Origin of the sequence: Streptomyces sp. NPDC093591, assembly GCF_044764885.1 — a bacterium.
Lineage (GTDB): Bacteria > Actinomycetota > Actinomycetes > Streptomycetales > Streptomycetaceae > Streptomyces.
Window position 1 is genome coordinate 223598 of the sequence record NZ_JBIWIY010000014.1, and the last position, 56166, is coordinate 279763.

A 56166-nucleotide genomic window follows, 5' to 3' on the forward strand; every position below is an offset into this window, starting at 1 on the left:
CAGAACCCCGCCTCCGCCGGACCCGCCGCAGCCGAACTGCTCAAGAAGCTGGCCTGACCAGGGCTCACTGCCATGCGCGGTCGTCGACGGGCACCCGGCCGAGGAGCGCGCATGTCCTCGATGCCCTGCGCGCGGTCGGCGGCGGAACGCGCGCTGTGGGGCAGGTGGCGGCCCGGGCGCCCTGCGGGGCCCGGGCCGCGGCACGGTTCGTCCCGTGGACGACGGAAGCCTCCGGCGTACGGCCGGGCCCTCCCCTGGCCGCCGGAGCGGGCGTCGTAGCACTCACCCCGAAGCGCCTTGACGCACCTGCCCCGCGCTCTCAGCCCACCCGTTCCTCGACCAGCCGCTCTTCGATCAGATCCGCGGCCCGACGGGTGCCACCCTCGGCGCGCGCCTCGGACCACAGCCATGCCGAGCGCGTGGCGACCTGCGGATCACCGATGAGCTCCATCAGGGCGGTCCGCAACGCCTCCGCCGTGACGTCCGCGGTGTCGATCCGGCGGGCGACGCCCAGTTCGACGAGCCGGTCGGCGTGGAGGCACTGGTCGGGCCCGGTCGGTACCGCGATCATCGGCACACCGGCGTACAGGCCCCCAGCGCTGCTGCCCACACCGGTGTGCGTCACCCATACGTCCGCCTGCTCGAGGATCGTCAACGGCGTCCCCCACGGCCGCACTTCGAAGTTGCGAGGAACCCGCTCGGACACATCGCCGCCACCGCCCGTCTGCAGCACCACATGCCACCCCGGGAGATCCGCGAACGCCGCCACACACTGGCGGTAGACCTCTCGCGACCCGGGATACGCCGAGTCGGCCAGCGATACCAGCAGCACCTTCTGTGCACCGGCCGGCCGCTTCCAGCCGTCCTGCTCCTGGCCGCCGCCGAGGCACGGGCCGACAAACGTCACCGCCTCGGTGTCGACGCGGTCCGCGTGGGGCTGCATGGCGCGCGGGATCATGGCCAGCACGCGCGGCGGTCGGCCGGTGAACTCCTCCACGTCCGTGGTCATCGCACCGCACCGGACCAGCCAGTCGGCGAACCGCGCCCGGTATGCGAGTCCTCCGGGCAGTCGGGCGAATGCCGCGCCCATCTCCTCCTGGGCTCCCTCCCAGGCCACATGCGCCGCCGACAGCTGGACGAGGCCGCGGCCCTGCGCCTCGGCCAGCGCGCGGCCCGCGTACGCGCCGACATCGTAGAGATACAGGTCGGCGGGATCGTCGTCGTACGCGGCGTGCAGCTGTGGCAGTACGGCCATCGCCTCGTCGAGGAAGAGGGAGGCGGAGGCGATGGGATCCTGAGGCCAGTCGCCGTCGGCGACCGGAAGAGTGGACGTGACGCCGACCAGCTCGGCGCCGGTGGGGGCGATCAGCTCGGCGACGGGGGCTGCGGTGGCGTAGGTCACGCGATGACCGCGAGCCACCAGCTCACGGACGATCTCCAGGCTGGGCAGCACATGGCCCACCAGCGGCGTACCGACCATGGCGATATGAGCAGAACGGGGCATAACCGGACTTCCTTGGATAGAGGTCTACGGCAGGGAAACGCGGGGGAGCCCGGCGGGGAAACGCGGTACTCGTGCTGATGCCTGGTGCACCTCTCCGAAGGCGAGGCAAAGCCGCGGGCCCTTCGCCGCGTACCGAGCGAGGGCGACAGCGACGTCACCCACGCTCCCTTCTCCTTCGCGGCCTCGGTGTGACGCGTCGCGGCGTGTGGGGACGGAGACCACCGCGGTATCCGCGGTGGCGGGACGGGACGGGACGCGATGCCGGCCGAGTCAGTCGGCGCGTTCGGGCGTCCAGGTGATGTCGGGGGGCTGGACTCGTGCGCAACGGGGCCCGCCCTGTGCGTCGGTCAGGCCGAGGCGTCCGACCAGCAGCCCGTCGCGCGCGGCGGCGGCGAGTACGTCGGCGGGGATGACGTCCAGCATCAGCTTGGCGCGGCGGAACATCGTGAAGGTGCCCGACTCGTCGACCGTGCCCCAGGACAGGTAGATGAACCGTCGGCCCAGACGGTCCTGCACGTAGGGGCCTTTGACCTCGGTGCCGGCCGGCGAGGCGCTCGTGGTGCACTCCAGGGTCCAGGTCGCCGACGGCGCGTCACCGGGCTGCGGTGCGAGGAGTTCGCCTGGGCGGTCGCGGCGTTGTACGGCGACGTGGATGTTGCCGTACACAGGGACGTTGCCGTCGGCAGGAGCCGGGCAGGTGAGGCCGGGCAGGTCGACGGCGTCGATGCGGATGCGCATGCCGACCATCATCCCGCCATCGTCCGCGCAGAGGTCAGCCGACCTCGAACCGGGGCGGGCCCGGGCAGCGGCCTCCGTGCCGCCGCCCGGGCAAGCTCTGACATCGCCTGCGCGTCGTCGATCCTGCCTGTGCCTGCTGCCGCTGCCCGCCCGCTCACGCCAGGCCCGTGAAGGCCCACTCCCCGTGCCTGACACGGAAGACGGCGAACGCGGGAGTGCTGCGCAGGAACTCCGCGCCTCTGGGCGCGGTCACCCCGGCGCGCGCCCCTCCCGGCACCGGCACATGCACCTCGGCCGTCGAGCCCACCGGCACCCGCACCGACAGCCGCAACTCCCGTTCCAGCCGCGACCAGGACACGGCGGCCTCGCCGCGCACCGTACGGATCGACGTACGGGCCCAGTTCACTCCGGTACGGGCGTCGGGGCGCACCGAGAAGGTGCGGTAGCCGGCGTCGCCGGGGCGCAGCCCGGCCACGTTCTCGTACAGCCACTGGGCGACCGTGCCAAGGAAGTAGTGGTCGCGGGAGCGGGAGTCCAGCGGCCACATCTCCCACATGGTGTCGGCGCCGTTGGCGTGCCAGTACCCCCAGCTCGGATAGGTGCGCTGGGTCGCGACGGCGTGGGCCACGTCCGGGCGGCCGTAGTCGCACAGCACCCGCAGCAGGACGCTCGTGCCCAGGCAGCCGGTGTTGAGATGGTTGCCGCGTGCCTCGATGTCCGCCACCAGGCTGTCCAGCACGGAGGCGCGGGCGCCGGCCGGGACCAGGCCGAAGGCGAGCGGAATCGCGTTGGACGTCTGCCGGTACCCGGGGTCCTTCGCCGTGCGGTAGTGGCCCTCGGGGCTCAGGAACGCCTCGTTGAACGCGGTCCTCAGCTTCTCGGCCGCCTCCCGGTACCGCTTCACGGCCGCGCCCTCACCCAGCAGTTCGCCCAGTTCGGCGGTGTGCAGCAGCGCCCGGTGGAGGTACGCGCTCGCGGTCAGCCGGGTGTCCTCCGGCGGAATCTCGTAGCCGGGCGCCACCCAGTCGCCGAGCGCGGTGACCGCCAGTCCGTCCCGCAGCCGGGCCAACTCCCAGTCCAGATACCGGGTCAGCGTCGCCCAGTGCTCACGGGCGGCGCGCTCGTCCCCGTACACCCGGTACATCTCGCGGACGACGAAGGGGTGGACGGTCGTCCATTCGGGAGAGGGTGCCAGCTCCTGGTAGCCCCAGCCGCCGCTCGGCACGATCACCGGCAGCTGCCCCTCGCCGTTCTGGCTGTCCGCCAGATCGCCCAGCCACTTGGACAGGAAGCGGTGCACCCCGAAGGCGTACGTCATCACCGGCGTGCCGACCTGGGCGTCGCCGGTCCAGCCGTTCTTCTCGTACATGGGGGTGTCGGTCGGGATGCCGTGCAGGTTGTTGCGGACCGTGCGGCGCATGGCACCGTCCAGCCACTCGTAGAACGGCTCCGAGCAGCCGAAGGAACTGACCTCTTCGACCCGCGTGTGCACCAGCCGCCCCAGCACCTCCTCCGCGGACGGCCGCCCGGTCAGGCCGTGGACCTCCACGTAACGGAAGCCCTTGTACGAGAACTTCGGCTCCCAGACCTCGTCCTCGCCACCGCCCGCGCAGATGTACTCGTCGGTCTGGAAGCGGCCGGGGACATGGCCGGTCTCGGCCTGCACACTGCCGTCGGCCTTCAGTTTCTCGCCGTGGATCAGGCGTACGACGGCGCCCGCCTCGGCGCCGCGGACGGTGAGGCGGGTCCAGCCCGCCATGGTGCGGCCCATGTCCACCACGTACACCCCGGGGCGGAGCTCGGAGATCTCCGTCGGCCGTACGGTCTCGATGATCTCGATGGGCTCGTGCGACTGCGCCCTGAGCGTGCCACGGGGTGCCTGCTGCTCGCCCGCCGCCTGCCAGCCGCTGTCGTCGAAGCCGGGGCGGGTCCAGCCGCGCGGAGCCCTGCGTGCGTCGTACGTCTCGCCCGCGTAGAGGGAGTTGGACCGGGTCGGCCCCTCGGCGATCCGCCACTCGCCGTCCGAGGCGACGGTGGTGCGGGAGCCGTCCGGGTGGTCGATCTCCAGCTGGGCCAGCAGCCGGGGCTCGCCGTGCCACGGCGGGCGGTGCCAGTTCCAGACGTTGGGGGTGGTCATGCCGAAGAAGCCGCGGCCCAGGGTGACGCCGAGGGCGTTCTCGCCGCGCCGCAGCAGCGCCGTGACGTCGTGGACGGCGTACAGCACGGTCTTGTCGTAGTCCGTGAAGCCCGGGTCGAGTACCTGCTGGCCGACCCTGCGTCCGTTGATCTCGGCGTCGTAGTAGGCGAGTCCGCTGATGTAGAGGCGGGCCCGGGAGATTCGCCGCCGTACGGTGAAGGCACGGCGCAGGAGTGGCGCGGGCTGCTCCGGTACGGCGACGCTCACACCGTTGCCCCAGGGGCCCTGCCCGTACGGGGCGAGCACGGCGGCCTCGCCCCAGACCGAGTCGTCGAACTCCGGGTGCTGCCAGCCTTCTCGGGGCTCGGCCTCGAAGACGCGCCAGCCGGGGCCGGTGACCAGTTGGTGCGAGCCGCCGTCCTCCGTCACGACGACCAGCCGAATCAGCAGACCGCCGGGGTTCACCGAGGCGCCGGGGCGGTTGGTGGCACGGGCGGCGAGCACCACCGGGCGGCCGGCGGCGCGGGCCTCCTCGGTGACCTCGGTGACATCGAGCGCACGGCCGGTGCGCCAGCCGTCCTGCTGCTCCGGGGCGTGCAGCACCTGCCGGCCGTCCAGATGGAGGGTGAAGTCGTCGTCGGCGGTGGCCACCACAGTGGCCCGCCGCACCCGCGTGCCGTCCGGCAGGCGCAGCGCCGCCCGGAACCAGCGCGGCCCCGCGGGGGCGTCGGAGGACGTGGCGCCCGGCGACCAGATCCACGAGGCAGCGGCGAGGGAGGGCGGCTGCGCGGGAGCGCCCGCGCCGATCCAGCGGGCTCGCCACTCGGTGGCCGACAACGTTGTCTCCCACCAGCGGACCTCGCTCCAGCGGGAGGGCCGTCCGGCGCCGTCCCAGACCCGTACCCGCCAGTGGTAACGGGTACGGGGGCGCAGTGCGGGCCCACCGTAGGGGACGCCCACGCTGTGGTCGGACGCCACCTTCCCCGAGTCCCAGACCAGCTCGGCCGCCGTTCCGGTGCCGTTCGCCGGCCCGTCGGGGGCGAGGGCCACCTGGACCTGGTACGCGCTCTGCCGGGCGCCGCGCCCCGGCGCGGACAACTCCCAGCTGAGGCGGGGGCGTTCGACATCCGTACCGAGGAGCCGCTCGGCGTACTCGACGGTGGTGCGCTCGATCCGCAGTGCCCCGATGCGGGCGCCCTCCGGACCCGGCGCCGGTGTGCCGGCGGCCGCCTCGGGTCCGGCTGTGAACACGGAGAACCCGGCGCCCGCGCCTGCCGTCGTGCTTCTGAGGAAGAGTCTTCGGTTCCAGATCTGGCCCATGCGCGTTCCTCGCTCGCTGTGTCGCTCCCGACAACGGACCGTGCTTGAAACGATTCAGGATCACTCTTGCCGGGAAATGCTACGTACGCCGACTCACTCCAACAAGGTGTGCGGCAGCGGAGGTTCGGGTGGGCGGTGGGCGGTGGGCTGAGCGAGGCGGGAGTCCGGGCGCCGCGGAGGCGCCCGGCCGCGGTCGCGGGGTCAGTGTGTGACGGTGAACGTGGCGGCGCGGGGCACGAACGTCGTGTCCCCGTCCGTGGCCGTCGCCAGAGCCGAGAGGTACCAGGTGCCCTTGGCCAGTTGGGCCGCCTCCCGCTCCGTGACCTTGAGTGTGTAGGTGCAACGGCTGGTCTCGTCCGAGATGCGCCGGCACTTGGCGCCCTCCGCCGAGCCAAGCTCCGCCTCGGTCGGGTCGAGCTTCGAACTCGCGGGCCAGGCAAGGACCTTGAGGCCCCGGATGCCCGAGTCGTCACTCACGTCCACGGTGTAGGTGAGCGAGCCCGCGCTGCCTTCGGACGGAGCCGCGTAGCGGGCCGAGTCCTTCTTCAGGGTCGGTTCCGTGGAGGTGGACGCCAGGGCGAGGCCGCCGGCGGCCACTCCGGCGAGGGCGACGGCACCGATGAGCGAGGAGAGGAGAGTGCGCTTGGACATGGGAGATCCCCCTGAGTTCGTTGGAGATTGGAGAGTCGGATACGCGGAAACGCGTGGAAGAACCGCTGGCGGATGCGGTTTTGGAAGTGGTCGTAGTAGCGGTGGCCGACCGCGTTCTCGATGTGATCGAGCCTATGGCCGAGGATCCGGCACCGTCCTCGCGCTGCGGGACGATTGGCGCGTCGAACCGCAGGTAGAGCGTCTACAACCCAGGTAAGAGACCGGGATCCGCCTCCAGCCGGAGTCGGGCCGCTCACCTGCGGCCATAGCCTTGAGCCGTCATGAAGCCCGCCATGAAGCCCGTCATGAGATCCGTCATGAACCGAACCGACGACCGGCTTCTCCCGGTCCTGCTGATCTGCGCCCAGGCCGTGGTCTGGCCCGGGGCGGCGCTGGTGCGCGGGGCCGTCCCGCCAGGGTCCGCCCTCCTCGTGGCGGCCCTGGTCGCCGGAGTGGTGGCGGCGGCGCTCGCTCTTCGCCGTGTCCGCCCGGTGGCCACGCTCGTCGTGGTCGCCGCCGCCTGTGCGCTGGGCGCGGGGCCGCTGCCCGTCGGGGCGATGGCGGTACTCGGCACTGCGGGTGTCGCGGTGGCCCTGTTCACCGTGGCGACCGAACGCGACGCCTTCACCGCGGTGTTGTGCGTGGTGGCGCTCGCCGCCTGGCAGTTCCTGCAGGGCATCAGCCTGCACGGACTCAGCGACCGCGACGGACTCGACCTCGTCCTGACCGCGGTGCTGTACGCCGCAGTGTGCGGCACCGGCATGCTCGTACGGCGGTCCCGCCGCGCGCGGCGGGCGGCCGAACAGCGGATGAAGCGGGCCGAGGCCGAACGCCACCGACTCCCGGCTTTCGAACGGCGCCGTATGGAGAGGGAGTTGCACGACGTCAGCGCCCACCATCTGACGGCCGTGGTGGTCACGGCGGGAGCGGCCCTCGGGCTGCGCGAACGTCGTCCCGAACTGGCCGAGGAGGCCCTGCGGTTCGCGGTCGAGACCGGCCGCGAGGTCACCGGCGCGCTCGGCGCGGTACGGGCTCCGGCGCCCTCCCGCGAGGACCTGCCGTCACCGGAGCAGCGGCTGCTTGAACTGGTAGAGGCGTTCCGCCGACTGAACCAGCAGGTGGACTGCGAGATCGACCCCTTGCCGGACGGCGCCGTCGCGGACGCGGCGTACGGCATCGTGCGCGAGGCGCTGACCAACGTGGCACGGTACGCCCCCGGTGCGCATACGAGAGTGCGGGTCCGGTACGGCGACACCCGTACGGACGTCGTGGTCACCAGCGCGGCACCACCAGCCGGTGCGGCGGCGCACGGTGCGGGGCTCGGCGGGGGACGCGGTCAGGCCTTCCTGAGGTCGCGGGCACGGGAGGCGGGCGGCACCCTGACCACCGGGCCGACGGAGGAGGGCGGTTGGGAGGTGGCCGCGGTCCTGCCCGGCCGGACCGCGGCCTTGGCGGAGCGGTCCGTTCCGCGGAGCTACCGCCTGGCGCAGCTGACGGCCGCCGTCGGCCTGGTCGTACAGCCGCTGCTCCCGGCGCTGGTCATCCGGGCGCAGGACGCGTCGAGCGGGACGCGGGTATCGGCGGGCGTCTTCTTCGCCCTGCTGGCGGCCGCCCAAGCGGTCGCCCTGCTGTGGCTGCGGAGGGCACCCCGGACGGCATACGGTGCGCTGCTCGGCCTGGCCCTGCTGTGGCCGGTGGCGATGGCGGCGGGGGACTACGACGGCCCGGTCCTCCTCCCACCCGCACTGAGCCTGCTGGCCACCTGCGCGGCGCTGGGCACGGACCAACTCCGGCAGGCAATCGCGCCCCCCGAGGGGCGAGGGGTCGTACTGGGCCTTCGTGGCCGCGACCAGCCCTCACCAACCCGCGCCGGCATCGCCGTTCTCCCAGCGGAGTTCTCCGCCGTACTCGTGCACGCGGCGGCCGCCACCGCCGCGGTCCTGGACCGGGGCACCACGGTTCCCACCTGGGCGGTACCCGCGTCGGCCATACTCGCCGTATCCCTCGTGGTCGCCGTGGCCCGCTGGGCCGGAGCCCTGCGCGACCGGCGTGAACGAGCCGACCGCGGCGCCCGGGACGAGCGCCTCGCCACCTGGACCGAGGAAGCCGTCCGCGACGCCTGGGCCGAGCGTCGCCGCATCGCCACCGGCCTGGAAACCACCGTGCTGGCCCGCACCGCCGACATGGTCACCGAAGCGGAAGCCGGCCGGCTCGACGCGACAGCGGACCGCGCCCGCGAGGCCCTGGCCGCGATGCGCGCCCTGCTCGACACGGTCCGGGAGGGCGAGACAGCGCCCGAGCTGCGGCCGCAGCCCACCCTCCAGGCGCTCGACCTGCTCGCCCACCAACTCCGCGCCACCGGCCGCGACGTCGAGATACGGCTGACCGACCGCGTACCGGAACGACTGCCCACCGCCGTCGACCTGGCCGCCTACCACGCCGCCGAGACCGTGCTCGCGGCCGACGGTGACGAACCGGCGGTGCTCGAACTCGACGCGGACGACGATACGTTGACGCTCACCGCCACCGGGGTGCCCCGCGCCGCCGACCCGGCTGTACGGGAACGGCTGACCACGCGGGTCTCGGCACTCGGCGGCACCCTGACCACCGGCCCGCAGGGCACCGTCCGTCTCCGGCTGCCACTCGCCGTCGCGCCGGGCCACGAGGAGAGAGAACGATGAGCCTCAACGTGCTGGTCGTCGACGACCAGGGCATCGTACGAGCGGGATTCGCGGCCGTGATCGACGCCGAGGAGGACATGACGGTCGTCGGTGAGGCCGCCGACGGCGCCGCCGCGGTACGGCTCGCCGAGGAACTGTCCCCTGATGTGGTCGTCATGGACGTACGCATGCCCGAACTGGACGGCATCGCCGCCACCCGCATCATCACCGGCCGCCAGGACGCGCCCCGCGTTCTCGTCCTGACCACCTTCGACCTCGACGCGTACGTCTTCGACGCGCTGCGCGCCGGCGCCTCGGGCTTCCTCCTCAAGGACGTGCACCCCTCCGAACTGCTGCAGGGCATCCGGGTGGTGGCGGCCGGAGAGAGCGTGCTCGCCCCGTCCGCGACCCGCCGCCTCATCGGCCACTACGCGTCCGGACCGCGCGCCGCGCTCCCGGCCGGTCGCTCTCCGGACCTGGACAGCCTGACCGACAGCCAGCGGGGCGTCCTCACCCTGATCGCGGCCGGCCTCACCAACGCGGAGATCGCCGAGCAGCTCGGCATCACCGTGGGCACCGTGAAGTCGCACGTGAACGCGCTGCTCCGCAAACTCGGCCTGCGCGACCGCGTACAGGCGACGATCCTCGCGTACGACCTCGGCCTCGCCCGCCCGAACCCACCCGGCACCCACCTCTGACCACCGTGCTCTGACCACCGCGACGCAACCAAGGAGTCCATCCCGTGACCAGCGCCGATCATGATTCCGTCAAGTCCGACTTCCGCCGCGTACGCGACCACCTCGGCGTCGTCGGCCTCGTCTATCTCGCGGTCTGTCTCGTCCTGCTCGTGTGGGCGCTCATGACCACCGCGGGCGACAGCTCGGGCGAGTCCATGGCGGGCGTCATACCGCTCCTCGCCACCGCCCCCGCCAGCCTCGTGTACCTCGTGTTGCCGGAGAACACCGTGATGTTCATCAGCGCCGTCGCTTTCGGGGCAGAGGTCAACGCCGAGATCATCGGCTGGTGCACCCGCGCACTGCGCCGCGGCCGCCGCCCGGACCCGGCGTCCTGAACCCCGGCAGGCTACTGACCTGGGGTTTCTCTCTGGGGCGGGTGTATCGCTTGGTTGCCCTGACCAGTCGGCTGATGTCGTCACGGGTCCGTACCCTGGCATCGTCGAGTTCGGTTCTGCTGTCTGTCCTGGACAGCGTCGTTACCTCTGCGAGCACGTCCTCCGCCGCTTGGCTCAGGGTCTCGTCATCGGTGAGCATCTGCGTGCGGAAAAGTGCCTCTTGGGCGCTGGAACGCAGGTCGTAGGCGCGGATCCGCACCGTGTCGGGGTCCTCCGGTGGAGGCTGTTCGTGCTCGCAGAACCAGAGGTGAACCAGGCAGCGGCGGTAGTTGATCAATGCGCCGGCGTAGGCGGAGAAGGCATCGAGCCGTTCCTGCCGCAGCTTCTCCTGGCTGGTGAACCGGTGGCTTCTGTCGGCGGTGCGCTGCTGGAACGCCAGGGTGATCCCCGAACCAAGCAACGTTCCCAGGACGGCTATGCCACTGGCGATGATGGTCTCCACATCCCAAGCTGATCACGCATCGCCGCCCTAGGTAGGCCGTAACCCAATCCGATGCCGACACGCTTTCCAACTGTGTCGGTGGGGCCTTGGAGGGGGTGCCGGGGCCTCACCTGGGTTCGTGGGCGGCTGGCCTCTTGGAGACGGCTGGCGTCCGGTCCTGTCTGAACGGCCGTGAGCGGGGCTGAATGAGACGGAAACTGAGACGGTAGCGCTGGGTCGGCTGCTTCACTCACGGCGCCGGGGCTGTCCCTGGCGTGGCGGAGGATGGTGCTCATGTGCGCTCTTTTCGACCCCCCTGAGCCTCGCCGCGTCTCGCCGGGCGAGTACCCAGTGTGGGACCAGGCTCTCGCCCTTCTGAACCGGGACCTGGCGGTGACGCTTCCCCAGCTGGAACCTCTGCAACTGCTGGCTCTTCCGTCCTACGACGCGGATGAGCCGGAGAACGTCTACGTCGCCATGGCCAACGGCGAGTGGCACGGCAATTACCTGGACCCGAACTCGCAGGACAGCCTTGCCTCTGCGCTGGCGAGCGTTGCCGATGCCGCACAGGAGACTGTCATGGAGCTTTTGTGGCAGGCGTGGCCCCTGTGCCCCGAGCATGGCCTGGGCATGCATCCAATGGAGGATGCACAGGAGCGACTGTTCTGGTGGTGCGCAGGAGAACGGTTGCGTCGCGGTCCGGCTCACATCCACGCGGCCGTGGGTGCACTCGACGCTTTGGGAACGTCGATCCGTCCACGGTCTTGAAAACCGTCGTGGCGCGAGTCACCGTGGGTTCAAATCCCACACCCACCGCGTGGTGAGCAGTGAGAGCGGCCCCTGACCAGGCAGAACGGTCAGGGGCCGTCGTGCTGCGTGCTGTCCGTGAGTGACTGTCGTTCCCCGGTGTTCCCCGCTTGATCGGGCACGGCCGGGGCACGCGTAGGCGTTACTGCGCCGAAGTCAGGTTGTCCCCGGATGACGAGGATCGAACTCGCACTCTCAGCTTGGGAAGCGACGGCGCCTGCGCGGCGGCTCCACACCTCTGACCTGCATGGATATGGCAAGAGCCTGGCCTCGAAGAAGCGCGAGGCGTGGTGTTGAGGTATCCGCAGGAGGTGGCCCCACCCCCAGTCTCCGCCAAGGAGGCGCAGCTCCACGCCCAGCGCGGCGCCGACGCGGACCATGCGCGGGTCCGGCGGCCGCTCAGCTGTGCAGCCCCTGCAGCATCACCTCCAAGCAGCGGCGGCCGGACTCCAGGCGCGTCTGCCGGTCATCGGCAGGATGTTGGCGGCAAAGGCGATCCCGCGCATGGTGGCCACGGACGTCACCGGCCTGGTCATCCCCGGAGCCGGCCACTTCCTGCCCGAAGAGGCGCCGGAGGAACTCGGCAAGGCAGTGCTGGACTTCCTGCGCTGACCCGGCGACCTGGTCCTATACGACGAGAGGCCGCCGGAACTTGGCGGCCACACGCCGAGTGAAGGCGATCCTGCGCTTTGCAGCGGTAGCCGCGGCGGCCCCGTCGTCGGCAGTGGGGTGGAAACCCGGTTTGGTGAGGGTCAGCGCCGCGCTGCCCCCTTGGCAGCGATCTCGAATCCGGAGGATTCATCCCACGGAACCGCCCTCCACAGGGCCACCACAGCAGCCCAAATGCGGTGCACCAGAGCCCAGTCGGGGTTGTCCCCACTGAGCGTGACCGTGGCCAGCAGGTCGCATCCCCAGATGCCCCGCTCGTCATTGGGCGATGCGGCGATCACGGACTCAGCGATCTCGGCTACGCCCACGTGTACTTCCAGTGTCAACAAGTCCGCGACTGGGCTCTCGCTGTCACTGCTACAAGTACCGAGCCTGAACGAGGCCACGGAACCTTCGAACGGCCCCGACCACTCGCCCCACACACCGTCGCCGCTCTCCAGCAGGTGGTCCAGCAGGCGATCAAGCGCCTCGTCGCTTCTCTCTTCTCCAGAGCGGCAGAAGAAGCTGAGTCGGTAGGCCACGATTCCCCCGTCGTCCGCGCGTGATCGGAAGCTGTTCCGCTTCGCCATCATGCACGCCGCGCCCGCGACCGCCCCGGCCACAGCGGTTCCTTCCCCATCTGGGCCGCGGTGACATCGCGGCCCCAAGGGGCCAGGCCCGTCAGCGAGGCGCGGCGCAGCAGGTGCTGCCCTGCTCCTTGGCCAGGGTGTCGGCATCGGCCTTGACGACGTACACCTCCCAGGGTTCCTGGCCGGGGCCGTGTACCCAGACCTTGTCCTGGAGGGCGTAGCAACAGGTGGTGTCGTTCTCCACATCGGTGGCCATGCCGGCCTCGTCGAGGCGGGCGGTGGCGGCGTGGACGGCTTCGGTCGTCTCGACCTCGACGCCGAGATGGTCCATGCGGGTCGCCTCACCCGCGCTGCCTTCGATGAGGACGAGCTTGAGCGGGGGCTCGGCGATGGCGAAGTTGGCGTAGCCGTCACGGAGTTTGGCGGGCTCGGTACCGAAGAGCTTCGTGTAGAACGCGACGGATTCGGCGAGGTCGGGGACGCGGAGAGCGAGCTGGACGCGGGACGTCATGGCGAACCTCCTGGGATGAGTGGGGAGTTCAGCAGCCGCCGGATGCGGTGGCCGGGGCGCCGATGCCGATCTCGAGGGTGGTGGGGGCGGCGCAGCAGCCGCCGGACTGCTCGGCGTTCTCCGGCTCGTCGAACAGGCCCGCGCCGCCGCAGACCCCGGTCTCCGGCAGGGTGAGTTCGACGCGCTCGGCGGCCTCCTGGTCGCCGGCGATCGCCGCCGCGATGGAGCGGACCTGCTCGTAGCCGGTCATCGCGAGGAACGTGGGGGCGCGGCCGTACGACTTCATGCCGACCAGGTAGATGCCCTGTTCCGGGTGCGAGAGCTCGTTCACGCCGTGGGGGTAGACCGTGCCGCAGGAGTGGACGTTCGGGTCGATGAGCGGGGCGAGGGCGGTCGGGGCCTGGAGGCGTTCGTCCAGGCCGAGGCGCAGCTCGGAGAGGAACGACAGGTCGGGGCGGAAGCCGGTCAGGACGATGACCTCGTCGACCGGGTCGAGGCGGCGGCCGTCCTCGGTGACGAGGACGAGCCGGTCGCCGTCGCGCTCCACAGCCTGTGTACGGAATCCCGTGACCGCGCTCGCGTGGCCGGCCTCGACGGCGGCCTTGGCGCGCAGCCCGAGGGCGCCGCGAGCGGGGAGCTGGTCGGCCTCGCCGCCGCCGTAGGTGTTGGCGCTGATGCCTCGGCGCAGGGTCCACACCGCGTGCGTGCCCGTCTCCTCCTCGGCCAGGTCGGCGAGATGGGCGAGCGCGGTGAAGGCGGAGGCGCCGGAGCCGACGACCGCGGTGCGCCTGCCCGCGTAGCGGGCGCGGACGGCCGGGTCGTTGAGGTCGGGGACGCGGTAGGAGATACGGTCGGCGGCTGCCTTCTCGCCGAGGGCGGGCAGGCCGTTGGCACCCGTCGGGCTGGGCGTGGACCAGGTGCCGGAGGCGTCGATGACCGCGCGGGCGGTGATCCGCTCCTCGCGGCCGTCCGCGGTCTCGATGTGCACGGTGAAGGGCTGCTCGTCGCGGCCGGAGTCGACGATGCGGTCCCGGCCGGCGCGGGCCACGCCGGTCACGGTCGCGCCGTAGCGGACCTTGTCGCCGAGTACGTCGGCGAGCGGCTGGAGGTACCGCTCGGCCCAGTCGCCGCCGGTGGGGTAGGCGGCGTCGTCGGGGCGCGTCCAGCCCGTGGGGGCCAGGAGCTTCTCGGCGGCCGGGTCGGTGACCTCGGCCCAGGGGGAGAACAGCCGGACGTGCGCCCAGTCGCGGACCGCGGTGCCGGCGGATGGTCCGGCCTCCAGCACCAGCGGTTCGATGTCCCGCTCGATGAGGTGGGCGGCGGAGGCCAGGCCGATCGGGCCGGCTCCGATGACGACAACGGGCAGCTGGTCGGTGGTGGGCACGCTTTCGATGGACACGGCCACGAGGACTCCCCTTTGATTCGATGTTCATCGATGGCTTGTATGGCCAGCATGGCACTTGATTTGATGAACGTCAACATAGACATGTGTCGAATCTGAACCTCGCCTCCCCTCTCCCTTGCTTGTTCGACATGTGTCAACATAGATGCATGTCGAATATGGGAGCGCTGCCGTTGCTGGAACCCGAAGTCGCCGAGGCCGTGGCGCCGTGCTGCCCTCCGCTCACCGAACGACCGCTGACGGCCGAGGAGGCCGAGCGGACGGCGCGGATGTTCAAGGCGCTGGGTGACCCGGTCCGCCTGCGCCTGTTCTCGCTGGTCGCCTCGCACGAGGGTGGCGAGGCGTGCGTGTGCGACATCTCCGACGTCGGCGTTTCCCAGCCGACCGTCTCCCACCACCTGAAGAAGCTCAAGGAGGCCGGGTTGCTCACCTCCGAGCGGCGCGGCACCTGGGTGTACTACCGGGTGGAGCCGTCGGTTGTGGCCGCGATGGGACAGATGCTGATGGCAGCCGCCCCTACGGCCTGACGGCCACCGAGCGCACGTTCCACAGCTTGCCGAACTCCGTGGCTTCCTCGCCGGCGCGTCCGTCGGCGTGCCGGGCCCGTGGATGCGGATGACGGCGGTGTCCGCGTCCTTGGACGCAACACGCGGCAGCTGACGCCCTGCCCCTTGTCTGCACCGGCTGCCGCCGCGGCGGCTTGCCTCGGCGTTCGCGCAGGTTCGCGAAGTGATGAGCGTCGCCCGTCGCGTCAGCCGTCGACGGCCAGGAGTCGGCCGATCTCCCGGGCGGCGTCGCGGGCCGCACGGCCGACGCCGATCAGCGTCGCGGAGGCCGGGCCGGTCCAGTCGCCGTAGCCCAGCAAGTGCAGGCGCGGTTCGGCCAGAGCGCGGGTGCCGGCCATGGGGATACGGCCGCGCCGGTGCCGCAGCCCGAGCGGTGAGAGGTGGGCCAGGGCCGGACGGAAGCCCGTGCACCAGATGATCACGTCAGCCTCGGCCCGGGTGCCGTCGGCCCATTCGACGCCGTCGGGGACGAGACGCGAGAACATCGGGCTCGCCTTCAGAAGGCCGCGGTCGCGGACCTCGCGTACGGGCGGTACGGCGACGATGTCCCCCAGCGAGGCGACACCGCCCGTGTCCGTGCGTCCTGCGTCCAAGGCGCGGCGGCGTGCGGTAGCCACGTCGAACAGGGCGCGCCCGTCGATGTCATCGGCCAGGAAGCGCGGCGGACGCTGCGTCGCCCAGGTCAGTTCCGTGTCGTACGCCAGGTCGGCGGCGAGCTGAGCGCCGGAGTTGCCTCCGCCCACCACGATCACGCGCCGGCCTGCGAAGTCGCGCGGGCTGCGGTACTGAACCGTGTGCATCTGGCGGCCCCCGAAGGCCCCTTGGCCGGGGACGGCGGGGAGGAAGGGCCGCCACCAGGTGCCGGTCGAGCTGATCACCGAGCGGGCGTGCCAGGTGCCGGAGTCGGTTTCCACGCGCAGGAGTCGGCCGTCCCGGTGGACGCCGAGGACGCGTACGGGGCGCTCGACGGGCAGCTCGTACCGCTTCTCGTAGTCGGCGAGGTACTGCACCACGTGCTGCGCCTCGGGGTAGGTCTCGCCGGCCTGCGGTGGCATGAGGCGGCCGGGCAGTGAGGAGTACGCGGCGGGGGAGAACAGGCGCAGCGACTCCCAGGCGTGCTGCCAGGCGCCGCCCGGTGTGGACTGGGCATCGAGGACGACGAAGTCGAGGCCCAGACGGCGCAGGTGGTAGCCGGCGGCGAGTCCGGACTGGCCGCCGCCGATCACCACCACCTGTGTCGTGTGGCTCATTCGGCCGATCGTCCGGGCATGAAGATGAGGGCCACCAGCGCCAGTCCGACGACGGCGCCGATGAGTTGCATGCCGATGAACCCGGGGAGCGAGCCGGGTGCGATGCCCGCGAAGGTGTCGGTGAAGGCGCGGCCGATGGTCACCGCCGGATTGGCGAAGGACGTGGACGAGGTGAACCAGTAGGCGGCGCCGATGTAGGAGGCGACGGCGACGGGGGCGAACTGCAGCCGGTCGGCACGGGCCAGGCCGAAGATCAGCAGGATCAGGCCCGCGGTGGCGACGACCTCACCGAGCAGCAGGTGACCGGCCGAGCGGTCGTGCGTGGACCACTTCACGAGCGGCTCGCCGAACATCGCGTCGGCCAGGATCGCGCCCGCGATCGCGCCGGTGATCTGGGCCGGGACGTAGACCGCGACCTCGCGGGCCGTGACGCCGGCACCGCCGCGCCGCGCCGTCCACCACTCGGCCAGCGTGACGACCGGGTTGAAGTGCGCGCCGGAGACCGGGCCGAGCAGAAGGATCAGGATGCCGAGACCGAAGACGGTGGCCGTGGAGTTGGCCAGCAGCTGCAGGCCGACGTCCTCGGTCAGTTCGGTGGCCTGGATGCCGGAGCCGACCACGACCGCCACCAGCAGGGCGGTGCCTATGAGTTCGGCGGAGGCCCGGGAGACCAGGGGAGTACGCGGTGGGGTGGCGCCCGGCGCGGGCTCGACGGACTCGGGTGCGGGAGCGGTCGGCGCGGACTCCGTGGCCGGGGCGGCTTCGGCGGGGGTCATGGGCAGGCCCTCTTGTTCTCTGCGGCGGCACGAGCGGCCTCGGCCAGGTCGGCGAACTGACCGGCGAGCTGGGCGATGACGTCCGGGCGCAGCTTGTAGTAGGTGTACCGGCCGCACGGCTCCGTCTCGACGACCCCGGCCTCGCGCAGCACTCTCAGGTGGTTGGAGAGGTTGGTCTGCCGGGCACCGGTCTCCTCGACCAGGTGGCTGGTGCACAGCGTCTCTTTGGCGAGCAGGGTCACGATCCGAAGCCTGAGCGGGTCGGCCAGAACCCGGATCAGATCAGTGTCGACTGACGTCATCATGGACTGATACTGTCACATCAGCGGTGACTGACACCACCGGGTGCTGATGTGTCGTGCCCGTTCTGTTGCGAGACAAGAGAGACCTCTGATGTCCGACAAGCCTTCCGTGCTGTTCGTCTGCGTCCACAACGCCGGCCGTTCACAGATGGCCGCCGCGTGGCTGACCCACCTGGCCGGCGACCGCGTCGAGGTCCGCTCCGCCGGGTCCAACCCGGGCGAGAACGTCAACCCGGCCGCCGTCGAGGCCATGGCCGAGGTCGGCATCGACATCTCCGCCGAGGTCCCGAAGATGCTCACCGTCGACGCGGTCAAGGAGTCGGACGTCTGCATCACCATGGGCTGCGGCGACACCTGCCCGGTCTTCCCGGGCAAGCGCTACCTGGACTGGCAGCTGGAGGACCCGGCGGGCCAGGGTGTCGAGGCCGTCCGCCCGATCCGGGACGAGATCAGGGTGCTGGTCGAGGGCCTGATCAAGGAGATCGCGCCGGAGCCCCAGGCGTGAGCACGAGCACTGGCACGGGTACGGCTACGGGTGCGGGCACGGGGACGGAAATACGCGACGTCATCGTCATCGGCTCCGGCCCCGCCGGTTACACCGCCGCCCTCTACACCGCCCGCGCCTCCCTGAAGCCGCTCGTCTTCGAGGGCGCGGTCACGGCGGGCGGCGCCCTGGTGCAGACGACCGAGGTGGAGAACTTCCCCGGCTTCCGCGACGGCATCATGGGCCCGGAGTTGATGGACAACATGCGGGCCCAGGCCGAGCGTTTCGGCGCCGAACTGGTCCCGGACGATGTCATCGAGGTCGACCTCACCGGAACGGTCAAGACCGTCACCGACAGTGCGGGTACGGTCCACCGGGGCAGGGCCGTCATCGTGGCGACCGGCTCGCAGCACCGCAAGCTCAACCTCCCGGGCGAGGACGCACTCTCCGGCCGGGGCGTGTCGTACTGCGCCACCTGCGACGGCTTCTTCTTCCGCGAGCACGACATCGTGGTGGTCGGCGGCGGCGACACGGCGATGGAGGAGGCCACCTTCCTCTCCCGCTTCGCCAAGTCCGTGACGATCGTCCACCGCCGCGACACCCTGCGGGCCTCCAAGACCATGCAGGACCGCGCCTTCGCCGACCCGAAGATCTCCTTCGCCTGGAACCGCGAGGTCGCGGAGATCCACGAGGAGGGCGGCAAGCTCGCCGGGCTCACCCTGCGCGACACCGTCAACGGCGAGACCTCGCGCATCTCCGCCACCGGACTCTTCGTCGCCATCGGCCACGACCCGCGTACCGACCTGGTCACCGGCCAACTGGAGTTGGACGGCGAGGGCTACCTGAAGGTCGCGGCCCCCTCCACGCGCACGAACATCCCGGGTGTCTTCGGCGCGGGCGACGTGGTCGACCACACCTACCGCCAGGCGATCACCGCGGCCGGCTCCGGCTGTGCGGCGGCCCTGGACGCCGAGCGGTACCTCGCCGCCCTTGGCGACGCCGACCCCGCAGGCGAACCGGCCGTGGTCGCCGTCTGAGGTCCGGAGGAAGCGAACTCGCGCTCCCAGCTTGGGAAGCGGCGGCGCTTGCACGGCCTGCAGCCGGAGTGCCGGCAACCGCCGATTGTCGGACCGGTGTGGCAGGATCCGCTGCCATGTCGTCATTACGCGCACCCGTGTGGTGGTCAAGTGCCGCTCGTCGTCTGCTCGTTGTCCCGCTCGCCTTGCTGGTGGCGGCGGGCGCCACGGGTGCCGGTGCCGTGACGGAACCGGCGCCCAAGGCTGAGGCCGAGGCCGCAACGCCCGATCGGCTTCGCTACGACGTGTCCCTGCGCGGCGACGCCGACGGCTCCCACTGGACCGGCCGGCAGCGGGTGTCGTTCCGCAATGCCTCCGACCGGCCCCTGCGTGAGGTGTACGTACGTCTGTGGGGCAACGGCGTCGACAAGTGCGGCACGCCGGGCAAGCCGCCCCCGGTCAGGATGTCCAAGGTGCGCGGTGGCAGTGCGGGCCGCCTCACCGTGAACTGCACCGCGGTGCGCATCACCCTGCCGAAGCCGCTCGCGCGCGGCGAGCGGACGGCCGTCTCCTTCGACGTGTCCATCACTGTGCCCCAGCGCAACGACCGCTTCGGTCGCGAGGGCGCGTTCCGCTTCCTGGGCAATGCGTTGCCGGTGCTCGCCGTGCACGATGCGAAGGGATGGCACCTCGATCCCTATGTGTCGACCGGCGAGAGCTTCTACGCCTTGGCGAGCGACTTCCGTGTCCGTATCGACCACCCGTCGGCCCTCAAGGTCCCCGCGACGGGCCGCACTTGGACCAGCCACGGCAAGCCCGGGCGCACGGTCACGCACAGCCTCGCGCAGCGGGTGCGGGACTTCGCGTGGGCGGCGGGACCGTTCCGCACGGCGACGGAGACCTCGCCCGGTGGTGTGCGCGTGAAGTCGTACTGGGCGCCGAACACGCCCGCGGCGGGTGTACGCCTCAACCGCAAGGACGGCGTCGCCGCGGTGGACCGGTTCGGCAAGGAGTTCGGCCGCTATCCCTACGGCGAGATCGACTTCGTGATGACCAAGGACTTCGGCGGCGGTATGGAGTACCCCGGCCTGGTCATCCTCGGCACCACCGAAGAGGGCGGCGCCGTCGTCCACGAGGTGGCCCACCAGTGGTGGTACGGCATCGTGGGCAACGACGAATACGGCGCACCCTGGCTGGACGAGAGCTTCGCCCAATACGCCAACGCACGCTTCTACGGCTGGGACACAAGCGACTGCTGGTCCGACGCCGACTGGCCGAGCGAGCAGACCGCGCTCACCAACTCGATGGCCTACTGGAGCAAGCACCCAGGCGAATACCACCTCATCTACACGGCCGGCCCCTGCGCCCTGGCCCGCCTGGAGCGCACCATCGGAGCCGACACGATGGCGCGGCTCCTCAAGCGGTACGTCCGCGACCACTGGTACGGCGTCTCCACCACCGCCGACTTCAAGAAGGCCGCACAGTCCGTGACGGACACCGACCTGGACCCCTTCTGGACGAAGCACCGCATCCGGTGAAGCCACTGGATGCCGTCCAGGCGGCATACGGGGTAGGGCAAGCCCGTATGACCAGGCGGCCGGCGGGGATACGACCAGGCCCTCCACGGCCCTCCACGTCATCCCCGCGAGCCTGCGCGCGTCCTCACACCACAGCGCCTGAATCCCGCGCCCGCCCGCGTCGCTCCAGCGGACCGCGCGCCCCGCTGTCCTCGCTGCGCCCGGGGCGCACCGGCGGCGCCGGATGGCTGCCCTCGAGTTGCACGGCGATCGGCACGGCGGTGAACACCGTCGACGCCATACCGATCACCACGCCGGCGATCAGCGCCACCGAGAAGTCCGTGAGCGAGTCACCGCCGAGCACGGCCAGGGCCGCCAGGATGAACAGCGCGCCCATACCGGTGTTCACCGTGCGTGGCAGCGTCTGGATGACGGCGTTGTTCGCGGTGGTCTCCAGGTCCGCCGACGGATCGCGGCGGCGCGCCTCGCGCACCCGGTCGAAGACGACGACGGTGTCGTTGACGGAGTACCCGATGACCGTGAGCAGGGCCGCCAGGAAGACGCTGTCGACGGGCTTGCCGAGCCAGGCGAACAGGCCCACCACGAGCAGCACGTCGTGCACCATGGCCGTTACCGCCGCGGCGGCGAACGTCCACCGGAACCGCACGCTGAGGTAGATCAGCTGGGCCGCGACGGCGATGCCGAGCGCGATGAGCGCGTGCCGGCGCAGTTCGTCGCCGAGGCTCGGGCCGATCAACTCGTCCCGCTCGACGGTGATTTCGCCGCCCTCCTTCGCCAGCGCCGTTTGGATCGTGTGCTGCTGGTCGTTGCTCAGCTCACCGGTGCGTACCGAGATGTCCCCGTCCCCCGACTCCTGCACCACCGCGTGCGGGAACCCGGCGTCCGCGACCGCCGTGCGCGCCGCGTCCACGTCCACAGGCCTGCTGGTGCTGTAATCCACCAGGCGCCCGCCGGTGAACTCCACCCCGAAGTCCAGGCCGCGCAGGCCGATCCCGGCGACGGCGACCACGATCAGCAGCGCGCTGACGCCGAGCCAGCGGCGCCGGTGATGCACCAGGCGGGGTTTGCGGCGCGCGAGCCACGAACGCACCCGGCCGGTGGAGGTGATCCCGGTCAGGCCGGGCCGGTCGCGCACGAAGCGGCGCCGGATCGCGAAGTCGGCGAGGACCCGGGTGATCACCAGGGCCGAGATCATCGAGACGAGGACACCGATGGAGAGCGTGACGCCGAAGCCCTTGACCGGTCCGGTCGCGAAGAAGAAGAGCAGCCCGGCCGCGAGCAGCGTGGTCACATTCGAGTCGACGACCGCGCTCCAGGCCTTGCCGAAGCCGGTGCGCAGCGGCTTGTCCAGGTGCGCCGAGGCGGCCGGTGCCGACTTCAGGGCGCGGACTCCCAGATACTCCTCGCGGGCACGCTCGAAGACCAGCACGTTCGCGTCCACCGCCATGCCGATCGCCAGGACGAAACCGGCGAGTCCGGGCAGGGTCAGGGTCGCGCCCAGGGCGACCAGTGCGGCGTAGGAGATCAGCCCGTACAGCGCGAGCGCGAAGGTGGCCAGGGCGCCGAGCAGCCGGTAGACGACGAGGATGAACAGCCCGGTCAGGGCGAGCCCGATGATCGCGGCCTGAGTGCTGGCGGCGATGGCGTCGGCACCGAGCGTGGGGCCGACGGTGCGCTGCTCCACGACCTCCACGGGTACCGGCAGCGCACCGCCCTTGACGAGCGCGGCCAGCTCGCGGGCCTCTTCCCGGCCGAAGCCGCCGGTGATCTGCGTGGAGCCGCCGGAGATGCCGACCTCGCACGCCACGTCCGCGTTGACGCCGGGCGCCGAGAGGACCCTGCCGTCCAGGACGATGGCGACGCGCCGCTCGGGGGCGCCCTGCGGGGCACAGGCCGCCGCCCCGGTGACCCGTGCCCAGTCCTCGCCCGCCTGCCCGCGGAAGGTGAGGTTGACCATCCAGCCCGACATCGTCTGCTGGTCGAGTACCGCCTCGGCGTCCTTGACGCCCTCGCCGGTGAGGGCGGTGGGCCCGAGCTCGAGGAACGCCCCCTTCTGGTCGGGGTCGGCCAGGGTGCGCGAGCCGTCCTTGGCGGGCTTCCCCTTGTTCTCGTCCTGCTTGTCCGTCGCGCCCCGCACCGGGTGGACGGTCAACTGCGCGGTACGGCCGATGACTTCGGCGGCCTCGCGCGGATCCTGCACGCCGGGCAGCTCGACGAAGATCCGCTGCTGTCCGGACCGGTACAGGCTCGGCTCGGAGACGCCGAGCGCGTCGACCCGCTGGCGGAGCACCTCCAGGGCCCGCTGGGTCGATTCGGCATCAGCCTTGACGACGGGTGAGTCCTTGGTCTCCAGGACGATCTGGGTGCCGCCACGCAGGTCGAGGCCGAGGCGGGGGGACTGAGTGAGAGCGAAGAAGAGCGAGGCGGCGATCACACCTAGGGCGACGATCGCCCGCCACATGGGCGCGCGAGACATGAGTTCTCCACGATGGGCAGGCAGACGGAACCGACGTCTGCGCCGGGCGCGGAGGCGAACGGTCAGGCGTCGATACGGACTTCAGTGCTCCATCGCGACGGTGGCCCGCGCGGCCGACACACGTGCCCGCCCCGGCTCGCTCCCGCGGACGCGACCACCACGGCCACAGCGGGGCCGCCGACAGCGCGGTGCGGGGCTGCCTCCCCGGAGCCAGGGCCCAGGAAGCCGTGGATCGGGTACGGCACGGCCGGGGCGTGGGCGGGGGCGAGCGCGGGGTGCGCCACGGTGACGGGTCGCTGCGCGTCGGCGGTCGCGGACGCCTGCGCGGTCGCCGTCGCGGCCGTGCCCGTCGAGGACAGGCGGGACGCCGACTTGGCCGACACCGGCAGGAGGAAGGTCAGGACCGCGAGCAGCGCGGAGAGTACGACGGCGGCCGGACGCGTGGGGTGTGCGCGGTGTTGCTGCACGCCTCTTGCCCCCCGGTCAAGTCGTCGTACGCAATCAGCAGTTGGGCACTGCGAGCCGATGCTCGGCTCGTCCGGCCATCAGTGACAGGAACGCCGTCGGGCGCCCGGAGGTTCCCGACTCACCGCAGGAATGTTGCTGTCGGCGGGGTGTGCTGGTGCGCCGGTGCGGCGGCACGGAAGTGCGACCACCCCTGCGCGTCCGTCGAAGCGCCGCCGCGTCATCGCGGCGAGTCCGTCCTCGGCGACACCCGCGCCGACCGGACCGCATCGTCTCTCGGGCCCGGCACGAGCGTCCCCGTCGGACCGCTTGTTACGGCGGTGGCGCGCGGGACTTGCTTCGAGGGAGCCGGGACGGGCGAGGCCCTGCTGTGGGAAACGTGAGGACCGCGGAGAACGATCTTTCCGCGGCCCTCGATACGCGGACCCGCCGGTCAGTGGCTGCCGGTGAGCTCGCCGCTGAGCGTCTCGTGGAGCCGGGCGCTGGGCTCGTTCAGCCCGATGATCTCGACGGTCTTGCCGCGCTGGGCGTACTTGGTCTCGATGGCGTCCAGAGCGGCGACGGAGGAGGCGTCCCAAATGTGGGCGGCGGACAGGTCGATGACGACCTGGTCGGGGTCGGTGGCGTAGTCGAACTGGCCGACGAGGTCGTTTGAGGAGGCGAAGAACAGCTCGCCCGTCACCCGGTAGACGACCGTGCCGCCGTCGGGGTCGGTGACGGCGGTGACCTCGGCGAGGTGGGCGACGCGTTTGGCGAAGACGACCATGGCGGTGACGGAGCCGACCACGACGCCGATGGCGAGGTTGTGGGTGGCGACCACGCACGCGACGGTGACGACCATGACGGTGATCTCCCCGGCCGGCATCCGCTTGAGGGTCTTCGGGGCGATGGAGTGCCAGTCGAAGGTGGCCACCGACACCATGACCATCACCGCGACGAGCGCGGCCATGGGGATGTCGGAGACGATCGGCCCGAAGACGATGCACAGCACCATCAGGAACGCGCCCGCCAGGAACGTCGACAGGCGGGTGCGGGCGCCGGAGACCCTTACGTTGATCATCGTCTGGCCGATCATGGCGCAGCCGCCCATGCCGCCGAAGAAGCCGGTCACGATGTTGGCGACGCCTTGGCCGACGGACTCGCGGGTCTTGGAGGAGTGGGTGTCGGTGATGTCGTCGACCAGCTTGGCCGTCATCAGCGACTCCATCAGGCCGACCATGGCCATGGCGAGCGCGTACGGGGCGACGGTCGTCAGGGTGTCCAGGGTGAACGGCACGTCCGGCAGCCCCGGCACGGGCAGGGAGGACGGCAGTTCGCCCTTGTCGCCGACGGCCGGTACGGCGATCCCGGCCGCGACGGTGATGACGGTCAGGATGACGATGGACACCAGCGGCGCCGGGATGACCGTGGTGACCTTCGGGAAGAACACCATCAGCGCCAGCCCCGCCGCGATCAGCGGATAGACGGCCCAGGGCACATCCGTCATCTCCGGCACCTGCGCCATGAAGATCAGGATCGCGAGGGAGTTGACGAAGCCGACCATCACGCTGCGCGGCACGAACCGCATCAACTTCGCCACGCCGAGCGCGCCGAGGACGATCTGGAAGACGCCGGCCAGGACGACCGCCGCGACGAGGTAGCCAAAGCCGTGCTCGCGGTTGAGCGGGGCGATGACCAGAGCGACGGCACCGGTAGCCGCGGAGATCATGGCCGGTCGGCCGCCGACGATCGCGATGGTCACGGCCATCGTGAACGAGGCGAACAGGCCGATGGCCGGATCGACTCCGGCGATGATCGAGAAGGAGATCGCCTCCGGGATCAGCGCCAGGGCGACCACGAGCCCGGCCAGCACCTCGGTGCGCAGCACCTTCGGATCGGACAGCCAGGTCGGGCGTCGGGAGCCGCGCAGCCAGGCGGCCGGGGACAGTGCGGAGGAGGACAAGAGACGGGGAACCTGTCGTGCTCGGGCGCACCCGGCATCACGGCGGGCGCACAGGAAGACATGGCAGGCCGGGCCGGCCTGCCACGAAGTCAGGGGGCAGCAGTGAAGCGACCCGCAACGGCGTCGGGCGCTGCTTGGGGGCGAAGGGTCACGGCAGGCAGGCAGCGGCGCCAGGCATCATGGGCATGCGCACGCTCTCTCCTGCTTCGCGGACCACGGTCTTCGCCGGGGGCTTCGTCGGCCCCGACATGGCTGATGGTCACGGGACGGCATCCCGCACCATGGAATGGGCGCGGCAGGCAGCCGGCCCAACACCGGGGCAACTCTACCCTAACGTTAGAGTAGAGATCGGCGGCTGCAGTGCGCGGCCGTAGCGAGAGACGAGGAAGGCACCCCGCGTGAGCAGCGAGCACATGCAGATCGGCGAGGTCGCCGCCCGGACCGAGCTGTCGCTGCGCACCATCCGGCACTACGAGGAGACCGGCCTCGTCATCCCCTCCGCTCGTTCCCAGGGCGGCTTCCGCCTCTACACCGAGTCCGACGTCGCGCGCCTGATGGTCATCCGCCGGATGAAGCCCCTCGGCTTCGCCCTCGACGAGATGCGCGCCCTGCTGGAGGCCACCGACCGCCTCGACTCGGGCGAGGAGCTGCGGCCCGAGGAGCGCGAGGAACTGCTGGAGCGGATCCGCGGCTTCGAGCAGGCGGCCCAGCAGCGGGTCGAGGACCTGCGTACCCAGCTCTCCCGTGCCGAGGAGTTCGCGGCCACACTGGCCGAGCGTCTCACTTCGTCTCCCGCGGCCTGACAAGTGGCCACGGGGGCGACGTGCCCTCAATCGGCCTGGACCTGTTTGGCACCCACCACCAGTCCCCGACCCAGAGCTGAGCCTCGTGCGAGCCTGTCCTTCCGCCCCAGCGTCGGCTACGGCCTGGCCCGTGATCCGCTCGCCCCATGGCTCCTGTGCATTACGCGGTACATGCCGACCGAGTCGTGCGCGGCGGTGTCGGCGAAGCCGAACTTCTCGTAGAGGAAGCGGGCGGGGCCGTCGGCGATCAGGGAGACGTAGGCGGTGGCGGGCGCCCGGCGCTCCAGTTCCTCGGTGAGCGCGGCCATGATGCGCTTGCCGAGACCGCGCCCCTGGTGTGCGGGGTGTACGCACACGTCGACGATCTGGAACGCGGTACCGCCGTCACCGATGATGCGCCCCATGCCTATGGGCTCCCCCTGGTGATGGAGGAGCACCCCGTGCCAGGTGTTGGGCAGCGCCAGCGCAACAGCTTCGGGATCCTTGTCCGAGAGGCCGGCATCGGTGCGCAGGCGGCGGAAGACCTCGACGGAGGGCACACCCACCCTTATTTCATACGGGTCGTTCAAGCTGTCCACTTCCGATCGTGCGAGGTGCGCGGTGATGGGCCTGCGCCGGCTCGGCCCGTTGGTCAGTGTCCTGCTTCGGCGTGGTCGCCGTGGTCGCCGAGCTGTGCTTCGAACCAGTCGTGCAGGGCGTCCACCAAGGCGGGTTCCTTGGTGGTGTAGGTGAGAGTGGCCCCGTCGGGCCGCTCCCGATAGCGCACCTCGATGTGTTTGTAGCCGTCTTGAAGTTCCGCCAGGCCCGGCATGCCGGCGCCGTGGATCTGGGCGGGGTCACCGAAATCGCCCTGGCTGAACGCCTTGGCCTCCTGCTGGAGGTGGGTGCGTATGAGGTCGACCTGCTTGGCGTCGTCGGCCTGGTCGGCGACGACGTCCTGGACCCCGCCCGTCTCGGTGGGGGTGAAGTGGTGGGTGGTCTGTTCGAGGTCGAAGGGCATGACGTTCCGACCGCGCTCGGCGACCTCCTCCTGCCGGTCGGTTCGCCTCTCGTCACTGTCCTGCTGGGGGCCGCCGATCAGGAGAGCCGCGGCCAGTGCCGCGCCGACACCTGCCGCGGTGATGCCGGCCGTCAGCAGCCGACGCTTGCCGTTCTTCATCCAGTGCCTCCGTGAGCACTTCGAGGGTGTGCGGTACGCCCGCTCCGTTGTGAATGGCGTCGCCGGGTGCCGTGGCAGGCGGGATGCATGGGGCGGTCCTGGCTTCGGCTGCGCTGCGGCTGTGGAAGTACTGGGCGCGCCGATCCTTGCCGGCCTTTGTGGGCTTACCGGTGCTTGGCGGGAATCAGCCGCAGGGCGATGACGGCGGAGACCGCTGCCATGCCCGTGGCGACGAGGAACGCGTCGTCGAAGCCGGAGGCGGTCCGGGCGCCGGTGTGTGCGGCGATGCTCGTGGCGGCGGCGCTGGAGACGGCCGCGGCGCCGGCCGAGGCGCCGAACTCGTGGAAGGTGCTGACGATGCCCGACATCACACCGGCCTCGTGGGGAGCGATACCGGCGAGTGCGGTGGCCGAGGCGACGACGAACAGGGCCCCCAGTCCCGCCGCGGCCACGCTCACGCCGGTGACCATCGCGGCGGTTCCCGACCAGAGCACCGGCACGAGGAACCCGGCAGCTGCCACCGCGAGGGAGACCACAGCCAACAGCCTTGCCCCCAGGCGGCCGATCACGCGGCCGGCGGCCGCGGCGGCAGCCATGGTCAGCAGCGCCACCGGTAGGAACAGCACACCGGTCATCAGGGCCCCGTGGCCCTGGTGGTTCTGGAGGTAGAAGGAGCCGAGGAAGAAGGCCCCCACCATCAGCGCCGTGGTGACGGCGATCACGAAGGTCCCCGCCACCACCGGGCGCCGGCCGAGCAGACGCAGGTCGATCAGCGGTGTCGCCGCCCGACGTTGCCGGCGGGCGAAAGCCACGTAGACGGCTGCCGCGGCGGCGACCAGGGCCAAGGTGACGATGTCGAGCCAGCCGTGGTCGCCGGCACGGATCAGGGCGTAGATGAGGGCGCCCGTCGCGGCGGCGACCAGGACGGCACCGGGCATGTCCAGGGAGCCGGTGGCCGCGCGGGGCAGGCGGGGCAGGATCCGGGCGAGCGAGACGAGGACGACCAGGCCGACGGGGACGTTGACGAAGAAGACCCAGGCCCAGCCCGGACCTGCTGTGATCAGCCCGCCCAGCAGCACGCCGAGGGCGGCGCCCCCGCCGCCGAGCGCCGACCAAATGCCCAGCGCGCGGTTGCGCTCGTCGCCGTCGAACAGCCGCACCACCACGGACAGGGCGGCGGGCGAGAGCATCGCGGCGCCCGCCCCTTGAGCGATTCGCGCGGCGAGCAGCAGCGGGGCGCCCGTGGCGAGTCCGGCGGCCAGCGACGCGGCGGTGAACAAGGCGAGCCCGGCCAGCACGACCTGCCTCGGACCGAACAGGTCCGCGGCCCGGCCGCCGAGCAGCATCAGGCTCCCGAATGTGAGGGCGTATCCGCTGACCACCCAGGTCAGCGCCGCGCGGCCCAAATCAAGTCCGGAACCCATGTCAGGCAGAGCGATCGCGACCACGGTGATGTCGAGGATCAGCATCAGTTGGGCCAGCCCGAGCAGCCCCAGGGTCGGCCAGCGCAGCGGATGCGGTGCATCCGGCGCGCGTTCGGTGGTGGTTTCCGTGTTGCTCATGACGCTCACCCCTCGTCACTAAGTCATACAACTGTGTTCATAGGCGCATGGGCAGCAAGAACTCCACGGCCGCCAAACGTGCGGACGCTCTGCGCAGCATCGAGGCGATCGTGCAGGCCGCGACGGAATGCCTCGGACGCAACCCGGAGGCGAGCCTGAGTGAGATCGCGCGGGCCGCGGGAGTGGGCCGGGTGACGCTGTATGCGCACTTCACCACCCGGGCGGAGGTCGTCGACGCGGCGATGAGCCGCGCCATCGACCGGGGCAACGAGGTGCTGGACACGGTCGACCTGACCGGTGACCCGTTGCTCGCCCTGGCCCGGTACATCGAGGCCGGCTGGCACCTGGTGGACCAGGCACGGGCACTGCTCGCCGCAGCCCAACGCGAACTTCCCGCCGGACGCATCCGCGAACTGCATGCCGGGCCCGCCGCCCGCGTCGAGGCGCTGGTCGCCCGCGGCCGCGCCGAGGGTGCCTTCCGTACGGACCTGCCGATCACCTGGATGGTCAACGTCCTGCACTCGGTCATGCACAGCGCGGCAGAGGAGATCCGCGCCGGCCGCCTCACCTCCGACCGTGCCGCCGACCACATCACCGCCACGGTGCTCGCCGCCTTCACGCCACCGGGCAAACCGGTACCCGAGACCGGCGGTGGATCGTGACGACGCCACGGTCAACACCTACCTCGCCACCGGCCGCCTCCCGGCCACGGACGTCACTTGCGCCGCGCGCGCCCGGTGAGCGCCGGGCTGGACACGCGAAGTGGCCTGACAGTCGGGGACGTTCGCCTGTACGTAGCTGGGGACGATGGCGCTTGGGGCGCCGGATAGCTTCTGGTCTGGGCGTATGTGATCTGGCACGGCGCCCGAGGGCGCAGGATTGCACCGTTGTTGACTGTGGTTCACCGGTCTTGTGGGCACGCTATGGGTACGCCGTCGACGCGGAGGCGTGGGAGAGCCCCTATGGGTGGCTGGCGAGCGGCCGTGCCCTGAAAGCGAGCGTTGGCCGGAGGCCGCCGTTGCAGAAGCGCATGGGGCAGGGCTTATCGGCGACCGTACAACTCGGGGACCGGTGGCTCGGAGCGGCCCCGCGACGCGGGCCTGCTCGGGGTGGACGCCGCCGAGGCGATAGAGCGGGCCGACTTCGGGGAGAGGGGCTGCGAGGAGGTGTCGGTCTTCCGGGTCGAAGAGCGCGATCGAAGCGTGAGGTCTCGCTGTCCGCGTAGGGGCCCGGCCGGTGACCGGACCCCATGCGTGATCAGGGGTGGACGAGACCGACGTCCGCCCGTGTGGACTCGGCGTTTGTGTCGCTCGCGTACCGCATGGTGTACGGACGCAGGTTCCAGGCCCCGACCGTGTAGCCGAGGACTCCTTCGCCTTCGGTCCGGGCCTCGATCCGCCAGGGTGTGCCGCCGGTGGGGTAGAACCGCAGAGTCAGGGCCTGGCCCGACGGCAGGTAGAGCTCGGCGATGGACCTGTCCACCACCAGGCGCAGTTCGACCGGAGTACCGGCCGCGGCCCGTGCCTCGGGACAGGGGATGCGGAACGTGCCGCCGTGTGCTCGGGGGTCGAGGGAGGCGTGATTGCGGTCGACGACGAGTTCTCCGGCGTCGGGGTCGATCCGGACGTCGAGGTACTCGGCGCCGTCGGCAGAGGTGACCAGCCGTAGTCCGGATGCGGTGCCGGCGGTGCGGGGCTCCAGTCGGGCTGTGAGGTCGAAGCTCGGGCCTACCGTTCCCAGTACGACCGTTCCCGTGGTCTCGTCCGCGACGGTCACCGCGCGCTCGTCGCGCAGCGCGAGGAGTTCCGCGGCCGGTCGCTGTCGTACGGAGCCGTCCTCGGCGAGTGTCACCTCGCGCGGGAAGGTCAGCAGCCCCGCCCAGCCGGCCTCGCGTACCCACTCGGGGTCGCGGGCCTCCCACGCCCAGCCCCACAGCAGCCACCGTCCGTCGGGGGCGGGCAGCAGAGCGGGGGCGTAGAAGTCGGGGCCGTGGTCGAGCAGGGTGGGGGTCTCGGCGAGGAAGCGGCCGTCCTTCTCGCGGCCGGGGTAGACCACGGTGCGGCGGGGTCCGAGTTCCGGGTCCCAGGCGCCGAGGATCAGGGCGCCGCGTCCGTTCGTGTGCAGGTACTGCGGGCACTCCCAGCCCAGCCCGGTGTCGGCGTCCGGTGCCACCAGCTGAGGGGCCCCGGCCAGGAACGGCCCCTGGTATCCCCACTGCTCCAGGTCTTCGGACTCGTAGAGCAGTGCTGCGGCTTGGCCGTCCGCCTGGGCGGAGCCGACGAGCATGCGCCAGCGGCCGGCCTCCCGCCAGACGTACGGGTCGCGGTACATGGTGGCGCCGTCGGGCAGCTCGGGGACGAGCAGAGTTCCCCGGGGTGTCCAGGTGACACCGTTGTCCCGGGATTCGGCTGTGGTGACGGGCTGGGCCCAGCGGTCGATGCGGTAGGCGGAGTAGAAGGCGATCAGGCGGTCGCCGTCGGAGACGGCGTTGCCGGAGAAGCAGCCGTCGGCGTCCTCGCCGCCCGGTGTGGGGGTCAGGGCGACGGGAAGTTCCTCCCAGGTCAGCAGGTCGGGGCTGCGGAAGTGGCCCCAGTGCATGTTCGCGTGCTCGGGTCCGTACGGGTTGTACTGGAAGCACACGTGGTAGTGGCCGTCGTGGAAGGCCAGCCCGTTGGGGTCGTTGATCCAGTTGCGGGGCGGGCGCAGGTGTACGGCGGGCAGGTGGGGGTCTGCGGGCAGGACGGACACGCAGGGGTCCTTTCGGTGTGGGGGTGGGCGGAGCGCGGTCAGCCCTTGACGCCGGTGGAGGCGATGCTGTTGACGAACGAGCGCTGGAAGGCCACGAACAGGGCGAGGATCGGCACGGTGATCATGGAGGAGTACGCCATGATCTGGCCCCAGCCGACGTTGAGTTGGAAGAAGTAGGAGATGCCGACCATCACCGGCCGCAGCTCCTCGCTCTGCACGACCATCAGCGGCCACAGGTAGGAGTTCCAGGCGGGCAGGAAGGTGAGGATGGCGACGGTGGCGACCGCCGGGCCGGACAGCGGCATGACGATGCGCCGGTAGATGGTGAACCAGCCGGCGCCGTCCACGATGGCTGCCTCGTCGAGTTCCTTGGGGATGCTCTGGAAGTACTGGTGGAAGAAGAAGATCGAGAAGGCGTTCGCGACGAACGGCACGATCTGTACCTGGTAGGTGTCCATCCAGCCGGTGGTCCACTCCAGGTGGAAGCCGTTGACGCGGAGCAGCGGCAGTTGGTTGACCCACCACACCAGAGGCAGGGCGAAGGTCTCGAAGGGCACGATGAGCGTGGCGATGATCGCGGTCAGGACGGCCTTGCGGCCGGGCCAGCGCATCCGGGAGAGGGCGAAGGCGGCGAGGCTGTTGACGATGATGCCGAGGACCACGGTGATCGAGGAGATCAGTACGGAGTTCAGCAGGAACCGCGCGGCTGGGACGCGGTCGAAGACGCTGGTGTAGTTGTCCAGGGACAGGGCGCCGACCGGGAGGAAGGCGCGCAGGGAGCCGAGGTCGCTGAAGATCTGGTCGTCCGGCTTGAACGACGAGACCAGCATGAAGAGGAGCGGGAGCGCGAAGACCAGGGCCAGGACGATGCGGCCGGCGTGACCGCCGAGGTGCTTGAGGAAGGAGGTCATGTCAGTCCTTCTCCCGGGTCAGGAAACGCTGGACGAGGGACACGGACAGCACCAGCACGAAGAACACCAGTGAGATCGCCGCCGCGTACGCGGTCTGCTGCTGGTCGTAGCCGGTGTGCACCGCCTGGTAGACCACGGTCGTGGTGGAATCCAGCGGCCCGCCTTGCGTCATCACCCGGATCTGGGTGAAGAGACTGAACGCCGCGATGGTGATGGTGACCAGCACGAACGTGCGGGTCTCGCGCAAGCCGGGCCAGGTGACGTGGCGGAAGCGGTGCCAGCGAGTGGCGCCGTCGAGGTCGGCGGCCTCGTACAGCTCGGCGGGGATCGTCTGGAGCCCCGCCAGCCAGATGATCATGTGGAAGCCGACGCCCTGCCACACCGACATCAGGATGATGGCGGGCATGGCGGTGGCCGGGTCGCCCAGCCAGTCCGGACCGTCGACGTGCCCGAGGGTGAGCGCCGAGATGACGCGGTTCACCAGGCCGTCCTGCCGGTAGAGGAAGGTCCACAGCAGGGACACCACGACCATCGAGGTGACCACGGGCAGGAAGTACACGGTGCGGAAGAAGTTGACACCCCGCACCTTCGCGTTGACCAGCAGCGCCAGCACCAGGGCGAGCCCGGCCTGGAGCGGTACGACGACGGCGGCGAAGTACGCCGTGTTGCGCAGGGACTTGTAGAAGACCGGGTCTTCGAAGAGCTGGGTGAAGTTCCTCAGGCCCACGAAGCGGGCCGGAGTGGGCGAGATGAGCCTCGCGTCGGTGAAGGCCAGGGCGAAGGCGAGGGCGACCGGTACGACGAGGAAGACGATCAGCAGCACGACGGCCGGGGTGGCCATGCCGAGGGCGGTGAGGCTCTCACGGCGGCGGGCGTTGGTCGCTCGGGTTCGCCGGACCGGACGCAGCCGGCCGAGGGCTGCGATCATGGTGGTCACGGTAGCTCCAGGGGAAGCCGGTCCGGTTCGGGCGCGCGGGGAGAGCGCGGTCGGGGCCCGAACCGGACCGGGGCGGGGCGGGTCAGCCGGCGTAGTTGTTGTTCGTCCTGAGGTTGTTGTCGATGTCCTTGGCGGCCTGCCCGAGCGCGGCCTTGGGGTCGGCCCCGGCGAGGATGTCCTTGGCCGCCTTCTCGAACTCGGTGGAGATGTAGGGGTAGGCCGGGGTGACCGGACGCACCACTGCGTACTTGCGCGCGAACTGGACGAGCACGTTGAACTTTCCACCCGGCTGGTAGCCCTCGACCTGCTTCACTGCGGCGTCGGTGGCCGGGAGGGCCCCGGTGGCCTTGGCGTAGTCGACGAAGTACTTGGTCTGGCGGGAGAACTTCAGCCACGCCTCGGCGCCGGCCTTGTTGGAGCAGCTGGAGCTCATCCCCCACTGCCAGGAGGCGCCACCGATCTTGGGGCCGTTGCCGAAGTCGACCGGCGGGATGATCGCCAGGTCGTCGCCGAACTTCTCAGCGGTCTTGGCCGCGCTCCAGCTGCCCTCCCACTGGATGGCGCTCTTGCCGGCCAGGAAATCCTTGTTCGGGTCGGCTCCGCCCTTCCGCGCCATGTATCCCTTGGACACCAGCGAATGGAACCAGGTCGCCCATTCCAGGGAGTTCTTGCCGTCGAGGGTGCCCGAGGCGGTCTTGTAGCCGTCGCGGTTGATCAGGTCGCCGCCGAAGCTCTGCAGTTGCGGGGCGTACGCGTACGACCACCACTCGCCGCTCCAGCCGGTGCCCATTTCCAACGGGTACTGGAACCTGCCGCTCTTCTTCAGTTTGCCCAGCGCGGCGTCGAACTCGTCCTTCGTCCAGGGCTTGTCCATGGTCGGGATGCGGACGTCGTACTTGTTCAGCACCGACTTGCGAGCGAAGAAGGTGAGGGCGACGTCCGTGAAGCCGAACGCGTAGACCTTGTCCTTGTAGCGGCCGACGGTGCTGGGCAGCTGGTCCGACAGCGGGACCTCGGCGCCGGAGACGTCGATCGGGGCGAGGTAGCCGCCCCAAGCCCAGTTCGCCACGTTGGGGCCGTCCACATCCAGCAGACAGGGCAGCTTGCGGGCCGAGGCGGCGGCCACGACTGAGTTGTTGTAGTCGCTCTGCGGGAACGCCTGGAGCTTGACCTTGTACTTGCTCTGGGACCCGTTGAAGTCCTTGATGATCTTCTTGACGACGTCGAGCTCGGCCGAGTTGCCGGCGTTGTGCGTCCACAAGGTGATCGTGTCGCCCTCGGCTCCGGACGAGCCGCTGCCACTTCCGGTCGCACATCCGGCGACCAGCGCGGTCGCCGCCGCGACGGCTACACTCGCACCAGCGAGGCGCCTGGTTCTGAACACCACGAGGTTCCTCCATCTCACTGAGACGGGTCTTGCCGGACCCGCCTTGGCGACCGGTTGCGACGGTCGCTGTTCTTGGTGGTCGTCCCGTCGCCCGGGTCTCGCTCCGGGCGGCGGGACAACCGTCTTCGGGTGTGCCGCGTCAGCCCTCGGCGGGCGCGCCGATGGAGGCACGCTCCTGCAACGGCATGGGCACACGGTGTACGGCGGCTTCGAGCGGCCCCGCACCGAGGATCAGCTCCACGGCAAGGCGGCCGAGCTGGTAATGCGGCAGCTTCAGCGTGGTGAGCGCCGGGCGCAGGACGGCTGCGATGTCCTGATCGTCGAAGGAGACCACCGACACGTCGCCCGGCACGGACAGGCCCGCCTCGCCGAGCGCCTGGTAGGCGCCCATGGACACCCGGTCGGTCAGGCACACCAGTGCCCGGGGTCGGTGCCCCGCGGCGAGCAGCGCGGACACCTCCCGGTAGCCGTCACGCGTGTCCCAGTCACACTCGACGACCCCGTCCAGGCGGGCGCCGCCCTCCCGCAGGACCTCCTCCAGGCCGCGCATGCGCTCGTTGCCGGCGATGATCCCCTCGGGCGTGGCCGGAACGGCCTGGTGACCGCCGATCGCCCAGATGCCGTCGGTGTGACCGGCGGCGAGCAGGGCACGGCCCGCGTCCCGGCCCGCCTGAAGCTCGTCCGGCACGACCGACGGGGCGTCGAAGCCGGGGGCCAGGCAGTTCAGCAGCACCACCCGGCGCCCGAACAGTTCCTTGGGCGGAGTGACGTACCGGGTGAACATGGACGCGTAGATCACCGCGTCGACCTGGCGGTCCAGCAGCGCGTGGACCAGCGAGGACTCGGCATCACGGTCGCCGCCCGCCTCGGTGATGAACAGCAGGTGCTCTCGCTCGCGGGCGGCCTGCATCGCGCCGCGGATCACGTCGCCCGCGAACGGGGTCGTGGTGATCCGGTCGGAGACGAACCCGATGGTCTGGGTCGACTTCGTCCGCAGACTGCGCGCGGTGACGTTGGGGCGGTAGCCCAGCTCCCGGGCAGCTTCCAGCACACGTTCGCGGGAGGCATCGGAGATGCGCATGTCGGTGCGGCCGGACAGGGCGAACGACGCGGTCGTCGGCGAGACGCCCGCCTTGCGGGCGACGTCGGCCATGGTCACGCGGCGTTCAGACATCGGCGGCTCAGCTCCGTTGTTAAATCGGATTAGCAAGTTGCGACGAGACTGAGCCGCGCGTGGCCTGATGTCAACACTCCGGCCGTATCGAATGGGAAACGGTGACCTTATGTGGCGTTTTGGTAGGTCTCTGGGTGACGTCGAAGTAAAACGGTATGCATTAGCTCTTGCGTTAGCAGGAGCGGCGCGCGAACGATGCCGAGCCATCCGGTTAAACCGATTTGGCACCGCGTCAGCACCAGCCGCGCACCACCCAGGAGTCAGCCATGAGGAGAAGAACAGCCCTGACCGTCGTGTCCGCCGCCATCGGCGGCGCCGTCGTACCGCTCTCGTTCGCTGCCACCCCTGCCGCCGCCGAGGGGCGGCGCGGTCCTCAAAGCCCCACCGCCCGCTGGGACTTCGACGAGCGCGCCGGCACGGTCACCCGCGAGGCGGTCTCCGGCTCCGCCGACCCCATCAGCTACGTCTTCACCGACGCCCGCTACAAGCCCGACAGCGATCCCGTACGGCGCCGCGGAGTGCACGGCCGGGCGCTGTACTTCGACGGCTACTCCACGGCCGTCACCGCCGACGGCCCCGGCGAGCTCGACCCCGCCGGCGGCCTCACCGTCGACGCCTGGATCGCCCCGTACGCCTACGAGCACGGCATCGACGGCAAACCCCAGGCCCTGGTCAACCAGCACAACCCGGACGCGAAGACCGGATTCCTGCTCGGCCTGCGCCGCTTCGGTCAGATCGTCTTCCAACTCGGCTTCGGCACCGACCTGATCGAGGTCAAGGGCGCCACCGACCAGCCCGCCGCCAAGGGCCGCTGGACCCACGTCGCCGCCACCTACGACCCCACCGCCCGTCAGCTGCGCCTCTACCGCGACGGCCGGCCGATCGGCACCGCCACCACTCCGGACACGGCGCCTCAACTGGCGGCGGGTGAACCACTGTTGATCGGCCGGCACAACCGGCCCACGCTGCTCAACGGCGAGTTCCACGCCAACATGTACATGGGCTTGATGGACAGCCTCGTGATCCGACCGGGCACCCTGGACGACGCGACCGCGCAGCAGGAGCACGCCGAGCGGCTCGCGGCGCTGCCCGGCCACCGTGCGCCCCGCCCGGACACGACCCTGGACCGGACCCGTTTCGACGGCGACCGGCACCGCCCCCAGTTCCACATGCTGCCGCCCTGGCACTGGATGAACGAGCCGCACGCGCCCGTGTACTTCAAGGGCAAATACCACATCTTCTACCAGCACGACCCGCTCGGCCCCTACTGGGGCCAGATCCACTGGGGCCACGCGGTCAGCACCGACATGGTGCACTGGCGCGACATGCCCATAGCCCTCGCACCCACCGCCGACTCGGTCGGGCCGGACGGCTGCTGGTCGGGCTCGGCGTACGTCGACGGCGACCGCGGCCCGGTGCTCTTCTTCACCGGCGGCGACGACCGCCTCCCCTACCGCCAGCGCACCGGCATGGCCGTGTCCTCCTACCAGACCGACCGGGACACGGACCTGCCCACTTGGACGATGAAGTCCCAGCCCGTCACCGAAGCCCCGGCCAAACTCCCGGCCGGCCCCGGCACGGCATGGGCGGAGAACTTCCGCGACCCCTTCGTCTGGGAGGAGGACGGCGTCTGGTACCAGCTGACCGGCAGCGGCATCGTCGACTACAACGGCACCCAGGTCACCAAGAAGTACGGCGGAACGGCCCTCGTCCACACCGCCCGCAGACCCGAGGGCCCGTGGACGTACCGAGGCCCCCTGCACCACAACGACCTCGCCGCCGTGCCCGAGCCCGGCGAGGTGTGGGAGCTGCCGGTCCTGCTCCCCCTGCCCGGCCCCACGGGCAGGCGCACCGGCAAACACATCCTGCTGGTCAGCCCCTGGTGGGAAGCGTTCAACCCGAACGCCGTCAAGCACACGTACTACTGGATCGGCACCTTCGACAAGGACACCTGCCGCTTCGTACCCGACCACGAAAAGCCCCGCGAGTTCGACTTCGGCGAGCACTTCACCGGCCCGTCCGGCTTCGTCACCCCCGACGGCCGCTCCGTGCTCTTCAGCATCACCCAGGACCGCCGCAGCGAACAGCAGCACGCCCAGTCCGGCTGGGCGCACAACGCCGGCATGCCCGTCAGCGTCTCGCTCCGCCCGGACGGCGCCCTCGGCGTCGAACCGATCGCCGAGGCGGCCCGCCTGCGCGGCAAGCAACTCGCCCGGATCAGGCAGACCACCATCAAGGACGCCAACCGCCGGCTCGCCGACGTATCCGGGGACATGCTCGACATCGAGGCCGTCATCGACCCGCGCGACGCCACCACCATCACCCTGACCGTCCGCGCGAGCGCAGACGGCAGCGAACAGACCCTGCTCTCCTACGACACCACCGAGCACCGCTTCGCCATCGACCGCAGCCGCTCCAGCCTCGACCCGGACGTACGCAAGGGCGTGCACGGCGGGACCGTCGAACGCGACGGCGGACAGCTGAAGTTGAGGGTACTGCTCGACCGCTCGATGCTGGAGGCGTACGTCAACGGCACCAACAGTCTCACCAGCCGCGTCTACCCCACCCGGAAGGACGCCACCGGCCTGCGCCTGACCAGCGAGGGCGGCACCGCCCAGGTCGTCTCCCTGGACGTCTGGCGCATGAACGGTGCCTACGACACCACCGTCGCCCCCGCCGCGTACGACCCGCCGCGCCCGACGGACGTCGATGCCCTCCCGAACCACGACTTCGCTACCGGGGACCTCACCGGCTGGACCGTCGTCTCCGGCACCACCTTCAGCGACGCCAACATCACCACCCGCACCGACTGGGGCTGGGGCGGCCCCTTCTACCAGGCCGAGACCCACGCCGATCCGGCCGGCCACCACCTGTGGGGCTTCAACCCGGATGCAGGCGGCGACGAGGCCACCGGCGTACTCCGCTCGACCACTGTTGTCCTCGGCGGAGACGGCGTGGTCGACCTACTCGTCTCGGGCGGCAACGACCCCGACCGCCTCTACGCGGCCGTCGTGCGCGCCGGCGACGGCAAGGTGCTCGCCAAGGAGACCGGCCGCGGCGCCGAGCAGTACCGCCGCGTCGTCTTCGACCTGGCGGCTCACATCGGCGAACAGATCTACGTCGAGGTCGTCGACAAGGCGGCGGGAGGGTGGGGCCACATCAACATCGACGATGTCAACGTGCCCGTCCGTCGCACGTGACTGTGCAGGTGCCGTGAACTGCGGTTTTGTCACGCCGAACCCAAATTGGCCTAGACGACGAACGACCCCCGGGTCTCCGACCTGGGGGTTCGCAGTGGAGCGGGTGACGAGAATCGAACTCGCGCTCTCAGCTTGGGAAGCGACGGCGCCTGCGGGGGGTCCATGGTGTCTGACCTGCGCCTACGCGGTTTGAATCCCCATGCCTTCAGCCCGGAACGCACCGTGGTTGACCGTGGTTCTCCGTTCTTACGGGCACGCCAAGGGCACGGCATCGGCAGACGTGTTTCCGGGCCGCGGGGAACTCTTCCTGTCCGCTCGCCCGCCGACAACGCCGAGCCGACCGCGTGTGCCTTCGCTCATGCGCATCCGGAGAATCGTCCGGTAGAAGCTGTGGGCGGGGGTGGTCGGGCGAGCGCCGATGACCGGGCCTTGCCGACGTGCGCAGGCAGGACAAGGCCACCTTGACGGTCATGTCGTCGCAGACCCGTGGTCCGGGCGCGTCCATGTCGTCGACCCCGGTCGTGGGGGCGGGCTCCGCCTGATGTCACTACATCTGAGCTGGTGTCAAAGGCCGGTGTCGATCAGGATCTGCTGGGCCTGCTTGGGGTTGCCGGTACGGACCGCTTCGGTCATCGCGGCTCGCGCCGCCTCGGGGGGCGTGTCCGGTGGGACCACGAGCAGGGAGAAGTAGTCCTGGTCCCCTCGGGTCACGAGCGCGGTGTCGTCGCCCACGGAGAAGACGTCGATGTGCACCACACGATCGTCGATGGTCATCCGCGTCGGCATTTCGTCCCAGGCCGCGGAGTCCAGGCCGATCCGTGTGATCGGCCCGAGGCGCTCGGTCAGCGCGCTGATCAGGCCGGGCAGTTCGGCGGTGAGATTCCTGGAACGGGGCCACCACGCACCGTCGAGGATGCCCCCGCGTTCGTGAGTGGTGGTGAGCCGCAGGAGTGCCGTTCCGGGACGTATGGATTCGTGCACACCGTCCGCCAGAAAACCTGCCGGAGGCGGGGAATCGGGATCGGGCATCGTGCTCACCTGCCTGTTCGGAGCCCTCCTCGCGTCCACGCTACTCCTGCCGTCAGGCGCGGTCGCTGAGCGCGGCGGTCATGATCGGCTCGGCCGCCTCCTCGGTGGTGCCGGGCGGCACGACCAGCAGGTCCCAGCGGCCGCGGCCGGGGGCGAGCAGGACGACGGTGTCCGGGGCGTGCGCCGCGACCGTCTTCCGCAGTCGTACGACCTGGTCGGCGACGAGCATCCGGCCATGTGCCGCGGACCAGGCCGCTCCGTTCACCGTGACGCCGGCGATGTGTCCCCAGGCGCGCGGCAGTGCGGCGAGCAGCTGCGGAAGCTCGGCCAGGAGGTCGTAGGAGCGTGGCCACCACACGCCGTCGAGGCGACGTGGCAGTGCGCTGTGGGGCGCGAGGCGCAGGCGGAGGAGAGGGCACGGACCGTAACAGTTGCGGGAGGGGAGAGCGGGGCCGAGTGGCGCCTCGGTGCTCCGCCCTCGTCTTCCCACTGCTCCATCTGCCCCCGCTCGCGTACGGCCTCGTCCTCGGCGTGGAGGCGTCGCTCGGCCGCCAGGAGCTCGCTCGCGGTGAGGTGGAGCGCGGGGTCGGCCGCCGCGGCCATGAGCCGCGCGGCCGTGGCGGTCTCGGTCCGGGGCGGGACGACGAGCAGGTCCCAGCGTCCGACGCCGTACGAGAAGAGTCGGATCATGTGCGGGTCGAAACCGGACGCGAACCACGCGGCCTTCACCGTGTGCCCGGTCACGGGCAGGTCGCAGGGCGCCGCCGGCCAGGTGTCGCGGTGGGACGCCATGCGCGACACGCGTCCTCGCGTCGCGTCGAACGCCTCGGTGAGCGCGGGCAGTTCGGTCATCAGGTCGTCGGTGCGCGGCCACCAGGCGCCGCATACGGGACCGGGCGGGAAGGTCGGCGGGCGCAGCGCGAGCCGGACAGGCCGCGAGGTGCGTTCCGGGCGGGCCGGGGTGCGGTTGCCGGCCCCGGGCGGCGGGTCCGTGCCGGTGGGCGGGTTCATGTCGCGGTTTCCTGTCCTCGGGCGGCCGTCGTACGGCTGCCGGTGCTGCGGTGGGCCGGGGTCAGCCCGGCTCGTCGGTGTGGGTGCGTCCTGCCTGGGTGTGGCTCGTGGTCAGCCAGGGCGACTCGGCGGAGGGTTCTGCGGCGACGTGCTCGGTGTCGACGGTGAGATGGAGCAGGGTGTCGCGCCCCTCGGGGCCCGCGGGGTAGCTGCGTGGCTCGTCGCAGCGGAAGTTCCGGCGCAGCAGCTGCGCCACCCGTTGGGCGATGTCGGGGCTGGCGGCGATGATGCGGACCTCCGCGAGTCCGTCCACGAGGGGATCACCGTCCGCGGTCTCGTACGCCGGGGGCTCTTCGCCCGTGCCGTGTGTGCTGCCGGTGCCGCGGCTGCGGCGGGGCGACGCGTGCATGGATGTGACCTCTGTCCTGTGGGGCATCTTGGCCTCAACGCCCTGCGGCATTCCGCTTGTTGTGCGTGGTCCGGTCCCGGTGGCGGCGCGGGCGGAAGCGTCCCCGGCCGCCGTCGCGATGGTCGCGACGTTCGTGCTCGGCGGCCGGGGCGGAGGGAGGTGAGGGCGGCGCGGTCGTGCCGGCGGCGGCTGGGCGGCCGGGAAGGAAGCGGCTGTAGGAACGCGAGGCGATCCTTTCGGCGTGCGCCGAGTTGAGCCGGTGGATCACGTACGCTCCGACGGCGATGAGCACGAGGAACGCGGCGATGGTGAGGGCGGTGTACATGGCGGTCACGGCCTGACGGTCGGTCGAACGCGAGAAGCGCTGGGGAGAAGCGGGCCCGCCGTCCCACGGACGGGTGGTGCCGGTGGTGCAGTGGTGCCGGTGGTGAAGAGCAGAAGTACGGCCCTGCGCGGGGCGGGCTCTGGCCACGCGCCGGCGGCGGGGAACGTATCGAGGGCCGAGGCCATCGTGCTGACCTGTCTCCGGAAACCGCTGCCCTGCGCGGGTTCCGGCGAAGTGTCTCGCCGAGGACGAGACCGGCGCGGGAGCCGGTGTGCGACATGCCCTCGGTACGTCCACCGTACTCCCGCGCGCCCCGTCGATGGGGAGCGGACGGAACCCGCCGTACCCGCCTCGGCGTTCTCGGCCACCTTCGGTCCACAAGGGCGGCGCGGTCCGGGGAGTACGGTTGAAGACACCGAGGGCATGTCGCGCGCCGGTTCCGAAACCGGTGCCGCTCTCGGCGACCGACGACGCCGGGCCGGATCCGCCCGTGCCCGGGGCAGGGCTTGCCTCATGATCCTGAACGTGCCGGTTCCGCCGACGACCCCAGAGCTCCTCGGGCGGCCCGCCGGCCCGGACCGGCGCGGTACGCGGAAGTCCGGCCCGTCAAGGCCGGAACGAGGCTCCTCGCCCCGGGAGGGGCAACGCGTCCGTCCGTTGACCCGGCGTCAGATCGAGGACCATCTGCAGGAACTGGGCGATCTGTACGCGGAGACGTCCGGCGGCGGCCCCTGGGCATGGAACCAAGCCCGCGGCGCCTTCCTGCGGCGGCTGGCGGCCGACGTACGGCGGCCGGGATTCGAGTTGCTGATTGCGGAGACCACCGCGCTGACCGGATGCGCCTACGGTTTCCCCGTACGCGGCGACGGTCCCTGGTGGGAGGGCTTCGACGGATACCTGCCGGGGAGATTGCTCCGTCTCGCCGCCTCCGGACGCCTCTTCGTGATCTCCGGGATCCACGTTCCGTCCCTCGTACGCAGGCAGAACCAGGACCGTGCCTGGAACCTCGCCCGGCGCCTGCAGAAACGGCTGCTCACCGACCACGGTGCCGCCGTCGCCGTCACGCTGGTGAACCGCTCCGATCACAGGACCGTCGAGGCGCTGCGGTCCTGGGGGTGGCGGTACATCGAAGGCGACACACCTCGGACGGCCCCGCTCGGCCCGTTCCGCGTCCTGGTCCTTGAGAACTGAGCACCTGAGAACTGAGCACCACCTCCCACGTCCCGCGTCACGGCTCTCACGGCAATGGCAGGCGCAGGGCGAGGAGGGCCACGTCGTCGGTGCTGCCGGGCGGCATGCGGGCGGGCAATTGGTCGCACAGCGTGTCCAGCGGTTCGTGGGCGAGAGCGAGGGCGTGGCGGCGCAGACGGGCGAGGCCGGTGTCGAGGTCGCTGCCGGGGATCTCGATCAGGCCGTCGGTGTAGAGCAGCAGGGTGGAACCCGGCGGCAGGGGCTCCGTGGCGTTCGGCCGGCTGCCGCCGCCAGTGCCCGGAGGGGTGCCGAGGAGGAGTCCCTGCCCGGCTTCGAGGTACCGCGCCTGTCCGTCCTGGGTCAGCAGGAGGGGCGGCGGATGCCCCGCGCTGGTCCACCGCAGCGTCCACGGACCGGTGTGCGGGCTGCCTTCGAGCAGGGCGAGGACGAGGGTGGCCATGGGGACGGTGGTGATGGCGGGCATGGCGTCGTCGAGGCGGTCGACGACGGCGCCGGGCGGTCCGGTGTGGTCCCAGGCCAGTGAGCGCAGGATGCCGTGCAGTTGCGCCATGCCGGCCGCCGCGGTCAGGTCGTGGCCCACGACGTCGCCGATGACCAGCGCGAGCGTGCCGTCCTTCCGCTCGAACGCGTCGTACCAGTCGCCGCCGACCTGGGAGCCGGCCGGGGCGGGCTGGTAGCGGGCGGCCAGCCGCAGGCGGCCCGGCTGGGGCAGTGGGGCGAGCAGGTTGCGCTGCATGGCCTCGGCGACGGCGCGCTGGCGGCCGAAGCGGCGGGCGTTGTCGATGACCAGGCCGACCCGGCGGCCGATGTCGCTCACGACTTTCAGGTCACTGGTGTCGAAGGGATGCGCCGGGTCGGTGCGCACCAGCGTCAGGGCGCCGGTGATCTGCCGACGGGGGCCCAGCGGCACCGTGACGGCGGACGTCGCGCCGGCGGCCCGCAGGAAGCCGCTGTGGACGGCGGCCAGGGCAGAGGCGGCCGGTGCGGCCACGTCCGCGTCGCGCTGCAGGACGGGATCGCCGCCGTTCAGCACCTGGACCAGAGGGGAGCGGGCCGCCTCCCCGGCCTCGGGAAGGCGCTCGCGCCAGTCCTCCCGTGCGGCGTCCCGGCCCTCGGGACCCGTCACCGCCACGCGGTGGACCTCTCCGGAACCGACCCGGAGGTCCACCGCCGCCCAGTCGGCGAGGCGGGGAACCAGCAGGCGGCCCAGCCGGGCGAGGGCCTCATCGGTCTCCAGCGTCTGACCGAGCACGTCGGTGATCTCCGCGACCAGCGTCAGCCGCTCGGTGAGGTCCTCCAGAGCACGTGTATAGGCCGCACGCTCCCGACGCGCGCTGCGGTCGCCGGCGGCGTCGGTGAACAGCACGGCCATGCCCATGAAGACGCCGTCGTCCGTCAGGGGAGAAGCGGACCAGGAGATCGCGATCAGGTGACCGTCACCGCGCAGGCAGATGTCGCCCTCCCCCCGCGCCTCGGCCCTCTCGGCCACGGCCCGCAGCAGCGGGCACTGCTCCCGGGTGATCCTGCCGCCGTCCGCATCCCGGTGCAGCAGGTCGTGTGCGTCCTCCCCGCGCATCGCCGCGGCGGCGCGGCCCAGCAGCCGCTCGGCGGCCGGGTTGACCGCGAGAATCCGTCCGGCGGGGTCCACCACGATCAGGGCCGTGCCCAACTGCCCGACGACCTGCCGCCAGAAACCCGGCTCGGCCGCCGACCACCACCGCCCCTCATCTCCCACACCCTCCACCACGCCGCCCCTCCAGTCATGGAAACCCTCCGCGGGCGCACCGGCAGACCGACACACCGGTCGATCGATGGTTCCCCGACTTGGCTCGATCAACTCCGCGACCTTGCCTCCGGCCCATGGTGTACGACGGGTACGAGTAGTGGTCGTCGCCGAGCCGGTCGGCGGCGTACGGCCGCCTTCGGCGTACGACCTGCTCCGGCGTGGGCGGTGCCGGTCCGGACGGCACCCGCGCCAGTGCGGGGCCGGGCGCGGCGGCGCCCGGCCCTGTCCTGTCAGGAAGGCCATGCGGTCCCTCGGGGCGGGGCCCCCACCCCTGCGTTGCAAGCCCTCGGAGGCGCGGTTCCTGGCCGGTCACCAGTAGTGGCGTCGTCCGCCGACGGCGCGTCCCATCGCGCCCAGGACCCACAGGATCGCTCCGACGGCCACCAGGACGATCCCGATGGTCCACAGGATGGATATGCCGGCGATGAAGCCGATGACGAGCAGAATGATGCCCAGGATGATCATGACGCCTCCCCTGGGGAGTAGTTCCGGTTCCACTGTGAACTGCGAGGGGCCCGGAGGGAAGGGGGGACCGTGGTGGTCGGCCCTCCCGAGCCCTGTGCCCAGGGGCAAGTCCGGCAGCGAGCGCTTGCCCCGGCTCTATTGCGCGCGGTGGGGTTTGTGGCGAGCGACGCGCAGCTGGGCCTCGGTGGGCATGTGCGGGGAGCCGGTGGACTGGTGGGCGGCGTGCAGCGGCCCCTCGCAGAGTGCGTTGAGGACAGCGTCCGGCGTTCCCTGAGGGGTGAGGGTGAGGGTGATGTGGGTGCGCGGGTGGGCAGGCCGGCCTGTGATGCGGACGTCCGCCTGCTGGACGTCGGGCAGGGCGCGGGCCTCGGTGGCGATGGCGTCGCTGAGTGCCCGGTCGCGCAGTTCGACGCCTTCCTGCGGGGGTGTGCCGCCGACGGGCATCGCGCCGGGGTAGCGCCGGCGCAGTTGGGCGAGCAGCCACCACAGGGCGAGCAGGGTGATGAGAGCAAGCGTGGCGATGACTGCGGGCCACCACCACCAGCCCTGGCTGCTCCAGCGTGCCCGGTCGGCGGAGCTGAGCAGGATGTCGTCCGGGGTGGTCAGGGGCCAGCCGGCGGGCGGCGCCAGGTCGTGTCGCCGGTAGAGGTCGAACCCGGCGGCCATGATCAGCAGGCCGCCGCCGAGCAGTACCAGTCCGGTGAGGGCCAGCAGAATGCGGTTGAGCACGGGTCGCGGCGTCATGGTCGGGCTCCGTTGCGGGGTGTCGTCAGACGGTGCGTTGCCGTACACGTACGACGATGCGGGGAGGACGGGACAGGGCGAGCCGGTTGCGTTCCTCGTTGAGGACGGCGGAGATGTCGTTCTTGACCTGCTCGGGGTCGCGGAAGCGGATGTCCGCGCGGGCTTTGATGCGGTGGCGACGCACCCGGATGTGAGCCGTGCTGACGCCCGGTACCCGCATGGCGGCGTCGCGCAGCAGGGCGGCGGCGCCGTCGCGGTCCAGTGATGCCCGCAGGTGGGGCGAGGGACAGCCGGGAGGGGATCGCAGAGGCAGCAGGCGCCGTAGGCCGGGGGTGAGTGCCAGGGTGATCAGCCAGACGCCTACGGCAGCGGCCACGGCGGCTCCCGTGAGCATCCACACGTCGTCCACCGGTCGGGTGGCCAGTTCGTCGGCCAGGTGCTTTCGCCAGGCTGCTGCCTGGCGTCCGGCCCGTACGGCGACGACATCGAACAGTGCCGCGCCTGCCGCCACGAGAGTCGCCGAGGCGACCAGGGCGGCCGGAAGGCGGCGCGCCGACCACGGGCGGTGGGTCGTGTGGTGTCCGTTGCGGTCGCCCGCGGCCGCGTCCGGTCGGGGCGTGTCGCGTTCGGGCGGTTCGGACTCGGTCGGCTCGTTCGCCGGTGACACCGTGTCAGGGCGCACCGGCGGTGCGGAACTGCGGCCGGGAGGGCCCGGGTCGAGTGTCATTCCGGTCCTCCTTCGTGTGCGGCATGTCGGGCGACCGGGCGCGGTGGTTCACCGGACCCGTCCCCGATTCGCGTGGGTGACGCTCACCAGTCGCCGGATGGTGAGGGTGACTTCTGCTATGTGCAGGCCGGTCAGTTGGGCCACCCGCTCGGCGACGTCGTGCTGTATCCGCTCACAGACGTGGGGGATGTCGGTGGGATAGGGCAGGTCCAGGGCCAGGTGGAGGCGCACCGATCCGGTGCGGATGGCAGCGGAGGCGCTCGCCGCTGCCGATCCGCTCCGGTCGGGCGGTAGGGCGGCGCGCCGGGACTGAGCCGCCCGTGCGGCCTGGGTGGCGATGCGGGCGACCACCTTGTCGGGGATGACGGTGGCGCCCCGATCGGCCGGGGGTGGCAGGTCGACGGCCCGCGGCGATGGACTGCGCGCGGTGCCGGGGGGTCCGGCGGAGCCGGGTGAGGCGCTCACCGCTGCCTCCGTGCGGGAAGTTCGAGGTCACCCTGGAGGAGGAGGCCGACGATCAAACCCGCCGCGCCCAGGATCAGAACGAGCAGGAACGCCCAGAAGCCGCCGAAGTAACCGGCGAAACCCAGGGCCATGCCGGCCGCGAGGCCCGTAGTCGCTGTGTTCATCACTCACTCACCCGTCTCGCGAGCGCCATCCATGTGATCACCCGCTCACGCCGGGGCACGGCGGTTGACCACGGCCGGGTCACCTCACGCGGCCCTCATCCCGTTCGGACTCTTCTGACTCTTCCTCCTCATCAGGGAGGTGGACGTCATCGACGGCGATGTTCACCTCGACAACCTCCAGGCCCGTCATCCGCTCCACGGCGCCGATCACATTGGTGCGCACGTCACCGGCGACCTCGACGATGGAGACGCCGTACTCGACGACGACGTCCAGATCCACGGCGGCCTGGCGCTCCCCGACCTCGACCTTCACCCCTCGCGTGACGCCGCCGCCTCCGCCCGGGACGCGCTCCCGCACGGCGCCGATGGCGCGGGCCATCCCCGCTCCGAGGTTGTGGATGCCCGGTACCTCGCGGGTGGCCATGCCCGCGATCTTGGCCACCACGCCGTCCGCGATGGTGGTCTTCCCCCGTGTCTCCGCCGGAGCCCCGGCCCCGGTACGGCCCTTCAGCGCGCTCGTGTCTCCGTCGGGCCGGCTGCCCTTGCCGACGCTGGTGCTGTTGTCCGTCATGGCGGTCGCCTCGATCGGTCGGTCGGGCACCGATGTGATGCCCGTCAGAAGGTTGGACATATGGGGCGGTCGGCTTCTCACATGCAATGACTGTGATGTGCATCACAGTCGCAGGAGCGGGGTACACGTTCGTTCGTCCCGAGCCGTGAGCAGGAGCGGCATGATCGAGCGGACCGGTTTCCCACCTCTGGGATGCGACCTGCCGGACGGACTGCTGGCCGTGCGGGCGGCCGAAGGAGACGAGGACTCCTTCGCTGTTCTCGTCCAGCGGCACAGCCGGACCCTCCTGGCCCTGGCCCGTTGCATGCTCGGCAACGCCCAGGACGCCGAGGACGCTGTCCAGGACGCCTTCGTCAGCGCCTGGCGGCGACTGCCGGAATACCGCCACAGTGCGCAATTCCGCACCTGGATGTACCGGATCACCGTCAACCGTTGCCTGACCATGCGACGCCGCCGACTTCCGCCCCTCCCCTTGGACGCCGTCGCCGAACCCGCGACGGGTGACGAGTGGAACTCGCCCGCCCGAGCTGCGGAGCAGAACGCGGCCACGGCCGCCCTGGCCGGCGCGCTCGGCGAACTGGACGCCGGACAGCGTGTCTGCTGGATCCTGCGGGAACTGCAGGGCCTGCCCTACAAGGAGATCGCCCACGTGACACAGACCAGTGAGCAGACCGTGCGCGGCAGACTGTTCAGGGCACGCCGGTCCTTGAAGGAGGCGATGGCCCCATGGCGCTAGACGACCCGCACGCGCGGCCGTCCGAACCGCCCGGAACCGACGGGCCTCGCAACACCCCGGCCGTGGACGACGCGGTCCCTCTCGCAGGCGACGAGGTACTGCCGTGCGGCCGCCTGCTCAGCCGGGTGTGGGAACAGGCGCAGGACGCGGCGCCGGCCGCGGATCCGCACACCATGGCATGTCCCCACTGCCGCGAGGCCGTCGAGGGACTGGCCACGGTGAACGCGGCCACGCGGGCGATGCGCGCCAAGGACCCGCCCGGCCTGCAGGCACTCGCCGACCGGGTCATGAGCGTCGTCAGGGCCGAGGTCCGCCTCGGACGGCTGCTGCCACTGGCCGACACGGATCTGGATCTGCGGATCGCCGAGAGCGCCGCGGCGAAAGTGCTGCGGCAGGCCGCGGACACGGTGCCCGGTGCGCGGGCCGCGACCTGCCGGCTCGTCCCCGCGGGTGAGGGCACCGGCGTGCGGGTGACCATGACCCTGGCCGCCGCCCTCGACCGCCCGCTGCCCGACAGGGCCCATCAGGTACGCCGATCGGTCATCGATGCCGCCGACCAGGTGCTGGGGCTGGCGGTGACGGCCGTCGACATCATCGTGGTCGACGTGCTGGAGCCGTTCCCGCCCCTCAGCCCGGCGGGCTCCGGGCACCTCACAGGTGGTGGTACGTGATGGCTGCCACCGACGCGACCCCTCTCCTGCGCGTCGCGGCCGAGGCGGCCCTCGCGGTTCCCGGCGTGGCCGGCCTGCAGCCACGCCTCGCTCACCGCCTCGCGGCGGCCGCCTCGCCCACGCGGCCGGAGACGACAGCTGAACGCATCCCGTCCGAGGCGAGCGTCCGCGTCGTCCGCATCGACCGGGCGCCGGACGGCCCGGGATGGCGCGTCGAGGTGCGCTGCGTCCTGGCCGAAGGCCCCAGGGCGTTGGACACCGCCCGGAACGTCCACCACCAGGTGCGGGCCGCTGTCATCTCCCACCTCGCCGCACACTCCGCCCCGGAAGCGGTCACCGTCACCGTCACGGTCACCCGTGTGGTGCCCGGGCCCTGCCGTCCGTCTCCCACGCATCCTCAGCGCTTCGGGCGTCGATGACGTAGCCGGTCGCCTCCTCGTCGGACATCAGCCGCGCGGCGGAGGCCGCACGCCGGTGCCGGTGTGCGCCTACGGTCACCGGGTGTGGCCGTCTCCTGCGGCGGGCTGTCGGTCCTCAGCCGTCACCGGCGGCGCCGGGCACGGCTCGGGCCCGTGCCGCGCTGGTAGATGTCGGGGATGCCGTCGGCGTCCTCGTCGACGTGTTCCGCCTCCCACAGCCTGCGGTAGATGCTGTTACGGCGTTTCACCAGCAGCGCGGCCATGCCGGCGGCGAGCAGTGAGCCGACCAGTACGGCGGCCTTGATCCGCTGGGTGTCGGCCGGGTCGGCGAAGGCCACCTCGCCGATGAGCAGGGCGACGGTGAACCCGATTCCGGCGAGAACCGCGAGGGCGAAGACGTCGGCCCAGGCCAGGTCGGGGTTGAGCCGGGCCCGGGTGTACCGGGCGGCGAGGTAGGTTCCCGCGAAGATGGCCACGGCCTTGCCGACGACCAGGCCAAGCACCACGCCCAGCGGCTCGGGGCGGGTGAACACCTGGCCCAGCACGGGAACGGAGATGCTCACCCCGGCGGCGAACAGGGCGAACAGGGGGACGGCGACACCGGCTGATACCGGACGCGTCCCTGAACGGGCCGAATCCCTGGAGGAGCCGGCCGACGCCTGATCCGCACAGTCCGGGACCCGTGGCCCCCTCGGTGTACGGAGATGCCGGTCAGGATGCGTTCAGGCAGCCGGTGGCACGGTCGGGCCCCATGGCATACGAGACATCCGAAACTCCACGAACTCCCGCCGCCCCCGCCGCCCACGCCTCCGCGTCGGCCCCGGCCCGGCACCGTCTGCGCTGGAACAAGGTGCCCGAAGTCACCGTGTACTTCTGGGTGATCAAGGTGCTGTGCACGACGGTCGGCGAGACGGCGGCCGACATGCTGAACGAGAAGCTGGGCCTGGGCCTGACCGGGGTGTCGCTGCTGATGAGCGTGCTGCTCGCGGCGGTGCTCGTCCAGCAGTTCCGTACGACCGCCTACCGAGCCGGCGTGTACTGGTCGGCCGTGGCCCTGATCAGCGTCGTAGGCACCCTGATCAGCGACAACCTCACCGACAACCTGGGGGTCCCGCTGGAGCTGAGCACCACGGTGTTCGCGCTCGTCCTCGCGGTCGTGTTCGTCGTCTGGTACCGCCGTGAGCGGACCTTGTCCATCCACAGCATCGACAGCCTCGGCCGTGAGTCGTTCTACTGGCTCGCGGTGCTGTTCACCTTCGCGCTGGGCACGGCGGCCGGTGACCTGGTGGCCGAGCGCATGTCCCTCGGATACTGGGTGTCGGCGCTTCTGTTCGCCCTCGCGATCGCCGCGGTCGGCGTGGTGCACTTCGCGCTGGGCTTCGACGCCGTGTGGAGCTTCTGGATCGCGTACGTTCTCACCCGGCCGCTCGGTGCCTCGGTGGGCGACTATCTGTCGCAGCCGGCCGCGGACGGCGGACTCGGCCTGGGCACGGTGGTCACCAGCGTGCTGTTCCTCGCGGTCACCCTCATGGAGCGGGTGACGAGAATCGAACTCGCGCTCTCAGCTTGGGAAGCGACGGCGCCCGACGTGCTTCACGTTCCTGACCAGCGCGTATGCCTCCGCCGAGGGTGGAGGTGGCCATCGGCTCGCACCGCTGTTGACCGTGGTTCTCCGCCCTTAAGGGCACGCTATGGGCACGGCCGGTCACCACACAGGCGTCGTACGAGGCAGAGTGCCGGGGAACGGGGAACGGGGAACGGGGAGGCGAAGGGCGCGACGGAAAGCGGAGCGGCGGTAAATGGGTGGCGGAGTGTGGTCTATTTCAACAACCCCTGTCCCGGTAGCCTCACCTGTGGCCAGTAGCGCACCAATCCCCCCACCCCCCAGGTTGCGTGCCGGCGTGGACGACACCCACCTGACTCTGCCCCTGGCAGCCGGGTGACCTCCCCCCGTTCGCCGCCTCTAGGAGGATCACGGTGAAAGTTCGCACCAGAAGCTCGGCGCTCATCGGCACCCTCTGCCTCGTCGCTTCCCTCGCTTTGACCACGGCGTCTGCCGACGAGCTCAGCGCCCCACGTCAGGCAGCGAAGGTCGTGCTCAAGCAAGTGGCCACGGCCCAGAATCCAACCGCCGGCGCCGCCGGTCCGGGTGGCACGGTCTGGATAGCCGAACGCGGAGGCAAGGTAAGGGTCTTGGACGATGAGGGGCTCGGCGAGCCCGTCCTCGACATATCCGGCGAGACCACCACCGACGGCGAACGCGGCCTGCTGGGCGTCGCGTTCGACAAGGAGTTCGCGCACTTCTACGTCTCGTTCACGAACCGCGAAGGCACCAGCACCGTGGACGAGTTCGCGATGCGGGACGGCAAGATCCAGCCGGGCACCCGGCGCACCGTCCTCACCCAGACACAGCCCTACGCGAACCACAACGGCGGCGACATCGCGTTCGGCCCCGACGGCTACCTCTACATCGCGCTCGGCGACGGCGGCTCGGGCGGCGACCCGCACGGCAACGGGCAGAACCTCGACACGCTGCTCGGCAAGCTACTGCGGATCGACCCGAGCGGCGGCAAGCCGTACGCGATCCCGCCGGGCAACCCGTTCGTGGACGACCCGAACGCGAAGGACGAGATCTGGGCGTACGGGTTGCGTAATCCGTGGCGGTTCTCCTTCGACGCAGGCACGGGCGACCTGCTGATCGGGGACGTCGGCCAGAGTGCCTGGGAGGAGATCGACTGGGCCCCGGCAACCAGCAAGGGCGGCGAGAACTACGGCTGGTCCCAGATGGAGGGCAACCATCCCTTCCGGGGCGGCACGGAGCCCGCGAACCACGTGCCGCCGATCCACGAGTACGACCGCAGCGGGCTGGGCTGCTCGGTGACCGGCGGATACGTATACCGAGGCGAGGCGATCCCGGACCTCAAGGGTCAGTACGTGTTCAGCGACTTCTGCGACGGCACGGTACGCGCCCTGCAGATGGAGAACGGCAAGGTGACCGGCGTGAGCGACCTCGGAGTCGACGGCGGCCGGGTCGTCTCGTTCGTGCAGGGAGGCAATGGCGAGCTGTACGTGCTCGATCTGCGTGGCAGCGTCTCCCGCATCGACCCGGCGTAACATGCAAAAAGGCCCGGGTCGCTGACCTGGGCCTTATTCATGGAGCGGGTGACGAGAATCGAACTCGCGCTCTCAGCTTGGGAAGCGACGGCGCTTGGGCGGCCGAATGGCCGCTGACCTGCATGGATTCGCCGCGCCGGTACCGTTGCGCGGGCCGTTCGCACCGCTGTTGACCGTGGCTGTCCGTGCCTACGGGCACGCTCTGGGCACGCGAACCGCCAGCGGCTGAGCCATACGGCGCGCGGCGCTTCGCACCGACCAGCGGGCATCGCCTGCCGGACTGATCCGGAGTGGCCGTTGCGATGGCAGATCCGGCAACAGCGCCCGGAACGGACGCGAGTACGACGAGAGCGCGGGGATGTTCACCGACCTCTGTCCCGATGCGGCGGTGCCGAAGAACGCGGGCGTGGTGAGCCTGCTGACCCGCGGCGTCCCGGCGACCAGGTCGGCGACCACAGTCGTTCGTGTACGGCCGAGACCGACCCCCGCCAATCGGAGGGGGGCAGTTGGCCGACCGGCGGGACACCTTCCGAAGCCCGGCGGATGGTCGACCACCCCCCGCCTCGGCAGGGTTGTCCCGGTGACCGAGATCGAAAGCGCCAACAGGACGCCTCCCCGGCCCTTACCCTCACCCGAGTCCGCCACGGCGACGGAACGTCCCGCGCCGATGGCGCGGCTGGTCGGGGTGGACCTCGCCCGTGCACTGGCCGTGTTCGGAATGTTCGCCGTGCATGTCGGCCCCGCACCCACGCCAGGCGGCGGCGTCGGCGACTGGTTCCTGGAGCTGGCGAGCGGCCGGGCGTCGGCACTGTTCGCCACCCTCGCCGGGTTCTCGCTGATGCTGATCGCGGGCCGCCTCGAGCCGAAGACCGGACTGGCCGGCCGGCAGGCGAAGGCCCGGATCGTGATCCGGGCCGTGATCCTGCTGGTGCTGGGCAGCGCGTTGGCGATGACCAACTTCGGCGGCGCCGGGATCCTCAACTTCTACGCGGTGTACTTCCTGTTGGCGTTGCCCCTGCTGCGGCTGCGGGCCAGGACGCTCGCGGTCATCGCGGTGACGCTCGCGGTCGTCACGCCACAGGTGGCGTATGTGATCCGGGCGCTGCTCACCGAGTCGATCGTGCACAGCATCGACTCGTACGACCCGATCGCGCGCATCTCCGGCGTGGGCGTACTCGATCTCCTGCTCACCGGCCTCTACCCGGCGATCACCTGGATGACGTTCGTGGTCACCGGCATGACGCTCGGCCGACTGGATCTGAGCTCCGGTGCGGTGCGGCGGCAGCTGTCCGTGGTGGGTCCCGCGCTGATCGCGTTCGGATACGGCGTCTCGTGGCTGGTGCTCCGGCTGACCGGCGGCGCTCAGAAGATCATGGCCGGGATGCCTGTCATGAAGGACCCAGGCGCCATGAAGGACCCCGGCATGGCGGCGGGATCCTTCGACTCACCGGTCGGTGGCGGGCTGGGGGGCGCCGACGCATGGGGGCTCCTGGCGGCCGAGCCGCACACCGGTTCCACGTTCGACCTCATCGGCAGCATCGGGATCGCCATCACCACGCTCCTGTGCCTGACGGTGGCGCTGGACCGACTGCCCTGGCTGCGCCGGCCGGCAACTCCGATCATCGCCGTCGGCACCATGTCCCTGACCCTCTACGTCGGCCACATCCTGGTCATCCTCGCCCTGCCCGGCGAAGCGGCCACCCCGCCGCAGTCCGCCTCCGTCGCGCTGCTGCTCTGCTTCATCGTCGGGGCCACCGTGTTCGCGGCGATCTGGTCCCGCTTCTTCCGACGCGGACCGCTGGAGTACCTGCTCAACAGCGCCACCAAACTGGCGAATCGCGTCCGCTGAGCCTCGGGCGGGCACCCCGGGAAGTCCGTACAAAGAAGTGACTGCTGCTCGGGGTCTCGCCCTGAGGGGGGCGGCGAGTGTCAGCCGTCGTCCTTGAGGGCGGCAAGTGGCTCACTCAGTGTTCGAATCACCGGTGTGCTTCAGCACTCCGCGGATGAGCGACAGCGTGAGTCGGCCTCCGGCGTGCGGGAGCCGGAAGCCGGAGCCCCCCTCGACGCGCATCGCCGGTCTGTCGGGCGGCGTACCGCCGGACGGCACGCACGTGCGGTGCCCGCGACTCCCGTGCAGCCTTCCGCCTCTCACCTGCCATTCCGCCTCAACACTGATCCAGGGACCTTCACCGTGGCCGCCATCCCCACCGCCCGGAGCACCGGCTCCCATGGCCTCCGCCAGGAATCGCACCGCCGCGCCGACCGGCCGCAGGCTCCGGCGCGCTGGGAACGCCCGGCGCTGGCCGCGGTGCTGGGCGTCGCCGCGCTGCTGTACGCCTGGGGCATGGGGCAGGCCGCGATCCACCCCTACTACAGCGCGGCGATACGGTCGATGGCCACCAGTTGGCGGGCCTTCTTCTTCGGCGGTCTCGACACCAGCGGTTCGATCACCCTCGACAAGGTGCCCGGCGCCTTCTGGCCCGATGCCGTCTCCGTATGGATCTTCGGGCCGCACACGTGGGCGGCCGCGCTGCCCCATGTGATCGAGGGCGTGCTCACCGTATGGCTGCTGCACCGGATCGTACGGGCATGGGCCGGGCCGTTCGCCGCACTGATCGCCGCGCTGACGCTCACTTTCACTCCGGTCACCGTGGTACTGAACAGGGCCACCATCCCGGACACCGCACTCACTCTGCTGCTGGTGGCAGCCGCCGGAGCCATGCAGAAGGCGGTGCGAACCGGGCGGCTGCTCCCGCTGATCACGTGTGGCGTCTGGGTCGGGCTCGCCTTCCAGACGAAGATGCTGCAGGCCTGGCTCGTTCTGCCGGTCTTCGCCGTGGTCCATCAACTCACCGGGCCCAAGCCGCCGTTGCAGAGGGCTCTGCGCCTGCTGCTCAGCGGTGCGGTCACGCTGGCCGTCTCCTGCTCGTGGGCGCTGATCGCGTGGGTGACTCCCGCGGACAACCGCCCCTATATCGACGCTACATCGAACAACAACCCCTTCAGCCTGGTCTTCGGCTACAACGGTCTGAGCCGCTTCAGCGACGACGCCACCGCGTTCGGCGCCGTCCCGGCCACCGCCGCCGGCCGTATGACCGGAA

At 71.0% G+C, this 56166-nt stretch carries 51 protein-coding genes, 1 tRNA gene and 3 pseudogenes (2 of these 55 only partly in view); 20 read left to right on the forward strand and 35 right to left on the reverse strand.

The genetic code is table 11. The annotated features are described in order from the left end of the window. Positions 1–57, forward strand: partial view of a type 1 glutamine amidotransferase domain-containing protein gene (locus ACIREI_RS28620; RefSeq protein ID WP_403338575.1) — the final stretch only. It extends 639 nt beyond the left edge of the window; the window shows 57 of its 696 coding nt (coding positions 640–696); its start codon lies off the left edge, out of view; its stop codon occupies positions 55–57. Positions 58–319: 262 nt separating this feature from the next. Here the strand turns inward: ACIREI_RS28620 and ACIREI_RS28625 are convergent, their stop codons facing one another. The 4 genes from ACIREI_RS28625 to ACIREI_RS28640 form a co-directional block, all read right to left on the reverse strand. After that, a complete protein-coding gene (locus tag ACIREI_RS28625; RefSeq protein ID WP_403338578.1) occupies positions 320–1504 on the reverse strand; it encodes a macrolide family glycosyltransferase in 1185 nt (394 codons plus the stop codon). A 270-nt stretch (positions 1505–1774) separates the two neighbouring features. Further along, positions 1775–2242, reverse strand: coding sequence for a DUF5990 family protein (locus tag ACIREI_RS28630; protein WP_403338581.1), 468 nt, complete (start codon positions 2240–2242; stop codon positions 1775–1777). A 154-nt stretch (positions 2243–2396) separates the two neighbouring features. Next, on the reverse strand, positions 2397–5699 hold the full coding sequence (locus ACIREI_RS28635; protein ID WP_403338584.1) for a family 78 glycoside hydrolase catalytic domain: 3303 nt from the start codon (positions 5697–5699) through the stop codon (positions 2397–2399). 201 nt (positions 5700–5900) lie between these two features. Then, the gene (locus ACIREI_RS28640; RefSeq protein ID WP_403338586.1) at positions 5901–6350 is read right to left on the reverse strand and encodes a DUF5707 domain-containing protein; all 450 of its coding nucleotides are present in this window, start codon (positions 6348–6350) and stop codon (positions 5901–5903) included. Positions 6351–6667: 317 nt separating this feature from the next. Between ACIREI_RS28640 and ACIREI_RS28645 the strand changes: the two genes are divergently transcribed. Genes ACIREI_RS28645 through ACIREI_RS28655 form a run of 3 tightly spaced genes read left to right on the forward strand, consistent with a single transcriptional unit; the run spans position 6668 to position 10082 of the window. Beyond that, positions 6668–9031, forward strand: a complete 2364-nt coding sequence (locus tag ACIREI_RS28645; RefSeq protein ID WP_403338589.1) for a histidine kinase — start codon at positions 6668–6670, stop codon at positions 9029–9031. Next, positions 9028–9708 (forward strand): response regulator, encoded by a 681-nt coding sequence (locus tag ACIREI_RS28650; protein WP_403338591.1) that lies wholly within the window; start codon positions 9028–9030, stop codon positions 9706–9708. The genes ACIREI_RS28645 and ACIREI_RS28650 overlap by 4 nt, the downstream gene beginning before the upstream one ends. Before the next feature lie 44 nt (positions 9709–9752). Beyond that, on the forward strand, positions 9753–10082 hold the full coding sequence (locus ACIREI_RS28655) for an SCO4225 family membrane protein (protein ID WP_403338593.1): 330 nt from the start codon (positions 9753–9755) through the stop codon (positions 10080–10082). Between the two features lie 43 nt (positions 10083–10125). On the opposite strand, the pseudogene ACIREI_RS28660 reads toward ACIREI_RS28655, so the two are convergent. Beyond that, positions 10126–10584, reverse strand: a pseudogene (locus ACIREI_RS28660) (hypothetical protein); the annotation flags it as partial. Between the two features lie 699 nt (positions 10585–11283). On the opposite strand from ACIREI_RS28660, the gene ACIREI_RS28665 reads away from it, so the two are divergent. Next, positions 11284–11379 (forward strand) — tRNA-Ser (locus ACIREI_RS28665). A gap of 743 nt (positions 11380–12122) precedes the next feature. On the opposite strand, the gene ACIREI_RS28670 is transcribed toward ACIREI_RS28665, so the two are convergent. Genes ACIREI_RS28670 through ACIREI_RS28680 form a run of 3 tightly spaced genes read right to left on the reverse strand, consistent with a single transcriptional unit; the run spans position 12123 to position 14518 of the window. Beyond that, positions 12123–12641 (reverse strand): hypothetical protein, encoded by a 519-nt coding sequence (locus ACIREI_RS28670; protein WP_403338596.1) that lies wholly within the window; start codon positions 12639–12641, stop codon positions 12123–12125. Positions 12642–12699: 58 nt separating this feature from the next. After that, positions 12700–13119 carry an ArsI/CadI family heavy metal resistance metalloenzyme gene (locus tag ACIREI_RS28675; protein ID WP_403338599.1) on the reverse strand — a complete coding sequence of 140 codons (420 nt, stop codon included), beginning with the start codon at positions 13117–13119 and terminating at the stop codon, positions 12700–12702. Positions 13120–13147: 28 nt separating this feature from the next. Next, complete coding sequence (locus ACIREI_RS28680) at positions 13148–14518, reverse strand: NAD(P)-binding domain-containing protein (protein WP_403338602.1); 1371 nt, start codon at positions 14516–14518, stop codon at positions 13148–13150. A gap of 152 nt (positions 14519–14670) precedes the next feature. Here ACIREI_RS28680 and ACIREI_RS28685 point away from each other — a divergent pair, with 152 nt between their 5' ends. Further along, the gene (locus ACIREI_RS28685) at positions 14671–15048 is read left to right on the forward strand and encodes an ArsR/SmtB family transcription factor (RefSeq protein WP_403338605.1); all 378 of its coding nucleotides are present in this window, start codon (positions 14671–14673) and stop codon (positions 15046–15048) included. Positions 15049–15272: 224 nt separating this feature from the next. Here ACIREI_RS28685 and ACIREI_RS28690 read toward each other — a convergent pair whose 3' ends face one another. From ACIREI_RS28690 to ACIREI_RS28700, 3 genes are read right to left on the reverse strand one after another with little or no spacing between them, the layout of a single operon-like run. Then, a complete protein-coding gene (locus tag ACIREI_RS28690) occupies positions 15273–16337 on the reverse strand; it encodes an ArsO family NAD(P)H-dependent flavin-containing monooxygenase (protein ID WP_403338607.1) in 1065 nt (354 codons plus the stop codon). Beyond that, a complete protein-coding gene (locus ACIREI_RS28695) occupies positions 16334–17113 on the reverse strand; it encodes an aquaporin (protein WP_403338612.1) in 780 nt (259 codons plus the stop codon). The genes ACIREI_RS28690 and ACIREI_RS28695 overlap by 4 nt, the downstream gene beginning before the upstream one ends. Beyond that, positions 17110–17418 carry an ArsR/SmtB family transcription factor gene (locus ACIREI_RS28700; protein WP_403338615.1) on the reverse strand — a complete coding sequence of 103 codons (309 nt, stop codon included), beginning with the start codon at positions 17416–17418 and terminating at the stop codon, positions 17110–17112. The genes ACIREI_RS28695 and ACIREI_RS28700 overlap by 4 nt, the downstream gene beginning before the upstream one ends. Before the next feature lie 88 nt (positions 17419–17506). Here ACIREI_RS28700 and ACIREI_RS28705 point away from each other — a divergent pair, with 88 nt between their 5' ends. The 3 genes from ACIREI_RS28705 (at position 17507) to ACIREI_RS28715 (ending at position 20453) form a co-directional block, all read left to right on the forward strand. Then, a complete protein-coding gene (locus tag ACIREI_RS28705; protein ID WP_403338618.1) occupies positions 17507–17920 on the forward strand; it encodes an arsenate reductase ArsC in 414 nt (137 codons plus the stop codon). Then, positions 17917–18936, forward strand: a complete 1020-nt coding sequence (trxB, locus tag ACIREI_RS28710; protein WP_403338621.1) for a thioredoxin-disulfide reductase — start codon at positions 17917–17919, stop codon at positions 18934–18936. Before ACIREI_RS28705 ends, trxB begins: the two co-directional genes overlap by 4 nt. A 116-nt stretch (positions 18937–19052) precedes the next feature. Further along, positions 19053–20453 (forward strand): M1 family metallopeptidase, encoded by a 1401-nt coding sequence (locus tag ACIREI_RS28715; protein ID WP_403338624.1) that lies wholly within the window; start codon positions 19053–19055, stop codon positions 20451–20453. Positions 20454–20577: 124 nt separating this feature from the next. On the opposite strand, the gene secD is transcribed toward ACIREI_RS28715, so the two are convergent. From secD to ACIREI_RS28730, 3 genes are all read right to left on the reverse strand, one after another. Next, positions 20578–22929, reverse strand: coding sequence for a protein translocase subunit SecD (secD, locus tag ACIREI_RS28720; protein ID WP_403338627.1), 2352 nt, complete (start codon positions 22927–22929; stop codon positions 20578–20580). A 62-nt stretch (positions 22930–22991) separates the two neighbouring features. Continuing rightward, positions 22992–23396, reverse strand: coding sequence for a hypothetical protein (locus ACIREI_RS28725; protein ID WP_403338630.1), 405 nt, complete (start codon positions 23394–23396; stop codon positions 22992–22994). Between the two features lie 431 nt (positions 23397–23827). Next, entirely contained in the window at positions 23828–25336 is a 1509-nt protein-coding gene (locus tag ACIREI_RS28730; protein WP_403338633.1) for a SulP family inorganic anion transporter, read from the reverse strand. 398 nt (positions 25337–25734) lie between these two features. On the opposite strand from ACIREI_RS28730, the gene ACIREI_RS28735 reads away from it, so the two are divergent. Beyond that, positions 25735–26139, forward strand: a complete 405-nt coding sequence (locus ACIREI_RS28735; protein ID WP_403338635.1) for a MerR family transcriptional regulator — start codon at positions 25735–25737, stop codon at positions 26137–26139. 116 nt (positions 26140–26255) lie between these two features. Here the strand turns inward: ACIREI_RS28735 and ACIREI_RS28740 are convergent, their stop codons facing one another. The 3 genes from ACIREI_RS28740 to ACIREI_RS28750 all read right to left on the reverse strand — a co-directional run bounded on the left by ACIREI_RS28740 (position 26256) and on the right by ACIREI_RS28750 (position 28860). Then, positions 26256–26717 (reverse strand): GNAT family N-acetyltransferase, encoded by a 462-nt coding sequence (locus tag ACIREI_RS28740; RefSeq protein ID WP_403338638.1) that lies wholly within the window; start codon positions 26715–26717, stop codon positions 26256–26258. 53 nt (positions 26718–26770) lie between these two features. Beyond that, a complete protein-coding gene (locus tag ACIREI_RS28745; protein WP_403338641.1) occupies positions 26771–27298 on the reverse strand; it encodes an aspartate carbamoyltransferase in 528 nt (175 codons plus the stop codon). Positions 27299–27462: 164 nt separating this feature from the next. Beyond that, positions 27463–28860: an MFS transporter gene (locus tag ACIREI_RS28750; RefSeq protein WP_403338643.1), complete on the reverse strand. Its 1398-nt coding sequence runs from the start codon at positions 28858–28860 to the stop codon at positions 27463–27465. Between the two features lie 47 nt (positions 28861–28907). Between ACIREI_RS28750 and ACIREI_RS28755 the strand changes: the two genes are divergently transcribed. Continuing rightward, positions 28908–29522, forward strand: a complete 615-nt coding sequence (locus ACIREI_RS28755) for a TetR/AcrR family transcriptional regulator (protein WP_403338646.1) — start codon at positions 28908–28910, stop codon at positions 29520–29522. 595 nt (positions 29523–30117) lie between these two features. On the opposite strand, the gene ACIREI_RS28760 is transcribed toward ACIREI_RS28755, so the two are convergent. The 5 genes from ACIREI_RS28760 to ACIREI_RS28780 all read right to left on the reverse strand — a co-directional run bounded on the left by ACIREI_RS28760 (position 30118) and on the right by ACIREI_RS28780 (position 36017). Further along, positions 30118–31608, reverse strand: a complete 1491-nt coding sequence (locus ACIREI_RS28760; RefSeq protein ID WP_403338649.1) for a glycoside hydrolase family 32 protein — start codon at positions 31606–31608, stop codon at positions 30118–30120. Positions 31609–31646: 38 nt separating this feature from the next. Continuing rightward, entirely contained in the window at positions 31647–32519 is an 873-nt protein-coding gene (locus ACIREI_RS28765; protein ID WP_403338651.1) for a carbohydrate ABC transporter permease, read from the reverse strand. Between the two features lies 1 nt (position 32520). After that, positions 32521–33447 (reverse strand): carbohydrate ABC transporter permease, encoded by a 927-nt coding sequence (locus tag ACIREI_RS28770; RefSeq protein WP_403338654.1) that lies wholly within the window; start codon positions 33445–33447, stop codon positions 32521–32523. Between the two features lie 91 nt (positions 33448–33538). After that, positions 33539–34840 (reverse strand): sugar ABC transporter substrate-binding protein, encoded by a 1302-nt coding sequence (locus ACIREI_RS28775; RefSeq protein WP_403338657.1) that lies wholly within the window; start codon positions 34838–34840, stop codon positions 33539–33541. Positions 34841–34982: 142 nt separating this feature from the next. Then, positions 34983–36017 carry a LacI family DNA-binding transcriptional regulator gene (locus ACIREI_RS28780; RefSeq protein ID WP_403338660.1) on the reverse strand — a complete coding sequence of 345 codons (1035 nt, stop codon included), beginning with the start codon at positions 36015–36017 and terminating at the stop codon, positions 34983–34985. Between the two features lie 266 nt (positions 36018–36283). Here ACIREI_RS28780 and ACIREI_RS28785 point away from each other — a divergent pair, with 266 nt between their 5' ends. Continuing rightward, positions 36284–39217 carry a GH32 C-terminal domain-containing protein gene (locus ACIREI_RS28785; RefSeq protein ID WP_403338663.1) on the forward strand — a complete coding sequence of 978 codons (2934 nt, stop codon included), beginning with the start codon at positions 36284–36286 and terminating at the stop codon, positions 39215–39217. A 564-nt stretch (positions 39218–39781) separates the two neighbouring features. Here ACIREI_RS28785 and ACIREI_RS28790 read toward each other — a convergent pair. The 5 genes from ACIREI_RS28790 to ACIREI_RS28810 all read right to left on the reverse strand — a co-directional run bounded on the left by ACIREI_RS28790 (position 39782) and on the right by ACIREI_RS28810 (position 41991). Next, positions 39782–40246 carry a DUF5994 family protein gene (locus ACIREI_RS28790; RefSeq protein ID WP_403338666.1) on the reverse strand — a complete coding sequence of 155 codons (465 nt, stop codon included), beginning with the start codon at positions 40244–40246 and terminating at the stop codon, positions 39782–39784. Between the two features lie 52 nt (positions 40247–40298). Further along, the gene (locus tag ACIREI_RS28795; protein WP_403338667.1) at positions 40299–40604 is read right to left on the reverse strand and encodes a DUF5994 family protein; all 306 of its coding nucleotides are present in this window, start codon (positions 40602–40604) and stop codon (positions 40299–40301) included. Then, positions 40508–41257 (reverse strand): DUF5994 family protein, encoded by a 750-nt coding sequence (locus ACIREI_RS28800; protein WP_403338670.1) that lies wholly within the window; start codon positions 41255–41257, stop codon positions 40508–40510. Before ACIREI_RS28800 ends, ACIREI_RS28795 begins: the two co-directional genes overlap by 97 nt. A 61-nt stretch (positions 41258–41318) precedes the next feature. After that, complete coding sequence (locus tag ACIREI_RS28805) at positions 41319–41666, reverse strand: hypothetical protein (protein ID WP_403338673.1); 348 nt, start codon at positions 41664–41666, stop codon at positions 41319–41321. A 34-nt stretch (positions 41667–41700) separates the two neighbouring features. Next, entirely contained in the window at positions 41701–41991 is a 291-nt protein-coding gene (locus tag ACIREI_RS28810) for a hypothetical protein (RefSeq protein WP_403338769.1), read from the reverse strand. A gap of 657 nt (positions 41992–42648) precedes the next feature. Here ACIREI_RS28810 and ACIREI_RS28815 point away from each other — a divergent pair. After that, positions 42649–43182 carry a hypothetical protein gene (locus ACIREI_RS28815; protein ID WP_403338676.1) on the forward strand — a complete coding sequence of 178 codons (534 nt, stop codon included), beginning with the start codon at positions 42649–42651 and terminating at the stop codon, positions 43180–43182. A gap of 46 nt (positions 43183–43228) precedes the next feature. Here ACIREI_RS28815 and ACIREI_RS28820 read toward each other — a convergent pair whose 3' ends face one another. From ACIREI_RS28820 to ACIREI_RS28850, 7 genes are all read right to left on the reverse strand, one after another. Continuing rightward, on the reverse strand, positions 43229–44950 hold the full coding sequence (locus tag ACIREI_RS28820; protein WP_403338679.1) for a SpoIIE family protein phosphatase: 1722 nt from the start codon (positions 44948–44950) through the stop codon (positions 43229–43231). A gap of 348 nt (positions 44951–45298) precedes the next feature. Further along, a complete protein-coding gene (locus ACIREI_RS28825; protein WP_403338681.1) occupies positions 45299–45454 on the reverse strand; it encodes a DUF6131 family protein in 156 nt (51 codons plus the stop codon). Positions 45455–45589: 135 nt separating this feature from the next. Continuing rightward, the gene (locus ACIREI_RS28830; RefSeq protein WP_403338684.1) at positions 45590–46198 is read right to left on the reverse strand and encodes an alkaline shock response membrane anchor protein AmaP; all 609 of its coding nucleotides are present in this window, start codon (positions 46196–46198) and stop codon (positions 45590–45592) included. Between the two features lie 25 nt (positions 46199–46223). Further along, positions 46224–46925 (reverse strand): DUF6286 domain-containing protein, encoded by a 702-nt coding sequence (locus tag ACIREI_RS28835; RefSeq protein ID WP_403338686.1) that lies wholly within the window; start codon positions 46923–46925, stop codon positions 46224–46226. Between the two features lie 48 nt (positions 46926–46973). Continuing rightward, positions 46974–47390, reverse strand: a complete 417-nt coding sequence (locus ACIREI_RS28840; protein WP_403338689.1) for an Asp23/Gls24 family envelope stress response protein — start codon at positions 47388–47390, stop codon at positions 46974–46976. Then, on the reverse strand, positions 47387–47554 hold the full coding sequence (locus ACIREI_RS28845) for a hypothetical protein (RefSeq protein WP_356577431.1): 168 nt from the start codon (positions 47552–47554) through the stop codon (positions 47387–47389). Before ACIREI_RS28845 ends, ACIREI_RS28840 begins: the two co-directional genes overlap by 4 nt. 79 nt (positions 47555–47633) lie before the next feature. Continuing rightward, positions 47634–48125, reverse strand: coding sequence for an Asp23/Gls24 family envelope stress response protein (locus tag ACIREI_RS28850; RefSeq protein WP_403338771.1), 492 nt, complete (start codon positions 48123–48125; stop codon positions 47634–47636). A 160-nt stretch (positions 48126–48285) separates the two neighbouring features. On the opposite strand from ACIREI_RS28850, the gene ACIREI_RS28855 reads away from it, so the two are divergent. Genes ACIREI_RS28855 through ACIREI_RS28865 form a run of 3 tightly spaced genes read left to right on the forward strand, consistent with a single transcriptional unit; the run spans position 48286 to position 49951 of the window. Continuing rightward, positions 48286–48861 (forward strand): RNA polymerase sigma factor, encoded by a 576-nt coding sequence (locus ACIREI_RS28855; protein ID WP_403338692.1) that lies wholly within the window; start codon positions 48286–48288, stop codon positions 48859–48861. After that, positions 48852–49532 (forward strand): hypothetical protein, encoded by a 681-nt coding sequence (locus ACIREI_RS28860; RefSeq protein ID WP_403338695.1) that lies wholly within the window; start codon positions 48852–48854, stop codon positions 49530–49532. The genes ACIREI_RS28855 and ACIREI_RS28860 overlap by 10 nt, the downstream gene beginning before the upstream one ends. Beyond that, positions 49532–49951 carry a hypothetical protein gene (locus ACIREI_RS28865; protein WP_403338697.1) on the forward strand — a complete coding sequence of 140 codons (420 nt, stop codon included), beginning with the start codon at positions 49532–49534 and terminating at the stop codon, positions 49949–49951. The genes ACIREI_RS28860 and ACIREI_RS28865 overlap by 1 nt, the downstream gene beginning before the upstream one ends. A 122-nt stretch (positions 49952–50073) precedes the next feature. Here the strand turns inward: ACIREI_RS28865 and ACIREI_RS28870 are convergent. Continuing rightward, positions 50074–50616, reverse strand: a pseudogene (locus ACIREI_RS28870) (Na+/H+ antiporter NhaA); the annotation flags it as partial. An 86-nt stretch (positions 50617–50702) separates the two neighbouring features. Between ACIREI_RS28870 and ACIREI_RS28875 the strand changes: the two are divergent. From ACIREI_RS28875 to ACIREI_RS28890, 4 genes and pseudogenes are all read left to right on the forward strand, one after another. Continuing rightward, positions 50703–51479: pseudogene (locus tag ACIREI_RS28875) on the forward strand (hypothetical protein); the annotation flags it as partial. Positions 51480–51928: 449 nt separating this feature from the next. After that, positions 51929–53065 (forward strand): PQQ-dependent sugar dehydrogenase, encoded by a 1137-nt coding sequence (locus ACIREI_RS28880; protein WP_403338699.1) that lies wholly within the window; start codon positions 51929–51931, stop codon positions 53063–53065. 580 nt (positions 53066–53645) lie between these two features. Further along, a complete protein-coding gene (locus ACIREI_RS28885) occupies positions 53646–54914 on the forward strand; it encodes a DUF418 domain-containing protein (protein WP_403338702.1) in 1269 nt (422 codons plus the stop codon). 342 nt (positions 54915–55256) lie between these two features. Then, positions 55257–56166 carry the 5' portion of an ArnT family glycosyltransferase gene (locus tag ACIREI_RS28890; RefSeq protein ID WP_403338705.1) on the forward strand. 1007 nt of this gene lie beyond the right edge of the window, so 910 of the gene's 1917 nt are visible here — the first part of the coding sequence; the start codon lies at positions 55257–55259; its stop codon lies beyond the right edge, outside the window.

What these genes read in the sequence shown, in the direction of transcription:
- ACIREI_RS28625 (WP_403338578.1), bottom strand. Translation starts at nt 1,504, where the DNA reads ATGCCCCGTTCTGCTCATATCGCCATGGTCGGTACGCCGCTGGTGGGC.
- ACIREI_RS28630 (WP_403338581.1), bottom strand. Translation starts at nt 2,242, where the DNA reads ATGCGCATCCGCATCGACGCCGTCGACCTGCCCGGCCTCACCTGCCCG.
- ACIREI_RS28635 (WP_403338584.1), bottom strand. Translation starts at nt 5,699, where the DNA reads ATGGGCCAGATCTGGAACCGAAGACTCTTCCTCAGAAGCACGACGGCA.
- ACIREI_RS28640 (WP_403338586.1), bottom strand. Translation starts at nt 6,350, where the DNA reads ATGTCCAAGCGCACTCTCCTCTCCTCGCTCATCGGTGCCGTCGCCCTC.
- ACIREI_RS28645 (WP_403338589.1), top strand. Translation starts at nt 6,668, where the DNA reads ATGAACCGAACCGACGACCGGCTTCTCCCGGTCCTGCTGATCTGCGCC.
- ACIREI_RS28650 (WP_403338591.1), top strand. Translation starts at nt 9,028, where the DNA reads ATGAGCCTCAACGTGCTGGTCGTCGACGACCAGGGCATCGTACGAGCG.
- ACIREI_RS28675 (WP_403338599.1), bottom strand. Translation starts at nt 13,119, where the DNA reads ATGACGTCCCGCGTCCAGCTCGCTCTCCGCGTCCCCGACCTCGCCGAA.
- ACIREI_RS28685 (WP_403338605.1), top strand. Translation starts at nt 14,671, where the DNA reads ATGTCGAATATGGGAGCGCTGCCGTTGCTGGAACCCGAAGTCGCCGAG.
- ACIREI_RS28690 (WP_403338607.1), bottom strand. Translation starts at nt 16,337, where the DNA reads ATGAGCCACACGACACAGGTGGTGGTGATCGGCGGCGGCCAGTCCGGA.
- ACIREI_RS28695 (WP_403338612.1), bottom strand. Translation starts at nt 17,113, where the DNA reads ATGACCCCCGCCGAAGCCGCCCCGGCCACGGAGTCCGCGCCGACCGCT.
- ACIREI_RS28700 (WP_403338615.1), bottom strand. Translation starts at nt 17,418, where the DNA reads ATGATGACGTCAGTCGACACTGATCTGATCCGGGTTCTGGCCGACCCG.
- ACIREI_RS28705 (WP_403338618.1), top strand. Translation starts at nt 17,507, where the DNA reads ATGTCCGACAAGCCTTCCGTGCTGTTCGTCTGCGTCCACAACGCCGGC.
- ACIREI_RS28715 (WP_403338624.1), top strand. Translation starts at nt 19,053, where the DNA reads ATGTCGTCATTACGCGCACCCGTGTGGTGGTCAAGTGCCGCTCGTCGT.
- secD (WP_403338627.1), bottom strand. Translation starts at nt 22,929, where the DNA reads ATGTCTCGCGCGCCCATGTGGCGGGCGATCGTCGCCCTAGGTGTGATC.
- ACIREI_RS28745 (WP_403338641.1), bottom strand. Translation starts at nt 27,298, where the DNA reads ATGAAGAACGGCAAGCGTCGGCTGCTGACGGCCGGCATCACCGCGGCA.
- ACIREI_RS28750 (WP_403338643.1), bottom strand. Translation starts at nt 28,860, where the DNA reads ATGAGCAACACGGAAACCACCACCGAACGCGCGCCGGATGCACCGCAT.
- ACIREI_RS28755 (WP_403338646.1), top strand. Translation starts at nt 28,908, where the DNA reads ATGGGCAGCAAGAACTCCACGGCCGCCAAACGTGCGGACGCTCTGCGC.
- ACIREI_RS28765 (WP_403338651.1), bottom strand. Translation starts at nt 32,519, where the DNA reads ATGACCTCCTTCCTCAAGCACCTCGGCGGTCACGCCGGCCGCATCGTC.
- ACIREI_RS28770 (WP_403338654.1), bottom strand. Translation starts at nt 33,447, where the DNA reads ATGATCGCAGCCCTCGGCCGGCTGCGTCCGGTCCGGCGAACCCGAGCG.
- ACIREI_RS28780 (WP_403338660.1), bottom strand. Translation starts at nt 36,017, where the DNA reads ATGTCTGAACGCCGCGTGACCATGGCCGACGTCGCCCGCAAGGCGGGC.
- ACIREI_RS28785 (WP_403338663.1), top strand. Translation starts at nt 36,284, where the DNA reads ATGAGGAGAAGAACAGCCCTGACCGTCGTGTCCGCCGCCATCGGCGGC.
- ACIREI_RS28790 (WP_403338666.1), bottom strand. Translation starts at nt 40,246, where the DNA reads ATGCCCGATCCCGATTCCCCGCCTCCGGCAGGTTTTCTGGCGGACGGT.
- ACIREI_RS28800 (WP_403338670.1), bottom strand. Translation starts at nt 41,257, where the DNA reads ATGAACCCGCCCACCGGCACGGACCCGCCGCCCGGGGCCGGCAACCGC.
- ACIREI_RS28805 (WP_403338673.1), bottom strand. Translation starts at nt 41,666, where the DNA reads ATGCACGCGTCGCCCCGCCGCAGCCGCGGCACCGGCAGCACACACGGC.
- ACIREI_RS28810 (WP_403338769.1), bottom strand. Translation starts at nt 41,991, where the DNA reads ATGTACACCGCCCTCACCATCGCCGCGTTCCTCGTGCTCATCGCCGTC.
- ACIREI_RS28825 (WP_403338681.1), bottom strand. Translation starts at nt 45,454, where the DNA reads ATGATCATCCTGGGCATCATTCTGCTCGTCATCGGCTTCATCGCCGGC.
- ACIREI_RS28830 (WP_403338684.1), bottom strand. Translation starts at nt 46,198, where the DNA reads ATGACGCCGCGACCCGTGCTCAACCGCATTCTGCTGGCCCTCACCGGA.
- ACIREI_RS28835 (WP_403338686.1), bottom strand. Translation starts at nt 46,925, where the DNA reads ATGACACTCGACCCGGGCCCTCCCGGCCGCAGTTCCGCACCGCCGGTG.
- ACIREI_RS28845 (WP_356577431.1), bottom strand. Translation starts at nt 47,554, where the DNA reads ATGAACACAGCGACTACGGGCCTCGCGGCCGGCATGGCCCTGGGTTTC.
- ACIREI_RS28850 (WP_403338771.1), bottom strand. Translation starts at nt 48,125, where the DNA reads ATGACGGACAACAGCACCAGCGTCGGCAAGGGCAGCCGGCCCGACGGA.
- ACIREI_RS28855 (WP_403338692.1), top strand. Translation starts at nt 48,286, where the DNA reads ATGATCGAGCGGACCGGTTTCCCACCTCTGGGATGCGACCTGCCGGAC.
- ACIREI_RS28860 (WP_403338695.1), top strand. Translation starts at nt 48,852, where the DNA reads ATGGCGCTAGACGACCCGCACGCGCGGCCGTCCGAACCGCCCGGAACC.
- ACIREI_RS28865 (WP_403338697.1), top strand. Translation starts at nt 49,532, where the DNA reads ATGGCTGCCACCGACGCGACCCCTCTCCTGCGCGTCGCGGCCGAGGCG.